This is a genomic window from Fusobacterium sp. JB019 (assembly GCA_030673965.1).
Taxonomy (GTDB): domain Bacteria; phylum Fusobacteriota; class Fusobacteriia; order Fusobacteriales; family Fusobacteriaceae; genus Fusobacterium_B.
Genome location: JAUTCN010000002.1, coordinates 115,343 through 173,013, shown reverse-complemented (window position 1 = coordinate 173,013; position 57,671 = coordinate 115,343). Strand labels below are relative to the sequence as shown.

Below are 57,671 nucleotides of genomic sequence, written 5' to 3'. Positions count from 1 at the left end.
TAATGCTTCTTCTAATTCTTTATGCTGAAGTTCCTTATGCCTTTGTATTTCTCTTTTAGCCTTACTTTTAAAAATAAAATAAAGGATAGCTCCAAATAAAAGAATTCCTCCAAAGGCTATAGATACAGGAAAATATTTAGTTTCTAAAAAACGAATTTCCTTGTCTATATATATTTTCTTATGTCCTAAAATTCTATTATTTTTTCTATCAATCACCTTATAATGAAATATATATTTTCCGCCCTTAAGATTACTATATCTAATTTTTTCAGCATCTGAATTATTCATTTCAGTAGATTCATCATCAAAGCCTTCTAAATAATAAGATATTGTCGGATTTAATAATTGATAAGTTAAAGTATAGGCTTCTATCTCTAATGTTTTAACATCTCCTGAAAGTTTAATTCTATCATTTTTTAAATACTGCCTTTTCCCGTCTACAATAATACTTTCTAATGCTATTTTAGGTATCTTGTATTCTTTATTAAATTTTTCAACATCTAATTTAAATACTCCTCTAACTCCGCATATATATAAGTTTGCTAATTCATCCATATAACTAAAAGAATTAGCTGTTACCATTGGAGCTCTTTCTTCTTTATAATTTAAAAATCTATATTTTATATTATTATCTAAAAGCATCTCTCTAATGGTAGTAAAAATTATTCCTTCATTACTTAGTATACATATTTTCCCACCATAAAAAAATATATCATAGTTATTTTTAAAAGGAAAATTCTTTATTCTTTTTAAATTACTACCATCATAAAAACTAATGGAACTTCCTGTAAGAATCCAAATTCCCTTATATCTTTCATCATATTTTAATCTTAATATTATATCTGAATCTAAACCTAAATCATGATCAATATTTTCTATAAATTTTCCATCTTTAAATACAGATATCCCACCACCATCTGTTCCTAAAAATAATGTTCCATCTGGTGTTTCACATAAATTTAGAATTTTGGAATTATTCATTCCATCTCTTATTCCAATTTTTTTAATAATCTTATCATTTTTTAGAATGTTTAAACCATTATTTGTAGCTACTGCAATGTTTCCATCCTTTAAATTTATCATTGATCTTATTTTTGATGAACTTAAACCTTGTTTCTCATTTATTATTTTTATTTCACCATTATTATTATACTTTACTATTCCTTTATCTCCAGTATAAGTTCCAATCAACAAATTCCCTTCTCTATCCTCTAATAAACAACGAACCCTTTCTCCCTTTAAAAATTTAGCAAGTTCATTCTCTACCAAATTACTTTTATTATCAACTATTGTAAGACCCCTATCAGAAGCTATATAAAATCTATTTTTATATGGTAATATACTGTTTACCACCTCATTTTTTAATCCTAAGTTTTTACTCATATCTAGAAATATACTTTTAGTATATTTCATAACCCCTTGTCTTGAAGAAATAAACCAAAGATTTTCCTCAGAATCTATAAAAATTTTATCTATTGAATTATTCATTTCTAAATCAGAAAAAACTTGTAAATTTAAATCTTTATCTAAATATCCTATTCCTGTATCTGAAGCGATTAATAAATTTCCTGCTTTATCCTTTTCTATTCCATTTATATAACTTAATTTTCCACAATTTATTTTTTCCAATTTTAAACTTTTATCATTAAATTGTCCTTTAAGTATAATATTACTGTCTGTACCAAAATAAATATTATCACTTTCATTATCAATATAAACTGAAATAATCTTTAAATTGCTCTTTGAACTCTTTTTTATTATTTTATATAATTTATGATTTTCTAATAAAAAAACCTTCCCATCATTAGACACACAAATTATTCTTCCATCTTTTAACATATCCATTTTTTCTATATATTTAGAATTTTCATCATTTCCAAGTATATTATGAATTTCCATTGTTTTAATATCTATACTAGCAACTCCTGAAGTTGTACCCACTATAATATGACCATCTTCATCTTCAATAGCAGTTCTAACTGAATTAGATTTCAAGCCTCTGTAGGAATTTATAACCTTAGTTTCTCCTTTATCATAAAGAATTACTCCATTATCACTTGTACAAACCCATAATTTCCCACTAGAATCAACTAATAAATCTTTAACATTATTTATTCCATTTTTATGACCTATCTTTATAAACTTTTTTCCATCATATCTAAGTAATCCCCCGTAAACTCCTATCCAAATAAATCCATCTTTAGTTTGAGTTATTGCATTTGCAGCTGAAACAGGTAATCCATTATTATTATTATAAATAATTTCCTGATAATCTTGATAATAATTATTAGCAAGACTTTTTAAAGTTATGCTTGAAAAAATTATTATTATAAATAGCAATCTTGTAAATATATTTTTTATACTTCTTGCAAAACTATTTATTATCCCCATAGTATACCTCTTCCCATTAGTTTATTTTATTAATTTTCCTATAACATTAAATAATTCAGCTTTATCTATTGGCTTTGACAAATGAGCATTCATTCCTGCTGCTAAGCTCTTTTCTATATCTTCAATATAAGCATTTGCTGATAAAGCTATTATCGGTATATCTTTATTAAATTTTCTTATTTCTTTTACAGCTGTTATTCCATCCATAACAGGCATTCTTATATCCATTAAAATAATATCATAATTATTTTTCTTAAGTTCTTCCAAGCCTAACAATCCATTAGTAAAATGATTAACTATAAATCCTTTAGAATTTAAAATTTTATTTACTATTCTCGCATTAATATCTACATCTTCACATAATAAAACTTTTTTCCCATTAAAATCTGTAATAATTTCTTTATTACTTAAAGGATTTTCCTCACACTCTACATTGTTTCCTTTTTTATAAACATAAGGAATCTCTATTTTAAACGTTGTTCCCTCACCAAGAACTGAATTACAATAAATTTTTCCATCCATATTATCAACTAAATTCTTAGTTATAGCAAGACCTAAACCTGTCCCACCTTCGTTCTTACTTAACTCATTATATTCTTTTGAAAAAGGTTCATAAAGATGTTTTTGAAACTTCTCACTTATTCCAACACCTTGATCTTTTATTTCATTTATTAATTCAATTTTGTTTTCATCTATTTTATTTAAAGATAATTCCCAAACAACTTCCTTCCCTGCTTTAGTATATTTTACAGCATTATTTAATATATTAATTAAAATCTGAGCTAATCTTTTTTCATCTAAATTTAAATATTCATTTTTTATATTAGAATATTCTTTAATCTTTAAAATAATACCTTTTTTATCTGCCTTAGGTTTTATTATGGTTTCTATTTTTTTAATAAAATTTTTCACCTGAAAAACTTGAGGCTTTAATATAATTTTACCCCTTTCTAAAGTTTGCATATCTAAAATATCATTAATTAATTGAAGTAGATACTCTGAACTATTTTTTATTTCTTCAAAATATTTTCTATCTTTTATATCCATACTCTCTTCTAATCCAAAATTAGTAAGGCCTATTATAGCTGACATTGGAGTTCTCATATCATGACTCATTCTAGCTAAAAAATCTGTTTTTATTGTATTTGCCTTATCTGCTTCTATCTTAGATCTTTCTGCACTAATTGCAATGTCTTCTGCTTTTTTTAATGCTTCTTCTAATTCTTGTTTTGTTTTTCTTTCATTAAAAATAACATCACTAACATCTAAAACTAACATATACACAGAATAATAATTGTCTAAGAAATATATTACCCTTTTATAAGTTTTTTTATTATTATTATCTATAAACTCACATAAATTAACATATAATTTGTTTTTCTCTATATTTTCATATTCAGTTATAATTTTTAAATAATCTTGATTTTTTAATACTTTTAAATTACTTGTATAGTTATCTAATTTTTCATTATATTCTTCCACACTATAATTACTTAGTCCCTTAGGAAATTTCATAAAATTATTTTCACTAGCATATATATAGCACTTATCTGATAATAATTCTTTTCTTAAAATATACTCATTTTGATTCATCATAATTGCATCAAGCATTAGTAAACTTGCTTTTTCCCTAGAAATATCATATATATATGCAAAAGCTAACACATCATTGCTTTGAGGTTCTAATAAGAACACTATTCTTAGCTTTACCCAAAAAATTTCTTCTCCTATTTTCCTTCTATATTCAAACTCTATTTCTTTATTTTCACGATAAGCTGTAACAAAAGATTTTATATTTAATTCCTTGTTAAAATATTCCTTACTTTCCTTATCAATTATATTTTCTAACTTATCTTCTAAAAAGTTTTCATATTTTATTCTACATTTTTTTATGATTATATCTTCATTTGCTTCTTTTTCCTTTTGCTCTAAAACAAGTCCTTTAGTTAAATTAATCTTATAATAAAATTTTAATGCTTTTTCAGAATTAAACTTTTTATTTTGTTCTAGAGAAATATTTTTTTCTATAGTTTTTAATTGATTTATATTTGACATTACACCAATTATTTTGCCCACTTTACCTTGAGAATCATAAATGGAAATAAAATATTTTCTAAACCAACAAATTCCTCCATCGGGCATTTTAAATCTAACATCAAAGGAAACTTGTTTCTTTTTACCTTCTTTGATGTCTTTTAAATTTTCTCTATATACATCTATATCTTCCTTTAAAACTAAACCACTTTTAAAAATTATTTCAGGATAGTTTTCTATAGAAGAACTTACTCCAAGTAACTTTTGTATTCCTTCATTTACACTAACTCTATTATTATCCTTATCATATTCATAATAATAAACTCCACTTTGATTAATAGCTATATCCATAGAAGATTTTGTAATGGCAATTTCCTCTTTTAATTTCTTCACATAATCAACTTTATTATTTTCTACTTTAGAATTATGAATCATAGATATTTTATAGTCACTATTCTCCTTAGTAACTGTAAAAATAACATTTAACTTTTTAGTGTTTCCTTCTAAGCTTTCCACTAAAATTTCCATATAAATAATACTTATATTTTCGTTAATAACATTTAAAACTGGCTCTTTATATTGAATTTTAAACTCTTTTGTAAATTCATTAATCTTTTTTTCTAAATTCTCAATTATATTTTTCCTTCCAGAATATATTTCATTTTCCTTGCTTCCAACATAAATAATATTTTCTGATAAAAATTCTTTTAAATTATTTAAGTTTTCCACTGATGTACATTCTTTTAAAAAAAGCAATATGAGATTTTTTATTTTATCTACATTTGGCATAAATTCTCCTTTTTGTCCTATTTTAAATACAATTAATCCATTATAGTTTATTATAACATTAATAGGTATTTTTTAAAATATTTAAATACCTAAATAAAAAAAGATTAGCTTTATTCAAGCTAATCTTTTTTGTTATTTTATTTTTAAATCTCTAAATTTTTCTGATATTCATTCAAATCTTTTTTTATCTTTATCATATCATACTTGGTTAATACTTTTCCTCTAAGCCTTTTTAAATCACATTTTTTAAATTTTTCTGGCATATGAAAATAATTAAATCTCCATAAAGGAAAATTTTCAAAATCCTTTGCAATTGAAATTAAATCTTCTTTAGTTATTCCTGGATATAAAGTTGTTCTTACTTCAAAATTTGCTTTAGCATCAAATAAATATCTTATAGTTTCTGCAGTCTTTTCGTAATCTGCTCTTTCTCCACATATATGAGTATATTTTTCTCTTGCCCCCTTTAGATCTATAGCAAAATAATCAACAACTTTAGCTTCATTTAATTTTTTAATAACTTCTAAACTTTGACCATTACTATCTAGTTTAGTTGCATAACCTAATTTTTTTAAATATTTAAAAAATTTAAGTAAATCTTTTTGTAAAGTAGCTTCTCCACCACTAACTACAACCCCATCAAGTAATCCTCTTCTTTTTTCTAAAAATGCTTTTATTTCTTTTTCTGAAATCTCTTCTCCGGTCTCTATAAGTTGACGATTATGACAATAAAAACAATCTAAATCACATCCTAATGTAAAGACTACACAACTTAGTTTTTTAGGAAAATCTATAGTACTAGTCTTTTGTATTCCTCCAAACTTCATAGAATCAACCTCTCCTTAATTTTTTATAACATATTTTACTCTTTCTGAATATTCTTCTGTTTTACCCTTATTAAAGTTTTGAACTGGACGAAGGTATCCAACTACTCTAGTCCATATTTCTGTAAGCTTACCACATTCTGGACATCTTTCAACTTCACCAGTTATATATCCATGCTCTGGACAAATTGAGAATGTTGGTGTTAGTGATAAGTATGGTAACTTATAATTAGTAAATGCTTTCTTTAATAAACTCTTAGCTATTTCTATATCTTTTATTTGCTCTCCTAAATATAAATGTAATACTGTTCCACCTGTATATTTACATTGTAATTCATCTTGAAGATCAAGTGTTTCAAATATATCATCTGTATAACCAACTGGAAGTTGAGAAGAATTTGTATAATAACAAACTTCATCTCCTGCAGTAATTATATCTTTATATCTTGATTTATCTTTATTAGCTAAGTTATAACTTGTTCCCTCTGCTGGAGTAGCTTCTAAGTTATAAACATGTCCTGTTTCATCTTGATATTTAGCAATAACTTCTCTCATATAATCTAAAACTTCTAAAGAAAATTCTTGTCCTTCTTTTGTTGTTATATCTTTTCCTTCTCCTAAGAAATTTAAACAAGCTTCATTCATTCCTATAAGTCCTATTGTATTGAAATGATTATACCAATATTCCCCTGTTCTTTTATATACATCTTTTAAATAATTTTCTGAATAAGGATACATTCCATGTTCAGTTTGTCTTTCAATAGTTTTACGTTTAATCTCTAAACTTTCCTTAGCTATATCCATTAATTTTTTTAGTCTTTCTTGAAATTCTTCCTTTGTTGAAGATAGATAAGCTATTCTAGGAAGATTTATAGTTACAACTCCTATTGATCCTGTAAGTGGATTTGATCCAAATAATCCTCCTCCTCTTTTACGAAGTTCTTTAGTATCCAATCTTAAACGACAACACATAGATAGAGCGTCTTCTGGAGATAAATCTGAACTTACATAATTTGAAAAATAAGGAATTCCGTATTTACAAGCTATTTCCATAAATTTATCTGTTACTTTACTATTCCAATCAAAATCATTTGTTATATTTATTGTAGGGATAGGGAAAGTAAATACTCTACCTTTTTTATCCCCCTCTTCCATAACTTCACAAAATGCTTCATTTAGCATATCCATTTCTTTTTGAAAGTCCCCATATGTTTCTTCCATTAATTTTCCACCAATTATAACTGGTTGATTTTTTAATGTAGATGGAGCTTTTAAATCAAAAGTTAAATTTGAGAAAGGACATTGAAATCCAACTCTTGTAGGTACATTCAAATTAAATATAAACTCTTGTAAAATTTGCTTAACAGCTTTAAAATCAAGATTATCGTATTTTATAAATGGAGCACAATATGTGTCAAAACTACTCCATGCTTGAGCACCTGCTGTTTCCCCTTGAGTTGTAAAAGTTGAATTAACTACTTGTCCTAAGAAACTACGTAAATGTTTTGCTGGACTAGATTCTACTTTTCCTTCTACTCCTCCAAAACCTTGAACAAGAAGTTGTCTTAAATCCCAACCTGCACAATAAGGTCCAAAGAATCCTAAATCATGTAAATGTAAATCTCCTGATAAATGAGCTGAACGAATTTCAGCTGGATAAATCTCATGTAACCAATATTGTTTTGTAAAACTTTCACGAATATAGTTATTCATTCCATTTATTGATTTTTGAGTATTTGCATTTTCTTTTATTCTCCAATCTCCATCATCTAAATATTTAGAAAATAAATCAATTGTTGCTCCTATTAAAGCATTTTTTTCCCTTGCACCACGACGTTTTTCTCTATATAAGATATAAGCCTTAGCTGTCTTAGCATGCCCACCTTCTATTAAAACTTTTTCAACCGTATCTTGAACATATTCGACATCCACTGTATCTTTATATTTTTTAAAAAGCATATCTATAACTTCTTGAGATAACTCTTCTGATTTTTCCCAATCATTTCCACCCACTGCAGTGGCAGCTTTAAATATTGCTCTTGTTATTTTATCACCACAAAATTCAACTAAATCTCCGTTACGTTTTCTTATTGTTTGGATCATAATCCCCATCTCCTTTTTTCTGTTGCTTGGTATCCCTTAATGGAATTATACAACATCTTGTGCTCCTTTTCAACTAGCGCACAAGATATTGTGATAATTTATTTTTTTTATCTTTTCTATTCCTTAATTTTCAATAGCTTTTTGAATCATTCTTTTTTTATATGATAAAATCTATTGACAGGGTTGACTTTATTCAAATAAGGCACTATTATATTAATAGAACTATTTATTTTGGAAAGGAGATTTTTATGTATAATAAAGTATTAGAAAGTATTAAATTTATAAAATCTAGAACAAATTATAGTCCAAAAATTGCAATTATTCTTGGAAGTGGACTTGGAAGCTTAGCAAATGAAATTAAAGAAACCGTTGAGATAGATTATCATGAAATTCCAAATTTCCCTATTTCTACAGTTAAAGGTCATGCTGGAAAACTTATTTTTGGAAAAATAGGAGATACAGAAGTTATGGCCATGAAAGGAAGAATTCATTTTTATGAAGGTTATCCTATGAAAGAAGTAACTTATCCTATTTATATTATGAAAATGTTTGGAATAGAAAAACTTATTTTAAGTAATGCTGCAGGAGGAATAAATCCAAATTTTCAAGATGGAACTTTAATGATAATTAAAGATCATATAAACTTTTTTGGAACTAATCCATTAATTGGAAAAAATGATGATAGATTTGGTACAAGATTTCCTGATATGACAGAAGTCTATTCTAAAAAATTTATTGAAAGTGCTAAAAAAGAAGCAAAGAATTTAAATATAAAATATAGTGAGGGAGTATATCTTGGAACTACTGGTCCATCATATGAAACTGCTAGTGAAATTAAAGCATATTCTTTAATGGGAGGAGACGCTGTTGGTATGTCAACTGTACCTGAAGCCATTGTGGCAAATTATTTAGGTATGGAAATATTAGGTATTTCTTGTATCACTAATATGGCAACTGGTATTGCTACTAAACCGCATTCTCATGAATCAGTTATGGAAATAGCTAAGAAAGTTGAAAAAGATTTTTGTTTATGGATTAAGACCATTGTTAAAAATTTAAAATAAATATAAATTATAAAAATGTGGACTTACAAGTTTTTCTTGTAAGTCTACATTTTCTATTTTTATTTACTACTTATTCACAATGACATTCTTTTCCTTTGTTACAAGATAAATATATTCCTATAAAATTAGTCTTCTCATCTTCAACTAAACTTTTAGCTGATTCATCTTGAGAATTACTCCAAGTACTTTCTTCTCTTCTTCCTAAAAAGAAAATAATTAAATCTCCTGGTTTTATTAAATTTTTTACAAATTCATCTAGTTTATCCCATTTATTTACAGTTAAAAAATCAACTCCCTTATTATCTTTTATAAAATTGTCTAAATATTCTTTAGTCTCATCTTTACATACAAATATAATCTTAGTATTTAATTCTTTTAAATGTTTCAAAGTATTTTCAAGCATTTGCAAAAATCCTCTGTGTTTCATTATTAAATCAGGGATTAAAATATATGTTTTAGAAGCTGTTCCTAGTGTATGTTCTAGTTTTAATATATAGACAAGAGATGTACTAGCTTCAGTATATTTATCTATAACAGCTCCAAAAATTTTATTTTTTTCAGGATGTTTTCTATCCCAAGAAAAAACTACCTTTGAAATTCTATTTTCCTTAGCTGTTGTTAATATTCCATTAGACACATCATCTTGAATCCTTATTAGAGGAATAATTTCTCTTTTCAATTCCCTTGCTCTTTTAATAACTTTTTCCAAAAGTTTTTCACTTTCTATAATTTCTTTATCATTATCATCTTTTTCTTTTATTATTTTCAAAACATAAATTGGATCATGTCTTTTTATATTCTGTAACAAAAAACTAAATTCCATTAAATTTTCTAAATTTATCTCCTGATTCACTGGAACTAAAATTCTATGTAAATCGTTTGATAATTCCTCATCGTTATTTTCTCCGTAAGCAATCTTTTTAGCAGTATATTCTGTAAAAAAAGTCCCCATAAAACAAGTTACCATAATCATTGTTATTGTTCCTGCTAAAATATATTCACTTAATATCCCAACATTGTAACCTACAGTTACTGCTGCTAAAGTTGCTGCTGCTTGATTTACCGACATTGAAAAAACTAAAAGATTTTCAATTTTTTTTAGTTTTATAACTTTACCAAAAACAAAAGCTGCAATAAATTTAGATATTATAGCTGTAACAATCATCATTAAAGCTACCTTTATAGTTTTTTCATTTTTTATAAATTGACTAACATCAATTAACATACCAACAGATATCAAGAAAAATGGAATAAACAAAGTTTCTCCTATAAATTTAACCCTTGCCATTAACACACTTCTTTCTGGAATTAAACTATTTAAAATTAACCCTGATAAAAAAGCTCCAATTATTGGTTCTAGACCTATCATGTGAGATATATGAGCTAGTATAAATGTAATAGTAATTATAAATACATATTCTTCACTTCCATTTCCCTTAGCATATTTAATAAAAAAATGTTTTGCTATTTTAGGAATATATTTAGCTGAAAATATAACATATATGACTGTTAAACTAATAAATTTACCCCAAAACATAAGTGTTAAGTTACCTTGATAAGTTGCAATCACTATAATTAAAACTATTAGTGCTAGAACATCTGTTATTATTGTTCCTCCAATTACAGCTGTTATACTTTTCCTTTTATTTATCCCAAACTTACTAACAATTGGATAGGTTATTAAAGTATGAGAAGAAAATAAACTAGCAAGTAATACAGAACTTAACATGCTCATTTTTAATATATACACCCCTCCTAAAAATCCTAAAAATAAAGGTATTAAAAAAGTTAAAGTTCCAAATATTAAACTATAGGATTTATTTTTTTCAACTTCTTCTAAATTAATTTCTAATCCGGCTTCAAACATTATATATAAGAGCCCTATAACTCCAAGAAGTTCCGTCTTTAAAGTTCTAGAAACTATATTAAAACCATATGGTCCTATGAACATACCACCTAACAATAAATATATTATTGATGGAATTTTAGTTTTAACTGATAATATTGGAGAAATTAAAACTATTCCCATAAAAATAGTAAACATTAAAATAGGATCCATTGTCTGTAAATTAATAATTCTAAACATATTTTACCCCCCTTTATATCCTAGTATTATTATACCACCTTAATTTTAATCATGTTATAATTTTTATTAAAATAAAAATTGCAGCTTTAAAAAAATATTTAAAACTGCAACTTATTTTATTTCTCTTCTAATTTTTTATAAACTTCTTCAAGTTCTGGAATTGAATTTCTTCCTCCTAGTTTTTCAACAGAAAGAGATGCACAAGCTGATGCAAACCTAATATTTTCATCTATTGTAAATCCTTTGCTTAGACCATAAACAAAAGCTCCATGAAATATATCCCCTGCTCCAGTTGTATCAATTGCATTTGCTTTAAAAGTTTCATATTTTATAACCTTATCATCTTTTTTCATAATAGATCCTCTTTCACCTAGAGTAACTATTATAGTATTTTTATTTAATTCTTTTAATTTATCTAAAACATATTCAAAATCTTTCTCTTGAATTTTATCTATTTTACAATATTCCATTGCAAAATCTTCAGAACAAATAAGATAATCTACTAACTTTCCTAATACTAAAGTTCCTTTTTTATAAGTCCCTGCATCTAAAACTGAAATAGCCGATGGAAATAATTTATTTGTAGCAAGTGCTATATCAAGTTCATGACCATCATAAAGAATTATCTGCGGAGAATTTTTATATTTAATATCTAAATCTAAAATTTCTTTTTCTTCCCTATAATTTATTATTGTCCTCGATCCTGTACTTCCATTTGCTATTATTAAACTGCATGGAGTAATATATTTTTCGCTCATTATTATATTTTTTGTATCTACTCCAACACTTTCTAAATCTTCTATAATTTTTTTTCCATAAAAATCATTTCCTAAAACAGTTATATAAGATACTTCCTCACCATATTTACCTAATAAATATGATGCATTTCCTGCAGGGCCACCACTAACCATAGTCCTATCTTTCGCCTTATATTTTTTGTTTTCCTTTGGAAATTCATTTAATAAATAAGTAATATCAAAAGCTGAATGTCCTACACAAAGTATTTTTTTCATAAACATCTTCCTTCTTTTTAATATTCATCCTTAGCATTTATAACATGTGTCTTTGTTTTTATGAAATTTGGTACAATTAAAACTATTAAGAATAATGTAATTATTGAAATAATTCCTGTGTTACCAAATCTATTAATTAAGTTTCCTATAATGATTCCAATTACTCCAAAATCAAAATCTCCAAATGTTGTATTTTGGAAACCTAAGTTACCTAATACTGGTAATAAGAAGGCTGGTAAAAATGCTAGGAATAATCCATTAACAAAAGCCCCTACTACTGCTCCCTTTTTACCTCCAGTTGCATTTCCATAAATTCCTGCTGTAGCTCCGCAGAAAAAATGTGGTACAAGTCCTGGTATAATTAATACTGCTCCCATTCCACCTAATACAAGCATTCCTATAATACCACCTATGAATGAAGATATAAATCCAATTAAAACTGCATTTGGTGCATATGTAAAGAATACTGCACAGTCAACTGCTGGAATTGCTTTAGGTATAATTTTTTGTGATACACCTTGAAAAGCCGGAATAAGTTCTGATAATATCATTCTTACTCCATTATACACTATTGTTACACCAACAGCAAAACTTAAGGCTGCAGTTAATGCATAAACAATATAATTTGTTCCCCCTGATAATTCTTGAACATATTTAGGTCCTGCTACTATAGCTGCTATTAAATAAAAAACAATCATTGTAATTGCTGTTGAAATAGTAGAATCTCTTAAGAAATTATATTTTTCTGGTATTTCAATATGCTCTGTACTTTTTTCTTTATTTCCTATTTTGCTTCCAATAAAAGCTGAAATATAATAACCTAAAGAACCAAAATGTCCCATAGCTATACCGTCATCATCTGTAACTAAATCTGTGTATTTTTGTCCAATACTAGGAGAAATAGCTGACCATGCTCCTAATAAAAATCCACCAGCTAGTATAAGAGTTGCTCCTTTTAATCCTGAAGTAGATAAAACTGCTGAAAGCATACATGCCATAAAGAAACTATGATGTCCTGTTAAAAATATATATTTATATTTTGTAAATCTTGCAATTAAAACATTTATTATTAAACCTGCTAATAATATAAACATTGTTTCTTTTCCTAAAATGTCTTGCGCAATTGAAGTTATTGCTTCATTATTAGGAACTACTCCTGTTATATTAAATCCATGTTCAATCATTTTCCCTAAAGGATCTAGATTTTTTACTATAACCCCTGCACCTGCACCTAACATAATATAACCTATAATTGGTTTTAATGTTCCTGTAATAAGTTTATTAAATGGCTTTTTCAATGCTACTAATCCAATTAATGATATTATCCCTAATAAAAATGCAGGACTTGTTAAAATATCATTTCCTATAATTCTAAGTAAATTCATAATTTTCCTCCTATTTTATTTAGTTAACTCTTTTATTTTTTCTAAAACATCTTCTTTTATTTTTCTTTTATTAGTGTAACTTCTTATTTCTGCAACATTATAATTTGTTAATTGTTCTGCTAATTGTTTAATAGTAACTATTAAATCAACTTGTTTCCCTGCAACTGAATTAAAATCTGATGATGTTACATCAGCCTCTATCCCCTCCTCTTTACAAATTTCTTCAATTTTCATTGCACACATAAGACTGCTTCCAATTCCGTTTCCACATACAGTAACTATTTTTATCATTTTTATCTCTCCTTTATTTAAGTAATTTTTTTGTTTCTTCAATAGATTTAGCTAAAATTAATTTTTCAATTTGATCTTCATCATCAATTATATTCATTAAATCCTTTAAAATATCAATATGAGAACTATTATCACTTGCAGCTAACATAAATATTAAATAAACTTTTTCATCTTCACCATCAAATAAAACTCCCTCATTTATTTTAAGTAAAGAAATACAAGTTTTATTTACTCCATCCTCTGGTCTTGCATGGGGCATTGCTATTTTAGGTTCTATAATAATATAGTTTCCCATTTTTTCAATTTTATTAAAAATTGCATCTACATAGGAATTTTCTATTTCTCCCCTCTTCAAAAGTGGTTCGGCTACTTTTCTTATTGCTTCTTTCCAGTCTTTTACCTGGTCAACAACAACAATTTTTCCTTCAAGTTCTTTTTCCAACATTGTCTCCATCTCCTATCTTTTTATTCTAATTTATTTTAACTCTTTTTTTTATTTTCTAAAAGATTGTATTTTTTTCAAAAAAAAAAGAGGATATTAATCCCCTTTAAAGTATTCTAAAATCTTTTTAGTATCATTTGTATCTTTTATTTTATTTTCTAAATCATTTTCTTCAAATTCAGTTATAATTCTATTTAAAATATTTAAATGTTCCTTTTTATCTTTAGAACAAAAAGCAATGACAAACTTTATTTTCTTTTTATTTAAAAATTCTATTTCATCATTATATCTTACAAAGGCAAAACCTGTTTTATTTACATTTCCTGTAGATTGTGCATGAGGGAAAAGTACTCCTGGCACAAGCATTATATAATCTCCATATTCTTCTACAACTTCCACCATACCTTCTATATAATCCTTTGTTATACAATTAGAATCTAATAAAATATTCCCAGCTTCCCTTATTGCATCCCTCCAGTTTTTAGCTGTACCTTTAACTTTAATCATGTTTTCATTAATGGAGTCTAATCCTGTAACTTTTTTTTGAAAAATATCATCTATTAATTTATTATCTAGAAAAGTTCTTAAACTTTCTATTAATCTCTCATCTACTTCTATATCACTATTTTCCTCTAAAACTTCTAATAGCTCTGAAAATATAATTTTTTTATTGTCCTTTTGAACGGGAAATTCATCTAATTTTTTTAAATCTTCCTCGGTTAAAATTGGATTAACTTTAATTATTTTTTCAACCCCCATATAATTATCTATGGAAACTGTTGTAAGAATAAGATCCACTTCCTCTTTTTTTATCTTCTTTTCAAACAAATATCTAGGAATTGTATCCACTATTTTAATTCTATATCTATCTTTTAGTTGCTCAGCTAACAATTTTGAACTCCCATACCCTGAAGCACAAACTAATAAAACTTTTAATTTTTCTCTTTTTTTCTTTACATTTCTATCCATAGCTAATTTAAAATGAACTGTTAAAAATGCTATCTCATCATCTGTAAACTTTTCGTCTATAAATTTTTCTAAATTTTCAACTGATTCTTTCACTATTAAAAATAACTTAGGATAACTTTCTATCACTTCTTTATATATGGAATTATCTAAAACAATTTTATTTTTTATTCTATATATTGTTGGCTTTATATGATTAACAAGCTCTAAAAACAATGTTTCATCCCTTGAAATATCTACATCAATTTTTTTATTAACTAAATCAATTAATCTTCTTACTGTTATTTCTATTTCAACCCAGTTTTCATAGTAGGAATAATTAATATTATATGTATGACTACCTAAAAAATAATCTGTAATTTTTAAATATTCTTCTTTTGAAACCTCTATCTCATAATATCCTTCAATTAAAGCTTTTGACTTATCAACACATTTATATTCAAAAGTATTTTCTAAAAACTTGCTATTTTTTATACTCTTAATTTCCCATTTGTTTTTATTAAAAAAAATCATAAGTTCTATATATTTCAATATAACAGAATAAGCTTCATCAGAAATTATTAAATCCATTAATTTTTGGCAATAATTTATAAAAATCTTTATTCCTTTTATATCAATGTCTCCTATATATTTATCGATAATATCTTTTAAAAATTTACTTTCTAATTTTTCTGCACTAACTAATGTTTTTAATGCTAATTGTCGTATTTGCTCCTCTTCTCCTATTATCTCAAGACCTTTTTTAGGAAGTAACTCTAACTTTAAATTATAGTCTATTAATTTTTTTCTTATTTCTCTTAAATGAACTTTTATAGTACTTTTACTTAAATCTAAGTCCTGTGCAATCTCTTTTTGATTAATATATCTTTCAAAGGATATTTTTAATATTATATAAAGTTCTCTTTCTTCAGAAGAAGGAATATATTTTTCCACTGTCTTTAAAAAGTCTTCAAGTGCATCATAATCATTAACAATGCATTCCCCCTTTAATATTTCTAATATGTTAATCTTTTCTATTTCATATCTAATACTTCTTTCGCTAAGGGAGAAATACTCAGATAAATATCTTAATGAAATTGATTCTTTTTTTTCTAGTAATAAATTTATTATTTGTATGGATCTACTGCTTATCATTTTAGTCCTCCCTTTTAATTATAAGTTATCTTTATTTTAGCATACTTTCCTTTGGGAGCATATAATCATCAAAGAAAAATTTAGATGCTAGTATTAATATGAAAAAAGCATTATACATTTGTGCCCCAAATATAAGTATCATAACTGCAATTTGATATTTTATAGCTATCATTGGTAAATTTCCTGCTAAAATTTGACCTGTCATCATTCCTGGAAGTTTAACTATCCCAAGAGTTGCCATTGTAGCTATTGCTGGTTTCAAACTTAAATTTATACTTTCTGCCATATATGGTTTTAATGCTTCTAATTTGCTAGCCCCTAAACTTAAAGTATATAAATATTCTTTCTTTCTATTTTTGAAAATAGATAAAAAGGAAGTCATGGATATTATTGAGGTATTTAAACAATTTCCAAGGATCATTCCTGATATTGGAATCAAATATTTAGCTTCAAAAAATCCAATCTTTAATATAATCACATTAAAAAACAATGAAAATCCAAATATTAAAAATAACATTGGAGAAAAAATAACTAAAAAAGATCTTAATTTAACTTTAATAGATTTTATTGTTGTAAATGTAGCTACAATTATCATAATACATAGATACAAAGCATTTACAATAGGGTTATTATAAATAAAAATATATTGCAAATATATTCCTACTAAACTAAGTTGAAGAAACATTCTCAAAATTGAAATTGTTGAAGTTTTTAATATTCCTAATTTAAAATATTTTTCTAAAACTATCCCCGGAATTAAAAGAACTAAAAGTAAGAATAAAGAATAATATGAAATATCCATTACCATTTCACCTCCTTGAAATCCCAAATTTCATCATGGGAAATAATTAAAACTGTTGCCTTTGTATTTAAAATATATTCTTTTACTTTCTTTTTCATTTTCATATCCAAAGAAGCTGTAACCTCATCTAACAGCCATATTTCTCTATTTAATCCCATACAAATAGCAAAACCTAATCTCTGCCTTTCTCCCCCTGAAAGTTCCCTTACATTTTTATGTAAAGAGTCTAAAATATTAAACTCTTTTAGATATTTTTCAATATCTTCATAAAAAATTTTATTTTTATTTACATTATAATTTAAAATTTCCATTATTAATTCTTTTACATTTTTATTTTGAAAATCAATATCCTGACTAACATAGGATATTTTTTTTCTAATATCCAAAATTGTATGTTTATTTAATCTACAATCATCAATATATATTTCTCCTTTAGCTTTTTGAAAACCTAATAAAATATTAAATAAAGTAGTCTTTCCTTTTCCAGAAGCTGCATTTAAAAGAATTTTTTCTCCAGGTTTTATTTCTAAATTAAAATCTTTAAATATTTCTTTTCCTCCTAATTTACAATTTAATTCTTTTATTTTAATCATTTCCTATCTCCTTAAAATTTATAATTACCTTATCTATTCTACGCTAGAAACTTTTAAAAGTCAAAATATGAAATTAATTTATATCCTCTATGCTCCATTGACTAAATAACTAATATTTGATATGATTAAGAAAAATATAATATAAAAGAGGTCTTGATTATGAATAAAAAAATAGGATTTATTGGTACAGGAAATATGGGTCAAGCAATGATTAAAGGAATTGTTTCTTCTAAAATAGTTCCCAGTAAAAATATTTTAGTTTCAGATAAGGATGAAGATAAATTAAAAGAAATATCTGATAAATTTAAGATAGTGGGAAATACATCTAATAAGTTTATTGCAGAAAATTCTGATATTTTAATTCTTTCAGTTAAACCTAATGTATATAGTATAGTTATTGAAGAAATTAAAGATATTATAAAAGAAGAAACTCTTATTATAACTCTTGCTCCTAACTTATCTCTTGATAATATTTCTAAAATGTTTAATAGAGAACTTAAAATTGTTAGATCAATGCCAAACACTCCTGCATTTGTTGGAGCTGGAATGAGCGCTATTGTTCCTAATGAAAATATAACAAAGGATGATTTAAGTTATGTCTTAGAAATTTTTAATAGTTTTGGAGAAGTTGAAATAGTTAACGAAAAAATCATGAGTACTGTAGTTGCTACAAGTGGATCTTCACCAGCATATATTTTTATATTAATTGAAGCTATGGCTGAGGCTGCAGTGTCTGGAGGAATGACTAGAAAGACTGCTTATAAATTTGCTGCTCAATCTGTTTTAGGTAGTGCTAAAATGGTTCTTGAAACTGGTCTTCATCCTGGAATACTAAAGGATATGGTTTGCTCTCCTGGAGGAACAACTATTGACGCTGTAATAGAGTTAGAAAAACATGGATTTAGAAATTCAATAATACAGGCTATGAAAGCTTGTGAAAATAAAGCAAAAAATATGTAAAGAAAAATGTGTTGATTATAATAATCAACACATTTTTATATTTATATTTTAAAAGCTTTATAATCTTTAGTCCCATTTAAAAATTCTATTATTTTAAAACATTCAATATTTACTAGTTTCCTATAATTAATCTTCTTTGTTATTTTTTTATTTTTTAATGGTTTTTCTATTCTTTTTATATATTCGTAAATAATCTTTTCTCTTGCTGACTCTTTTATATAACAAAAATCATCTTTCTTTTGAAAATCTTCTTTTTTTATAATTCCTCTATTTATTAATAAAAATATTAATTTATCTGCGATTAACGGTCTAAATATTTGAGAAATATCTAAGTAAGATGAAAAATGTCTTTCTCCAACAGAATGTAAATAATTCATTATACAATTTAAATCTGTCTTTGAAATTTCAGAAAAAATAGTAGTATACATTAAACTATTTACAAAGGAAGTTAATGCATTCACTGATTCTGTTGATAATTTTTTTTCTTTTTTAACACAATAAATATCTTGATTAAATATTTTACTCCAACATTTATAATAACTTCCTCTAATACTTTTTTCTATCCATATTAATTCTTGAATATTTTCACACATATCTATCTTTTCATTCAAAAACTTTAATTCCATTAATTCCATTTTTAAATCTCTACCTTTATATTTATAGTAGTTTATATTTTTTAAAAGATTATTACTCATTCCCTTGGTAATCTCTTTAATTATTTTAATTCTCTTTTTTTCATTTAATAAATTTTGGGCTTGCTTTACTAAGGAAATATCTGAAGGACTATTTCTTTTAGAATAAATAGACCCCCTATAATAGCCATATGAATTAAAATAATGTATAGATATTTTTAATTTTTTTAAGTATTCAATACACGCCCCTTGTATCTTTACTTTTCCAATTATATAAATATCCTTGATCTCATCAAGATTCACTTCTCTTTCTTCATTGTTCAACTTAATATTTTTAAGAATATTTCCATTATTAATTAATCTTCCACTAGAAAACAAATAATATTTCTCCCCCATAAAATCATCTCCTAATTTTTTATAAAACTTCTGCCATTCCAAAACCTATAAAGTTTTTACTTGTTGACAAACCTGTCTTATATAAATATTCTAATATTTTTCTATGCCCTGTTAATATCACTGTACCAAGAGTACCTTGAATTTTATTTCCATAATTATCTATTGTTGTTTTTTTTACATCTAAAGGATAAATTTCTACTTTCTTTAACTCTTCTTCAGGAAATATATTTTTCAAAGAATTAACTAAATTACATTTCCAAACATTTATTCCATTTTCATCTAGCAAATGATAACAATTCTCATGATCTTCAATCCCTTCTCTTATAATCATTGGAGACATTAATTTAAAAGTAGCTCTATCAACCTCTATTCTCTTTTCTTTAATTTCTTTGACAGTTTTTAATATTAATACTTTACCTTTATAAACATATTTCTTATTTTTCATTTTATTCAAGGCATTAAAAAAATGAAATCCTAAATTAAAATCATTAAAAGAAATATACACTTTCATTTTTTCTGATTTTAAAATTATTTTCTTATGTATATCATCTAATTTTTCAACAGAAAAAAAAGGAGAAAAAGTCATTTCTTTTTGATTTCCTATCTCATAAACCATCTCCTTTAAAGCATAATTATATTCTTCCAATGATTTTTTTAAAAAAGATAAAATTATTACTCTATAATTATATTCTAATTCTTTATTTGGAATATCAAGTTCAAATATTAATCTCATTTAGTTCTCCTTATATAAATTATTTAATTTTAAGTTTTTATATCTAGTATAGGTATAGATTATATATTCATAAAAGTCAACTATATTTTAATTTTTTTGTTTTTTTAAAACAAAATAAAAAAGTATTCTTTAAAGAATACTTTTTTAATCTGAAATAACATATTTATTTTTACCCTTTGTCTTTGCTTCATATAGAGCGTCATCTGCTGCTTTATAAATTTTTTCAAAACTTGTATCACTATCAATAAAAACTATTCCAAAGGAACATTTTACTGTTATTCTATTTTCCCCATCCTCTTCATTCATCATGCAATTATTAATATCTTTAATTAATCTTTCAATCTTAGAATTTATAAAATTTCTTTTATCAAAATCATGAACAAATATAGCAAACTCGTCTCCACCCATTCTTCCTAAAATATCTGAACTTCTAAAACTAGATTTCAATAAATTAGTAACTTTAATTATTACTTTATCCCCTATTATATGACCATAGTTATCATTAATTGATTTAAAAGAATCTATATCCATCATAATAAAAGCTGACTTTGCAACTAAAATATTAGATGCTAATAATTCTGTTACTATTTTTTCAAAGTTTTCTCTATTATACAATTTAGTCATTGAATCTTTTTTTGATAAAGCTGTTACTTTTTTAATTAATTTATTTTTTCTTTTTATTCTACAACAATAAAATAATTGTAAAATAATAAATATTAATCCTAATCCTATTAAAAAAGCTTCCATTGAATTTAAATAAATCCATTTTAAAATACAATTATTTTTCGGCTTATATTCTAAATTATTTAAAATAATTTGATTTATATCTCCTTCTTTTATAGAAGCAATTGTCTTATTTATTATAGAATTAAAAACAGAAGAATTTTCATTTAATATAAAGGAAGACATATTTTCAAAAGGAATAAACTCTTTGAATAATTTATTATATTTATAATTATTAAAATAATATTTCTCAACTAAATTGTCACAATAAGTTATATCACATTCTCCATTATAAACTGCATCTAAACATTCTTTTGTATTATTATAATAATATATATTAGATGGTTTATATTTTCTTCTAATATAATTATTAGTAAAATTACTATTTTTAACTGCTGCTATTTTCAATTTATTTTTAGAATAAACTGGTTCATTATCTTTCTTTATTCTATAATATCTTCTTTTTAAAATTTCTGATGTTAAATTTAAATTATTTTTTTCTGACCAATTCATATCAAAATAATTTCCACAAAAAACAACTTCTCCATCTAAAGCTTTAATCTCATCTGGATTTAAATATTTACGTACAACTTTATATTGAAACTCTACATTAAGCTTCTCACAAATTAATTTAGCTATATCATAATCTATCCCTTTATTTTTACCATATGAATAATAACCTCTGTTATTTGGAGAAATAAAAGTAATCTTTTTTATAGTTTTAAGTTTTTGTTTTTCTTCCTCATTAAAAAATAAGTACACTTTGTTATTGCCTTCACAAGTTGTATATTTATAGTTTTTTATTAAATCCTTATTATATATCTTCATATTTTTAATAGATTTATTAATATCGTTTAATAATTTTTCATTACCTTTTTTTACAGCTATATATGTAAACTTAGGACTAAAGTATTCAACTACTTTAATGCTTTTTTCTCTTTTTAATAAAATAGATGAGTTATAAGTTAAGGCTATATCTATTTTATCCTTATAGAAATCTTTCCACAATTCTTTATAACTATTATAATATTTAATTTCATTCTTATAATTTCTATTATTAGCTATTTCCTTATATTTTTGACCTAAAAATTCCCCTTTAAGAGCTCCTATTTTTTTAGAATCATCAAATATAAAATCTTGTTCTTCTTTTACAGGAACAACCATAACCCCCTCTAACATTCCAATACTATATTTAGAAAAACTAAATTTTTCTTTTCTTTTTTTAGTTTTTATAATCCCAACCAACATATCTATTTTCCCATTTTCTAAATTTTCCAAGCACTGAGACCACGTCCCATAAATATATTTATATCTAAAGTTAGAATATTTTTTCATTTGTTGAAGATAATAATAATTATATCCAGATTTATTTCCATATAAATCTTCTTCCATTTGATTTTCTATAGTATAAAAACCTACTTTTATATCTTGATATTTTTTTGCAAAAGAAAAATTGAATACAATAAAAGTATAAATAACAACTATTAATATTGATTTAATGCTTTTTTTATTCATATTTCCCCCCACTTTTCATATGATTTTAAATTAATTATAACATAATTATATATATTTATTTAGCCTTATTCTTAATTTCCCTTTTTTATTTATAGAAATTTCTTTTTCTATTAAAAATTTACCAAATTTTTTAGCTGATATAATGTCTCCTTCTTTCACTTCAGAAGCTTTTTCTTTATTTATCACATAGTTTAACATTATATTTCCTTTATTTATTTCATCAACTGCTTTTTGTCTAGATAAATTAAGCATACTAGAAATAACTGAATCCAATCTCAAAGACATTACTGTAATTACTATCTCTTTATATTTTGTAGATGGAACTTCTTCTTCTAAAGTATTTTCTATTTTCACTGGTACATTGGATATTTTATCTATATCTTTGATAATTTTAAAATTTTCTTTAAAAATAACTCCATAACAAATATTATCTTCAACTATCAAGTCCCCTAATATTTCTCTTTTTATTCCTAAACTCATAATTGTCCCTAAAAAATCTTTGTGTAAAAGATTTTTAAACTTGTTTTTACCATTAATTTTAAAATATGTTAAATTAAATTTAGGTTCTTCTCCAATATAATCTTTTGGAATTATAAAGATATTCTTTTTTTCTGAATTTTCTGTTAATCCCTTAGTTAAAAACTTCATTCCATTAACATTAATCTTTAATAATTTTGTCCATATTCCTGGAGGGTAAAATTCAGTAGTCTCAATAGGATAATCAATTTCTTCACTTAATTTTATATCTTCCCAAAGTTTAACTACTTTATCTTGATCCATTTCCTTCATAAAATTTAAAAAACTTTTCTTATCCATTTATTCTCCAAACCTTCATATATTTATAAAATTTCAACATAGCTATTGCAGTTATAACTCCTAAAGCCATTGACCCTGCTAATAAAAATGTTTGTATTCCATTTTGAAATGAAGCTAAATAATTTTTATAAATCAAATTTTGCATAGTATAATATACTCCTCCACCTGGAGCTAGAGGAATTAGAGCTGCAATTAAAATATTATTACTCGGCACTTCTAATTGCATGGCTATTATTTCTGAATAAAGACCTATTATCACAGAGGCTAAAAAATAAGCCATTTCTTCTGCTAAACCAGCTTTTTTACATAATAAATAACATAACCAACTTAAACAACCTGCTACACTTGTATGAATTAAGTTTTTACCTTCTATATTAAATAAAAGTCCAAAACCAAAAGTTACTATTCCTGCTGATATCACTTGTATTATAATATTTAACATAATTATCTCCTAAAAATTTAATAATTTAACTGCAATTCCTGATCCTATAGCAAGAGAACATCCTACTAATATTACTTCTGAAAATCTTGATAATCCTGTCACTAAATCTCCAGAAAAAATATCCCTAATTGAATTTATAAAGGGAACTCCTGGTACCATTATCATAAGAATTGATATTATTGGAACTTTTATATCATTTATAAATCCTAATTTTAAGCATATTATTACTAATATTGAAGTTATTAATCCACATAAAATATTAGTATAAACTGGTCCCATTTTAAATATCTTTTGAATTTGACAAATACATGCAATTATTCCACCACCTATGAAAGCAATGAAAAAATCCCAAATATTTCCCTTAAAAAGAACTGTAAAAAAACTAGCACCTAAACAACTTCCTAGTATATTAACTAAAAAAGAATATGATTTTTTAGTTTCTATTTTTTCTAAATATCTAGTCATTTCTTCTAAGGAATAATTATCAATATTTTTTATTAAGGTATCAACCTTATGAACTTTACTTAAATTAGTCCCTCTTCCTTGAACTCTTTCAACTAAGGAAATTATTTCTCCTTCCTTATCCTTTAATGAAATTATTATACAGGTTAAAATAACAAAACTTTGAGGAATATATCCATAATATTCCACTATATCGCAAATTGATTTTTCTACCCTATCAGTTTCTGAACCATTTAAAAGAAGTATTTTACCAGCTAAACAAGCTGTGCTTAAAACTTGTGATTCAAATTTCCTATCCTTTTCCCTCATTCTTCCCTCCAATAAAAAATACAACCTTCCATTAGATTGTATTTTGATTCTTTATTATAAATTTTTCTTTAACTCGGATATTGTTCTTTGATTTTTTATATAACTTTTTATAAAAATTTTAGTTGTATAATATATAAATAAAGATGTCATTACAAAACTTGTAATAATAAATCTTAATTTAACTTCGTCAGAAACATTGAAAACTAAGATAGGATAATCATATGATATTTTTATTATCACCACATACCAAACAATAACTATTCTTGAAATCATTGTTCTCATGATACCTCTTAATAAAATTCCACTTAAAAAAGTTCCTAAAACAAAATATATTACTATCCCACTTTTCATTCCCCCTGTAAAGAAAAACATAAGAGGAAATATTAAAAAATTTAAAATTAAACACAAATAAATTGAACCTTTATAAGAATCTTCTATAATAAATCCGTATATACACATTCCTGTAACAAATAAAAATATTAAAAAATTTACAACTATTCCTATTTTTAAAGTTCCACCAAAAGTAGAAGATAAAAAACCTGAAAAAGAAGAAACAATTCCTAATACACAAGTTGTGTAATATAATTTCTTCTCAATTGGAAGCTCATCTCCAAAGTATTTTTCTCTTTCCTCTTTTATTTTATCTATTATTTTCATATTAATCCTTTCTATTCCTCTTCTAACTTATAAAACATTAATAAAAATACTATACTCAAACCAAAACAAGCTAAAAATATTGTTTTTTCTAAATATATTTTTGTTAATTCAAATCCAGTTATACCACCTAAAATAAAAATTAGAATAATTCCAAAATATTTCAAACTCATTTTTACTGAAAACTCATCTTTAGTTAGAAAAAATTTATATAATAATTCACTTCCACTTCTTAAATTTCCTGTACACATTGTAGTTGCATAATTTCTTCCATGCATTTTTCTAAATGTTTCTACCTGTAAAGAACAAACAAAAGAAACAATTACATTAGCAACTATATCATAATCTCCCATAGGAATAAAAGCCACTAAAGATAACATTCCTATTTCAAAAATAACAATTGACTGTCTCCAATGCAACATTTTATTTGGATGATTTGTTCTAACAAATTCTGATATCAAAACTCCTAAAACAAAGGCTAATATTGGAGCTAAATAACTTCCTGCCTTTATATAATTTTTATTGGAAAGTTCCATTCCTAAAAGCACCATATTACCCGTTTGAGCATTGGCAAAAACCTGACCACGACTAACAAAGGTATAAGAATCTAAAAATCCTCCAACAAAAGCTAATACTATTCCTAAAATATATCTTTCTGACATTTCAAACTTTTTAATTTCCATCATTTCCCTCTTAAATATTATGTTTTTTATATTACTAATTATACCCTAATAAATACTAAATTTCAATAAAATAAAAATACTGCAAACTAAACAGTTCACAGTATTTTTACACTAATTAGAGAAAAGTTTATTTTATTCCATTCTCATCAAAATATTTTTTTGCACCTGGATGTAATTTTATACTCATTCCATCTAATGCTGTATCCTTTGTAATATATTTTCCAACAGCATGAGCAGCTTTTATTCTATCAGTATTTTCAAACATTGTCTTCAACATATCATAAACCATATCATCTTTAACTTTAGAACTAACAATTAACATTGATTTAACAGTTAATGTATTTACATCTTCTTTTTGAGTTTTATAAGTTTTACCTGGAATTACATAATCTGTATAATAAGAATATTTTTCTTTTAATTTCTTAGCAAGATCCTTATCTATATTTACTATTCTAACTTCTCTTTGAGTTGATAAATCAACAATTGCTGAAGTAGGAACACCTGCAACTATGAAAGCTGCATCTATTTGTCTATCTCTTAATCCTGTTGCTGCTTCTGAAAAAGATAAATATTGAGGTTTTATATCTTTTTCTGTTAACCCTGCAGCATCTAATATTTGTTTTGCATTACAATAAACTCCACTTCCTATTGCACCTAGTGCCACTTTTTTTCCTTTTAAATCTTTTATAGACTTAATACTTCCATCTGTAGTAATACATTGGATTGGTTCTGAATATAAAGTAGCCATTCCTCTAATATCATCTATTTTATTTTTAAATAATTCTATTCCATTTTCAGCGTAGTAAGCAACGTCATTTTGAATTATAGCTAAATCTATATCTCCTTTACCTAACATTTGTGAGTTAGCAACTGAAGCTCCAGTTGATTCTGCAGTAGCATTTACTCCTTTTAAATTCCCATTCCATATTTCTGCTAAAGCTCCTCCTAAAGGATAATAAGTTCCTGCAGTTCCCCCAGTCCCTATATTAATATACGTTGTCCCAAAAACTGTTAAATTAAATGCCATTAATAAAAATAATATAAATTTCTTCATTAAATTCCCCCTTCTAAAATATTTGTATTTTTTAAATTTTTACTTCCTTTATTTTGAAGTAAATAAATTACAACCATTATTACAATAGCTACTCCATCACTTAAATATCCTGTATTCAATGCTAAAACTCCTGCTCCTATTAATAAAACTCTTTCAAATATATTCATATTTCTTTTAAAATAACCAGTTAATCCAACTGCCACACAAATCATCCCAAGTACTGCTGTTATTAATTTTGGAACTATACTAATATTAGGATTTATTAATATTAGTTCTGGAGAAATTACAAATATATAAGGAATTAAGAAAGCTCCAATTGCAAGCCTTGTTGCTTGCATACCTGTTTTCATTGGCTCTGATTTTGCAACTCCTGAAGCTGCAACTGCCGCCAAACAAACTGGAGGAGTTACATCTGCTATAATTCCAAAATAGAAAACGAATAAATGAGCTGCTAATACTGGAACTAATTGAGCTCCTGATGCATCTTTTATCATTAATATTGCTGGAGCTGCAATTGTAGAAGTTATTACATAGTTTGCTGTTGTTGGAACTCCTATTCCCAGTACTAATGAAGTTAACATTGTAAAGAATAAAGTTAATACTAAATTTCCCTTTGCTATTCCTACTAAAATAGATCCCATTTTTAAACCTAAACCTGTTTTAGTTACTACTCCTATAATAATTCCTGCACAAGCACAGGCTGCTATTACTGTTAATGCACTTTTAGCCCCTTGAACCATTCCATTTAACAAATCTTGAAAAGATAATCTTGTTTCTTTTTTTATAGCTGCACAAAGTATTGTTGAAACAACTGCCCCTAAAGCTGCATATATTGGAGACCATCCACTTACTAGTAAAGCTACAACTACAAATATAGGTATAATTAATTGTCCTCTTTGTCTTAGAACAAATGATATCTTTGGTATCTGATCTTTTGGAATTCCTTTTAATCCTAATTTTTTAGCTTCAAAGTGAACTCCTATAAATACTCCCAAATAATATAAAGCTGCTGGAACTAAAGCTGCTAGTATAACCTTTGAATAAGGTGCTCCTGTAATTTCTGCTAATAAAAATGCTGCTGCTCCCATTATAGGAGGCATTAATTGTCCCCCTGTAGAAGCTGTTGCCTCAACTGCTCCTGCAAATTCTGACTTATAACCTAATTTTTTCATCATAGGAATTGTAAAACTTCCTGTTCCTACAACATTAGCAACAGAACTTCCTGATAAAGTTCCCATACAAGCACTTGAAATTACCGCTACCTTTGCTGGTCCACCTGGAGAATCTCCTGAAATGGAATTAGCTAATTGTATAAAAAATTCTCCCATTCCTGTCTTTTCTAAGTATGCTCCAAATAATAAGAACATAAAAATAAATGTTGATGAAACTTGAATAGGTAAACCTAATATTCCTTCAGTAGTAAAGAATAAATGTTGAACTAATCCACCAATTCTAACTCCTCTATGACCTAAAGGACCTGGAATACTTCTTCCAATAAGAGCGTAAATTATAAATACTAATGATATTATAACCATAGGAAGTCCAATAACTCTTCTTGCTGCTTCTAAAACTAAAATTATTGCAATTCCTCCAATAATCATATCAACATTATTTATTAACCCCTGTCTCATAACTATATCTTTGTAAAAGACAACTATATACAGACAACATATTGCAGCTGTTATTCCTAATAAACAATCAAACCAATGTAATTTTTTTCTGCTCATTTTTCCATTTGTTGGATATAAAAAGAATACTGCTGAAAGTCCAAAGGCTAAATGAATAGATCTTGCTATCATGGCATCTATTCCACCTCTTATTGCATAGTATAATTGAAATATTGTAAAACAAAACAATAGACTTGTTATAATTTTACCTTGAACTCCTGATAGAACTCTATATCTAGAACCCTTATCATATTTAGCCATAAGTTCATCAACTTTAACCTCTTCTTCTAACTTTGTTATTTTTTCTTTCATATACCTCACCCTTATATTTTAATTTTTAAATTTATACTTCTTACCTTCCCATCTAATAATTTACTTAACATATATTTTTTATTATTTATTTTTAAATAATGTTTTGCTAATGGAGAAATAGTCATATTAATTTCCTTAAAACTTCGATTCATTTTTAAAACAAAATCACCATCTTTTATTTCTAACTTTCCATCTTCAGGAAGAAAAGGTAGCCCAACCCCGTAATCCTTATATATAGTTTCCCATAAAATTATATCTCCCTCATTATCAACCTTAAATAATTCCTCAGCTTCTGTTTTCATAACTGAATGCTTATATCCTATTGAAAACTGATTATTATCTAATTTATACTCCCATTTTTTATTGCTTTTTCTATCTTTTATAATCAAATAACTCCCAGAATTTGAAACTTTATAAAAGCATAAAACTATAAAGATAAATAAAAAAAACAAAAAAATATTAAAATATTTAAACTTATTTTCGATTAACATAATATATACTTCCTTTCTTTATGATTGATTCTATATATTTATAGGAAACATACTATCATTTTTATTTATCAAAGTCAAGAACTAAATTAAAAAAATATATATTATATTCTACCAATAAAAAAAAGCACTGTTATCTATTATCTAACAGTGCTTTTTATTTCAATTACTTATATTAATTCTTTTGTTTTATTTACTTAAATACTCTTTTAGTCCTAATTCTAAAATTTTAATAGATTTTTCTAGCTTATCAGCTTCAATACAATATGAAATTCTGATTTTATTTCTACCTAATTCTTTATTTGCATAAAAACCTTCTGCTGGAGATAACATAATAGTTTCATTATTTAAATGAAAATCAGTTAATAGCCATATACAAAAATCTTCAGCATTATCGATAGGTAGGGTAACCATAACATAAAAGGCTCCTTCTGGTTTAGTTACTTCTATTCCAGAAATTTTAGATATCCCTTTGTAAACTATATCTCTTCTTTTTTCATATTCAATCTTATTTTTTTCAAAATAATCATCTGATAATTTTTTATATAATCCTTCAGCTCCAACCATGTCTAAAGTTGAAACTGATAGTCTTGCTTGACATAATTTATAAATTTCATTCATTAAATTTTTATTCTTACTAATAACAGCTCCCACTCTTGCTCCGCAAGCTGAATATATTTTAGAAATTGATTCTATTAAAACTACATTATCATCTATTCCTTCTATTTCTCCAAAACTAATAGCTCTATTTTCTCCATATGAAAATACTTTATATACTTCATCACTTATAATATATAATCCATATTCTCTTGCAATTTCTCCTATTAATTTCATTTCTTCTTGTGTATAAACAACTCCAGTTGGATTTCCAGGATTAGTAAGCATTATAGCTTTAGTCTTAGAACTTATCTTAGAGATAATAACATCTTTATTTGGCAAATGAAATCCTGTTTTGGGATCTGCTGCAAAGGCATTTACTTTTATGTTTAAAACATCGAAAAAATTATTATAGTTAGCATAATAAGGTTCTGAAACTAAAATTTCATCCCCTTCATCAAACATACTTAATAATGTGAATAATATTGCTTCACTCCCGCCAGTTGTTATAAGAATATCTTCATATTCATAGGTAACATTAAAATGTTTTTTATAAAACTTTATCATCTCATCTATTAACCCATTTCTTCCTCTTGAATGAGCATAAGTAAGTATATCCTCATGAAACTCTTGTATACTTTCAAAGAACTCCTTTGGAGTTTTTAAATCAGGTTGTCCTATATTTAAATGATAAATAGTTTTTCCATTTTTTAAAGCTTCTTCTTCATAGGGAATTAATTTTCTTATTGGAGAAAACTCCACATTTTTAATTCTATTTGATGTGTTCATAAAAGCCTCCTACTTATATAAAATATCTTGAATATTATTATTATATTTCTTTTCTTTTTCTAACTCTATTCTATTACTTTTCAATAAGAATTTTCTTTTTGTTTTTGAACTTTCTCTAAGACCTGATAAGGCACCTAAATCTTGATAATATAAGTCTCCATTTATAATTAAATTATCTATAAATTCAAACTTACTTGGAGTATAATAACCTTCATCTATTATTTTTTTATAATATTGTCTCCAAATAGGAGCAGCTAATCCTCCACCTGTTTTTTTATGCATCTTAGTATTGTCATCATAACCTAAATAAACAGTTGTTGCATATTCTGGTGTTATCCCTGCATACCAAACACTTCTTGAATCATTTGTTGTACCAGTTTTTCCACCTTGAGGAATTCTTTTTCCTCTTTTTGTTATTACTTTAGCTCTTCTACTTGTTCCACTTTCAACAGAATTTTCTAATAAATTAGTAGTTAATGCTACATCTTGAGCTTCAAAAACTTTCTTTATTTTAGGTGTATTTTTCACTAAAGTATTACCATTTTTATCTTTAACTTCTATAACAACTAAAGGCTCCACTATATATCCTCCATTAGAGAATACAGAATAAGCTTTTGCTAAATTTAAAGGACTAGAAGAAACTGATCCTAAAGCTGCTGTTAAATCTCTTGGTGGATTTAAATTAGCTTCTAGTTTTTCAGTCACATCAAAAAGTTTATTAAGCCCTGTTCCCTTTAATAATTTTATTGCTACCATATTTATAGATCTATTAAGTCCTTCTACTAAAGTTACATTTTTTCTAAATAATATTCCATAATTTCTAGGAGCCCAATTTCCTTGTACAAATCTAGAATCTTCTACAATTGTATTTTCACTTTTTCCATCTAATATAGATGTAAAATATACAAAAGGTTTAAATGATGATCCTATTTGTCTATTAGCCATAATAGCTCTATTAAAGTTTCTAGGTTTAAAATTCTTTCCACCTACTATTGAAGTGATATAACCATTAGAAGAATTTATAGTTATCATTGCACCTTGTAGTTTTTCATCCTCAAGTAAAGGTTTATAATCATTAAATGTTTCTTCTGCTATTTTTTGCATATCAAAATTCAATGTAGTATAAACTTGTAAACCATCATTATAGATTGCTTCTTCATCAAAATTTTCAATTAAATAATCATGAACTAAATCTGTAAAACTAGGAGCTAAAGATTTATTTATAACTGCTCTGTTATAAACTATAGTAGTGTTCTCTAAGTCTACTTTACTCATATCTTTTACATCATCTATTTTTATAAATTTATGTTTCATAGCTACTTCATATTCTTCTTTAGTTATCATCTTAAATTTTTTCATTTGACTTAAAATAACTTTCATTCTATTTAAAGAAGCTTTTAAATTTCTTCTAGGATTATAATATCTTGGTCTATTAGGTATTCCTGCTAAAACTGCTGCTTCTGGAATATTAATATCCTTAATATCCTTATGAAAAAGAGATTTTGCTGCACTCTTAATTCCATAATCCCCTTCACCAAAATAAATTTCATTTAAATATTTTTCAAAAATTTCATCTTTAGTATAAGTCTTTTCTATCTCAATTGTTAAAATTGCCTCTTTTATTTTTCTTGATAATTTCTTATCATGACTTAAAAAAGCATTTCTTGCAAGTTGCTGAGTAAATGTACTAGCTCCTTGTTTTGCACTTTTGTATCTTATATTTATAGCTATAGCTCTTAGAATCCCTATTGGATCTATACCATAATGTGTATAAAATCTTCTATCTTCTATGGCTAAAAAAGCATCTTTTGAAGCTTTTGGTACTTCTTCTATTCTAACTGGAACTCTTATTTCTTTGTATAATTCATCTATTTGTTTTCCATTAATATCATAAACTCTAGTTGGAATTGAAGGTGAGTAAGATTCTATTAATTCTGATATATTTGGAAGTTCTTTTTTATAATGATTAACAACTCCAAATATTCCTATCACTCCTACTAAAAAGCTTAAAATACAAACTGCTAATATTATTCTAAAAAATTTTTTCATAAATATCTCCATAAATAAAATTACTTACTAAGGTTTCTTCTTCTTAACTGACCACAAGCACCATCTATATCTGTTCCTTTTTCTCCTCTGATTATTACATTTACTTTTCTGTCATTTTTTAAATAGTTATAGAATTTTTCTATTTTCTTTTGACTAGGTCTTTCAAATTCATTTTCTAAAACTGGGTTGTAAGGAATTAAATTTAGAACATGATCAAATTCATGAACAAAGTTTGCCAAAACCTCTCCGTCTCCTTGAGAAACGTTAAATTCTTTTATTAATATATATTCAAAAGTTATTCTTCTATTAGTTACTCTTTGATACTGAACTAAAGAACTGAATAAATCTTCTAAAGGATATTTTTTATTTACTGGAACAAGAATGTTTCTTTTTTCATTATCAACAGCATGTAATGAAATTGCTAGTCCTACTGGTAATTTTTCTTCTAATAATCTTTCTATTCCTGTAACTATTCCACAAGTTGAAACTGTTATTTTTCTTTTAGAAATATTTAATCCGTTTTCATCAGATAAAATTCTAATTGATTTTATTAAATTTTCAATATTTAAGAATGGTTCTCCCATCCCCATAAATACTATATTATTTATTGTTTCTCCCTTGTTTCTAAGTCTTCTTTCAACTGTGTAAACTTGATTTAATATTTCATGTACATCTAAGTTTCTTTCAAAACCAGAAGCTCCAGTTGCACAGAAAGCACATTTTATTGGACATCCAACTTGACTTGAAATACAAAGTGTATTTCTTTCTTTGTGTTTTAATAAAACTGTTTCTATTGTATTTGCATCTTGCAATTTAAATAAAAATTTCTCTGTTCCGTCTTTTTTTGATACTTGATGATTTACTAAGTTTAATAATGGGATATATGCATGTTCTGCTAATACCTCTCTTGATTTTAACGAGATATTACTCATATCATGTATACTTCTTGCAATTTTACTGTGTAACCATCCGTATATTTGTTTACCGTTAAACTTTTTCATCCCTAAAGAAACGACTAAGTCTATAAGTTCCTTTTCATTTAAGTTTAAAAGCTCTTTTTTTAAGTTTTCCATTTTTCCTCCAAAATTATAAAGTCTAAGATTAATTATACCAAACTTTCATAAAAATAACAATATTTATACTATAAAATCTTTTTTAAGATTTCAATAATTTCATTCTTTTCTAAACTTCCCTTAAGATTTCCTTGCTTTCCTTTTCCTCCACCTTTTAAATTTGGATTTATTTTTTTTATTTCTCCTATTAAATATCCACAGTCTAAAACATTACTTACAAACATTATATTTTCACCAGTTAATCCAACTAAAGTTAGTTCCTTATCAAATATTTTTTTTATTTCGTTAATTACTTCTTTTTTTTCTTCTAAAAATACTATTTTATTTCCATTAATTTCTTCTATTTTATTATCTAATGTTTTATATAATAATTTTGTATATTCTTGATTAAGTTCATTAAATTCTTTTTTCAAATTTTCGTAATGTTCAAGTTGTTTATCAATAGAAGAAATTATTTCATTATCTCTACAACTAAATTTATGATTTAAAGCAGTTACTACTTCACTTTTAACTTCATAATCATCTATAGCTCTTTGTCCTGCTATTATTGAAAATCTTGTATTTTTTCCTTTTATTTCCTTAGAAACTAACTTCACAATTCTTATATCTTTTAAATCATTTATATGAAATCCTGCACAGGCACAAGTATCAAATTTTGATATTTTCACTATTCTAATTTCATCACTTTTAATCTTTGAACTAATTGGTTTTCTCAATTCTATTCTTTTAGCTTCCTCAATAGAACAAATTTTAGTTTCTATTGCTCCACCTTTTTTTACAGCTAAATTTATTTCCTTCATTAGTTCTTTAACTATATTTTCTGATATATCATTAGAATCTAAATCAATTGTAGTAACTGTTTCAGTCATTCTAAAGCCAACATTATTTAAATTAAATTTTTCCTTTGCTATTCCAGAAAATAAATGTTCTGCACTATGTTGAATAGCTATATCTTCTCTTCTTTCCATATCTATTTCATAATCATATATACCTAATTCTATTTTTTCTTTTAAAACAACATTATCACTTGTTACTTTTAAAATTTCTATTCCACCTATATTTCCTCTATCCCCTAATTGTCCACCTTTTCCATCTGGATATAATCTTAATGAAAATATATCAATATACTCAACTGTTATTTCATAACCATCTTTTATTTTATTGCAACTATTAACCTTAATTTTCATGTAATATTCCTCCTACCTTTTCTTTGTATCTTCACTTATTATATTATACTACAAATTTAAAAAATATCTATTTTTTTAAAAAAAATATTGACATATTCTGGAAAAAGAGATACTATATTTGGGTAGTGCCTGAGTGATGGAATTGGTAGACGTAGGAGACTCAAAATCTCCCGGTGCTTTGCACCTTGCGGGTTCAAGTCCCGCCTTAGGCACCATCTTTTTTATAACTTTGCATAAAGTTGTAAAACTGTTGAAAAACAATGCTTTATGTAATTTATAATTCTTTTTGTCGGTGTACAATTGCATATGTTTTCAAAATTACAACAAACAAGAAACAAACAAAAGGTAGAATTATTTTCTACCTTTTTTTATTTTTTTGTAAATTTTTAATATTTCAATTTGAAAGAAAATATTATTTATTAAATAACAAAAGACTTAGATAAAAATCTAAGTCTTTAAAGTTAATGATTAATATATTTTTAATGGCACTATAGTTATACCTTCATATTTTTATTTTGTCAACTGTAAAACAAAATAAAAAAGACTTAGAATGAACTAAGCCTTAGTCTGTAATATATAATACTTAAAGGTATTATGAGGATACCCCCAAAAATTTAATTTGTCAAGTCTAAAAATATTAAAAAAAAGCAAAACATTTAAAAATTGTTTGAAAAAGTTACTTTATCATTTCGAATATTGAACTAAACCATTATATGTTAAACCTATTGAAGAAACTTTTAGTTTTGAAAACTTTTATCATATTTCTTTTTTTAAATCCAAAAACTGTCGACCTCCGGTAAGGTAAAAATACCTATAGATCGACAGTTTCTTATAACTTCAACAAAAAAAATACTTTATCAGGAAATTTATTAAATAAACAAGAAAAACTTATGGGAAAATTTATGCAATTTTAGGGGGTCGACAGAAACTACTTTCTTATGCTATAATTTTAGGGAGGTTACAAGGGTACCTATTTTAATCTAACCACTATGGAATGTAAATAATTTTATTACAGAGGACGCCGTTCTAAAAGGGTTTATTTTAATCTAACCACTATGGAATGTAAATTCTTTCATATCTGTAGCAAAATTAAATTCTGCTGTAAATTTTAATCTAACCACTATGGAAATTAATAAAACAAATATACCTTTTTCTCTAAAATTTTCTAAAATAATTCTTTAATAAGAATTATAATTAACTACAATTTTATAAAAAAATTCCAACAAACAAAACTAAATAAAATAAATTTAGTAAATAAAAAAATCTTGGGTTAACTAACCCAAGATTTAACTATGGTATATCAAGAGCCTCGATATCTATATCTATCTCTTTGTTTGAATTTCCATCTAATTCTTCCAATGTTTTATAAACATCTTTTATTATCTTACAAGTAATATTTATTAGTGGGGTAGCTTCATATTTCTTTTTACTATCACTAGGTCTATTTGGATCATAAAAACTTATCAATTGTGCTTCAATAATTTTTAAAGCTACATCAACAGCTAGTTCTTTATTAGTCTTTGACATCTATTAGCACCTCCTCTCTTTTATAGTTTAACTTAATGCTTCCTACATTCTATGTATACACCTAGACAAATCAATTGTCAACCAATAATCTTTCTATAAAAAAAGACTTAGATAAAAATCTAAGTCTTAAAAGGTAATGCTTAATATATTTTTAATGGCACTATAGTTATACCTTCAAATTCTTAATTTGTCAACAAACACAAAAAGGTCTAGATATATATCTAGACCTTTCAATATTACATTGCATAAGGATTATGCTAAATATAATATACTCCTGAATTACTACTTTGTCAACACACCAAAAAGACCTAGAAATAATTCCAGGTCTTAAGGATTTAAATTTTAGGAGTTACTCTATGAAATATTTACATCTAACTTGATACTACACCCGTTTTTTAAATTTGTCAACAGTGAATAAAAAAGACTTAGAATTAACTAAGCCTTAGTCTGTAATATCTTTAAGTATTACGAGGATACCCTCATAATCTCAATTTATCAAGTCTAAAAATATCTTAAAAAGTTAAATATATAAATTTTTTATATTTTAAAGCTTCAAAAACTGTCGACCTCCGGTAAGACAAATTTACCTATAGATCGACAGTTTTTTATAAAGCTAACAAAATAAATATTTTACATAAAAATTAAAGAGATGAATTAGTAAAACTTATAGCAAAAATCATGAAAATTTAGGGGGTCGACAGAAACGACTTTCTTATGTTATAATTTTAAAAAGGTTACAAGGGTACCTATTTTAATCTAACCAATGTGGAATGTAAACGAAAATTATGAAGAAATAGAAGATAAAATAGTAGAAAAATTTTAATCTAACCAATGTGGAATGTAAACCATCATATCTACAATTTCTTTTTTGATTTCTATTTGGTTAATTTTAATCTAACCAATGTGGAATGTAAACCATAAGAATATAAATTACAAAGAAAAGAAATGGACACTAATTTTAATCTAACCAATGTGGAATGTAAACAGTTGTAAAATCTTGCTTACTTTCCAAAAATGTATGTAACATTTTAATCTAACCAATGTGGAATGTAAACAAATCAAAATAACGATTCCTATTATAGCTCCTTTTAATTTTAATCTAACCAATGTGGAATGTAAACCTTTACCATCTTTAATACCATTGATAATAGCTTTTTCATTTTAATCTAACCAATGTGGAATGTAAACTTTATGTTATATTCTGAAGGTGTATCAGGAATTAACATATTTTAATCTAACCAATGTGGAACAAAAAGAAAATCTCTTTTTATATAAAAGGTTTTCTTTTTTTGATTTCTAATTATTTTATTATCTCTTCCTTAATCACATTAAAAATTGACTCCTTCTCACCTCTATGTTATATTAAAACAAAAAAATAAATAGTTTAAACTTTTTATAAAGAAAGTGAAATATGTACTACGAAGATATAATTTTTACTAAAAAAGATATGGAAACATTAACTTTTGAAAACAGCGAATTTTTAAGTTGCACATTTGAAGGAATAGCTTTTAACCAAATAAACTTTAATAATACTATCTTTGAAAACTGTACCTTTAAATCTTGTCAATTAAATACCTGTACTTTCTGCCATTCAAAATTTATAGATTTAAATTTTGAAAATTCTGAACTTATCAATATTTTTTTAAGTAATATCAATCAATTTATAATTGAAGTAGTCTTTCTTAAATCATACTTAAAATATTGTGATTTTAGCAAATTAGATTTAAAGAAAATAGATTTTTCAAATTCCACTTTAAAAGAATGTTTATTTTCTAATACTAATCTTAAACAAGCCTCTTTTAAAAATTGTGACTTACAAGGAACATGTTTTGAAAATTGCAATTTAGAAAATTCTAACTTTAAAAAAGCTACTAATTATAGAATAAATCCTTTAACAAATAATATCACAGGAGGACAATTTTCTCTTCCTGATTTAATTGGATTATTAAAAGATTTTAACATTAAAATCAAATGATTTGACTTTCAAAGTTAATTGTGGTATTATTATCTTGTGATGTAGATGTTTTACATTTTATTAACTCCTAAACTTTAGTCAGGTTTATGAGTTTCCTACCCTAAACTTTAAACAATAAAAAAAGAAAGCCTTATATTATAAAAGGTTTTCTTTTTTTATTTATAATCTATTTATTTTTATTAAATATCTGAAAAGCAATTACAAAAAAGCTTAGTTTCACCCTAGTCTCTAACTAAAAAATTAATCAACATTAGTTTTAGAGCAGCAATGAGTGCAAGCATTTGCTTTATAATAACTTCTTTCTAAAGCATCTATTACTGCTTTTTCAGAAGAATTATAATTTCCTAAATAAACAACATTAGGATATTTATCAGGATCAACAAAACTACATGTTAGTCTATGTATTTCGTGTGTATTCTCATTTATATAAAAAATCATAACAAATACCTCCTTCCTTACATAATTTAAATTTATAGCGAACACTACGTTTTAAATATACCTCCAGATGTATTAATTGTCAACAGTTTAAATTATTATATTTAAGAAAGTTAAATTTGGCACTGTTATTTAATGATTATTTAAATAAAAAAAGGCTTAGAATTAACTAAGCCTTTAGAAAGATAACACTTGTATATTAAGAAAAGATTAATTTAAGAATACTCTTATAATCTTCATATGTCAAGTCTTTTAATTTTTTATATTTTTCCATTGAAAAGAATCATGAAAAGATCTACAATGTACTTATAGTAATACGTTTTAATAATTAGATATTTATTTTATTGGTTTCATTTATATGAAGGAGGAAGGATAATATGATTGAATTACTTTCAAGAAGCAATAAGGCTAATTTTGGAATACATGCTAGTGGAAAAGTAACTTTAGAAGAAGAACTAACTTTTTTAGGAAAATTAAATTCTATTTTAGAAAAGCATGAAAAAATAAATATTCTTGTTCTAGTAGAAAAAAATATCACTTGGGATACCAAAGCAGAATTAGAAGATTTAAAGTGGATAGTTCAAAATTTTAATAGAATCAATAAAGTTGCTTTAGTTTCAGATGCTGAAATAGCAGAAATATTTTTCAAACAAATACAGCCCCTATTTGAATTAGCTAATATCAATAGAGCTAAATTTGAAGCTAATAAAATAAATGAAGCTTGGGATTGGTTAGAAAGTTAATATAAAAAGACCTAGAAAACTAGGTCTTTAGGTAAAAAATATTACACAAATAATTTAATATTGAGGTTACTAAAAGGATACCCTCATAATTTCAATTTGTCAACTTTATTAAAGATTTTTTTATAACATAATTTAAAAGCTAGTATTTAATCCTTTTTTTATATTCTTATAGTATAATTATAGAAAAGAACCTTAAGGAGATGAGAATATATGGAAAAGAAAAATCTTTTAGAAAAACAAGCTTTTAAAGTTTTAGCATATGTATTTTTTTTATTTATTTTAATTAGACTTAGTATTTTCACAAACTTAAATATGACAGCCGTTATAGCAATTTTAGCTTTTATAAATCCTTTCTTCATTATTTTCATATTGAAAACTCAAATAAAAGAGTATAAAGACTTCTTAGCAAGTAAAAACTCAGTTGCAAAACTTCAATTTGAATTAGAATTTAAAATATACACTGAAATTTTTGACTTGATCTACAATTTAAATCTCGAAACAAATAAATTGGCTCCTAAATTAGATTCTCCCATTACAGTTACTGAAAAGAAAAAGAGATTAGAAAACTTTAAATCTACTTACAATAGTTTGTCTGTTGCTCTAGATAAACATAAACCATTTTACTTAGAAGAAATATATGTTAAAGGAAAAGAAATAAAATGTCTTTGTAATTTAGAAGCTCAAGCCCTTGAAAAATTAATTAATAAAAAAGCAGTTAGTTTCCCTTACAAAGATTCACAAAAAAGAAAAGAAAAAATTAATGAAAATTTAGATGAAGTTACAGCTTTAATAAAAAACAGAATTGTTAATATGGGAATGATTAACCACAACTAAAAATTTAAAATTTATTTGATTTTTTCAAAATAAAGCATATAATATAATTTAGTAACAGAATGTATTTTAAGGAGATGACTCTTATGGAAGAAAAGGAAGAATTATTATTAAAAAATCTTTTACTAAAATATTCAAAAGAAAATATAATTATTTCCACAAAATTATTGTTTAATAATAATTTAAAACTTATGAATGATTTAAATATTAAAGATTTTTACAATCTATTCGACTTAATTGCTAAATATTTTGAAAAAAATAATTTTAATTTAACAATAAAGCCAATCACAAAACCTTATTTGCACAATATTAAAATTTCCCGCCCTCACCTCTTATTTGGACAAATGACTCATCAAAAACAAATGGAAAATTTTATAAAAATATATAATCCGTCAGATAAAAAAGAATTTAGAGATTCTTATTTAAAAAAATATGGTTATATTAATGCTTTAGCTGGAAGTATATGTGATGATCTTAAAGTTCCAAATAGTTATAAAACATATAGCAAAGAAATTTTAACAATTAAACTTTTAGAAGAATATCACAAAAACAATGATCACAAACTATCTATGACTGAAATTTCACTATGTGAAAATTTACCTGGATATTGCACAATAAAAAAATACTTTAATAACATTTATCTAAAAGAAATTTGGAAAGAAGTTTTATCTTATGAAATAAATAATTTAGATAAACTAAAAGGGCTTAGAAATTAACTAAGCCCTTTTGGTAAATATTTAAAAATATAAAATTTTAAATATTTGACATGGTAGTAATATAATACCTTTTATTCTATAAAATGTCAAGACTTAAAATTTATTTTTTAATTATTTTTATAGACTCTACCTATTAAAGTTTTTAATAAGTAGAGTCATTTTATTATTTATTTGACTTTAAAGCAATTCTTAAACAAACTGCAAATCCACCCCAAAGGATGACACAACTTAAAATAGCCATTATTATTGCTCCTGTACTCATAAACTCATCCTCCTTTTAATCTTCTACATCTAATTTTATTTCATTTCCAAGACCATTATGATATATATCTTGTTCAAATTTATCTGAACCTTTTTTCTTAGCCAGTATAATCGCTCCAATTATAACTGCAATAATTACACCCATTCCATATATCCCTAAAGCTAGCCAAGAATATCCTTCATATGGATTATTTATTGTATTTTTTATTTTCAAGAACAACATTAATCCAAGAATTAATGATGTAGCTCTAATACAAACTAACCACCACTTTCCAATTGCAAAATCAGAAAGACTATTCGCATATCTTCTTACACTATCAGTTTTAAAAAGCCATCCAAATATAACTAGTTCCGCAAATCCTGCCATAACAATTCCATATTGATTTGTTGCATAATCCACGATATCCAAAATATATAATCCACCTTTAGTAGCTATAACTAAAGATAATAAACCTGATATTAATGTAAATCTATTTAAAGCTTGTTTTCTTGTTAAATTAAATTTATCTCTAATAGATGCCACTACAGCTTCCACTATTGATATTGAAGATGAAAATCCTGCAAATATTAAAGAAGCAAAGAAAATTACTCCGATTATTCCATTCATCCCTGGCAATGCACTTATAGCTTGAGGAAAAACTACAAAAGCAAGCCCTACTCCAGCTGAAGATACTTCTGCTACACTTACACCTTGACTATAAGCCATGTACCCTAACACACTAAATACTCCTATTCCAGATAATAAACTAAAACTACAATTTCCAAGTCCTGTTATAAATGCATTGTTTACTATATCTGAATCCTTTGGTAAATAACTAGAATAAGCATACATAATTGCAAAACAAACACTTAAAGAAAAGAAAATTTGACCATAAGCAGATAACCAAACTTGAGGATCTAATAGTTTACTAAAATCTGGTTTGAAAAAATAATCTAAACCTGATAAAGCACCTGGTAAAGTTACTCCTCTTACTACAATAATTAAAAGAGCTATTACAAGTAAAGGCATAAATATTTTATTTGCTTTTTCTAGCCCCCCCTTAATACCTAACCTAATAACAATATAATTAACTAACCATACAATTAAAAGTGGAATTAATACCTTTGTATTCAATCCTCCTAATTTCATTGGAGAGTCAGTTAATTGTAAATAATTTCCAAATAAAAATCCTTTCGGATCACTCCCCCAAGCTCCAGTTAATGCATATCCTGCATAACTTACAGCCCACGCAATAATGACAACATAATAAGTTGTTATACAAAAAGCTATCAATGTTTGAAACCATCCAACAACTTCATATTTTTTATTTAAATGTCCAAATACTCCTGGAGCACTATGTCTCGTTTTATGACCTAAAGAAAATTCTAATATTAAAATTGGAATTCCTGCAGTTAATAATGCTACTAAATAAGGAATTAAAAATGCTCCCCCTCCATTACTTGCTACCGTATATGGAAATCTCCATATATTTCCTAATCCTACTGCTGAACCTATAGCTGCAAGAATAAATCCCATTCTTGAGCCCCATTCTCCTCTATGCTCTACACTCATAAACTCCTCCTCTCTTAATTTCCATTAAGAATACCGTACATTTTGTTTATAATTTTAAAAACTTATAATCAATTAAATTTAATTTATAGTTTTAAAATATTATATACTATTTTTTTAATATGTCAATACTATTTTTTTTATACCTCGTGTTTTAAAAATGCTTCAAGCACATATTATAAGTTGTTTTTCATGATTGAGATAATTTTGAAAAGAATTCTTATCTATATTATACCACCTTAATCTTTTTTAAGAGTAATAATTATTTAATATTTTATTATCAAAAACATTTATTTAGAAGGATTAATTTTAAAATTACTTATATTTAGCCCGTAAACAAAATATAAAAATTGATTATCTAAAATAAAAGTAGTATACTTTGAGTAGGGAGATATGTATGAAATTATAAAAAATCTTATTTTAAAGTAATATTATAGATTGAAAGAGGTGATTTAGAATGCTAGTTCCTTTTCCCAAAAATTTAATTAAAAAAGTAGAAATAAAAAATGGAGAAATTGTTTTTAAAAAAAATATTTCCCAAAATGAAAAAAAAGAATTTTTCAAAACCATGAAAGAAAATTTGAAAAAACCTAAACGATATGATAAAAATGGAAATTTATTAACCTATGATATCTAAAAAACAAATAATAAATATACTAAGAACTATAGAAAAATCTATAGTTCTTTTTTATAATAAAAAAACTTTAAGGAAATATTAACCAAATATTAATATTTTTCATTTATAATAACTTTACAATACACAAAAGGAGTTATTCAAATGAAAAAATTAACAAAAATCGTCTTAACCTTTATCATTTTTATATTTTTAATATTCTTTATACATTCAACATCTTTTCTTTTCCCTAAAGAAAAAGCACCTAAAAATGTTATTCTTTTAATTGGAGACGGAATGGGCGAAAATCATATAAAAGCTGGAGAATATTTAAATGGTCAAAAATTTAAATTTGAATCTTTACCAAAAGGATATGTTGAAAATTTAAGTATGTTTTTTGAAACTACAGATTCTGCTGCTGCTGGAACAGCAATGGCTACAGGAATTAAAACTAACCCTCGAAAAATATCTGAAAATATTTTTAACAAGAATGAAAAAACTATACTTGAACTTAAAAAATCAGAAGGAAAATCAACTGGAATAATTACTACAACCTCAATAACAGATGCTACTCCTGCTGTTTTCGCTTCTCACAGCAACAACAGACACAATCATGATGAAATTTTAAATGATTTCCTTAGTATAAAGCCAGATATTATAATGGGAGGTGGAGATCCTAAGCTTACAGATTTAAAAAAATTATCTTTTAAACAAAATAACTTTCAAGTTATTGATACTTATGATGATTTTAAACTTTTATCTTATAAAAACAAACCAATAATTGCTACTTTTGGAAATACAAATCTTCCATACTTTGATCAAGAAAAGATAGCTCCTTCATTAAAAGAAATGACAGCAAAATCTTTAAATATACTTTCAAAAAATAAAAAAGGCTTCTTCTTAATGGTAGAAGGAGGTAGAATAGATGATGCTTCCCATGCTCTTGAAAAAGATAGAACTATCCATGAAATGAAAAATTTTGGTTCCACTGTAGACTATGTTTTACAATGGGCTAAAAAAAATAAAGATACTATGGTTATTATAACCGCTGATCACGAAACTGGTGGAATTAAAAATTTAATTAATAAAGGAAAAAATAAAGTTCCTAGTTTTGATTGGAAAAATAATGGTTCTCATACAAAAGCTTTAGTTCCAATTTATATATACAATGGAAATTATAATATAAATAAAAAAATCATTAAAAATATTTCTATTTTCAATCTAATGAAATAAAAAAAGCTCCCTTAAGGGAGCTTAACTATTATCTGATTTCTTTTTATTATCTATAAAATACATTAAAAGACCACTTAAAATAATTAATATTCCTATAAATTGTTTTATTGTTAAAATCTCTCCAAGTATAAGATAAGCAAGAATACACGTTCCTACAGATTCTCCTAAAATAGACATGGAAACTGTTGAAGCACTAACCCATTTTAACAACCAATTAAAGATAACCTGACCTAAAACTGTTGAAATAAGAGCTAATCCTAAAAAACACCACCAAGTTAATTTAGAATAATTAAAAAAAGAAGCTTTTGTTACTATAGAATATACAAACAAAATTATAGAGCTCATTCCATATCCTACAATAGAATAAGGAACTACATCTATTTCTTTCCTTAAAATTTGTCCCACAAAAAAATAAGCTGTTATAACTCCTGCAGCTACAAAAGCCATTATATCTCCAATTAATGCTGTCCCACTAATCTGAAAATCTCCCCATCCTATAATAGCGCAACCTATAATAGAAATAAAAGCTCCTAAAATTGCCTGCTTAGAAAATTTTTCTTTAAATATTAAAGCACTTGCTGCAAAGGCAAAAACAGGTTGAAGAGTTACAATAACTGTAGAACTTGCTACCGATGTAAATTTTAAAGATTCAAACCATAATAGATAATGTAGTGATAAAAATATCCCAGAAGCAGCCCCTATTAAAATTTGTTTTTTTGTTAATTCTTTTACTTGTTTTAAATTTTTTTTATTTGTAAACACAAAGGGAAATAACATTAAAAAAGTAAAACCTAATCTATAGAAAGCTACTATAGAAGAAGGAGCATCACTTAATTTAACAAATATAGCTGAAGTTGACAAGGCAAAAGTTCCTAAAATTAAAATAAAATATTGTAATAATTTATTGTCCATTTTTTCTCCTTATTTATTTAGTTCTATATCACTATATTACATATTTTTAATTATGTCAATTATAATAAATATAAATAAAAAAAAGAACCCTTTTACGGGCTCTTAAATTCATTTATTTTATTCTGGAGCAATAAGAAGCATACAATGAGCATGCTTAACTACATAAGTAGTAACTGAACCAATCATTTTTTCAAATCCTTTTTTAGTTGATTTAGTCATTATAATAAGATCCACTTCATTTTCTTTAGCTACCTTCAATATTTCTTTACCAATTTTTTTATCAAAAGATACTTCTTTTTTAACAGAATAATCTTTTAAAAGTTCCATAGGAGAATCTAATTTTTTCTCTATTTTGTCCTTTAAATTGTGGCTTTCAAATATTCTTTTCCCCTCTTCATAAGTTTTTCCTCTTAATGCTTCATCTAAATCTTTGTAAATTTCTTCTGTTCCCTCTTCAACATACATTAAAACTATTTCTACTTCAGTAGGCGCATATAGTTCTTTCATTAAAGAAATAGAATGTAAACTTCTTTCACTACCATCTAATGGAATAAGTATCTTTCTCATATAAATCTCCTCCTATTAAATATTTAGTTTAAATTAAAGTACCTTCTATTTTGATTATAGCTTACAATATCAAAAAAGTAAACAATATCTTCAAATAAAATAACTAGTTTTTTTGATTTTTAATAAAATCTATTAATCCTTCCATAGCTAAAATGTAACCCTTAAGTCCAAGTCCTGAGATTTGACCCAAACATCCTGCCGCTGTTATTGAGGTATGACGCATTTTTTCTCTCTTATGAATATTACTAATATGAACTTCTATAGTAGGAATATTTACAGCTTTCAAAGCATCTAATATAGCTATGCTATAATGTGTATAAGCTGCTGGATTTATAACTATCCCATCAACATTATTATAAGCTTTTTGAATAATTTCTACTATTTCTCCTTCATAATTACTTTGCTTTATTTCAACTTCTATATTTAATTCTTTTGATTTTTTTTCTATCAATTCACAAAGAAAATTATAATCTTCTTTTCCATAAATATTTTCTTCCCTTACTCCTAGCATATTTATATTTGGACCATTTATAACTAATATTTTCACAGTATCAACCCCTTTATTTTTGTATAATATCGATTATACTATCTACCACTTGATTTATACCAGTTTTATTTTCTATAATATAATCTGAATATTTTTTATAAAATTCTACTCTTTTATTATAAATACTATAAATCTCTTCTATCCCCTTTAATAAAAGAGGTCTTGAACTTACATCTATATCCTCTATTATTCTTTCTAAAGGACGGTTTAAAAAAATTATAATTCCATTTTTTTTAAGAAGCTCTATATTTTCATATTTTTTTATAACTCCCCCACCTGTTGATATTACTTTATTTTTGTTCAAAGATATTTCTTTAATAGCCTTTGTTTCAACCTCTCTAAAATATTCTTCTCCATATACGAATAGTTCTGAAATAGATTTTTTTTCTAAAGTTTGTAAATATTCATCTGAATCTATAAATTCTTTATTTAATTTTTCAGCCAATATTTTTCCAATATAAGTTTTTCCACAGCCAGGCATACCTATAAGAACAATATTCTTATTATTTTCTAATCTTTTCGCTATTTTTTCGATTACATCATTTCCTATTTTTTTATTAAGCCAAATTTCCTCCGAAGCTATTCCTTGAGCTACTAGCATGAACATTCCATTAACTGCTTTTTTTCCACATAGTCTTGCTTTTTCTAAAAATTTAGTTTCTAAAGGATTATATATCAAATCTACAAAAACCTCATAATTTCTAATACTTTTTTCACTTATTGGACAATCATAAATATTAGGAAACATACCTACAGGGGTAGAATTAACTACTAGATACCCTTTTTGATTTTCTTTTTCTAAAGTATTAAAGGTTATCATTCTAGTATCTTCTCCCAGTAAATTTCCTAGTTGAGAGGTTGCTTTTTCTAAATTTCTTGCAACAATAATAATTTCTTTAGCTTTTAAATCTCTTAAACAAGTTATTACTGCCCTAGCTGCACCACCAGCTCCTAAAACAACAACTTTTTTATTTGATACATCTATACTATTTTGTTCTAACAATCTTGAAAATCCAAAATAATCTGTATTATATCCATATTTTTTTCCATTTTTAAAATGAATCGTATTAACCGCTCCTATTTTAGAAGCTTCTTCAGAAATCCAATCTAAAGATTTTATAACCTTTATTTTATAAGGTATTGTTACATTTATTCCAATATTTTCATCAGATATATCTTGAATAAAATCATTTACATCTTTTTCTTCTTTTTCAAATAAATCATATTTACCTTGAATCTGTAACTCCTCAAATAGAAATTCATGAATTTTAGGAGATAAACTATGACTTAAATGTCTTCCTAATAATCCTAGTTTAATCATAATTTTCACCCTCTTTTATTTTTTTTCTCCAATATAATTTCCTAAAACTTTATATTCTGAAACAAATTCTTTCATTTTTTCTAAAGCTTCTCTAACATTTTCTTCCTCTAAGTTTCCTGTAACGTCAATATGAAAGAAATATTGCCATGGCTCTTCAGCTATTGGACGAGATTCTATATTTTCCATATTCATATTATAGTTAGAAAAACATCCTAAAAGTTTATAAAGACTTCCTGGCTCATGTTTTAATGTTACCACCATAGTTATTTTATTTGCTTTTTCATTTTTTATCATTTTTTTCGAAATTATAAAAAATCTTGTATAATTATTTTTATTTGCATTTATATTAGAAGCTAATATTTCCAAATTATAACGTTTTGCTGCTTGCTTTCCTGCAACAGCTCCCATATAATTTTTTTTCTCTTCACTAACTAATTTTGCTCCTCTAGCAGTATTATAATATGGAATTTGTTTCATCTTAGGATGTTCTTTAAAAAATCCTCTGCACTGAGCAAAACCTTGAGGATGAGAATAAACTTCTCTTATATCTTCAAGTTTTGTTCCAGGATAAGCTAGTAAATTATGGTCAACTTTTATAATTTTTTCTCCTATAATAAAACAATTATATTGTCTTATCAAATCATAAACTTCTGTAATTCCACCTGTTGAAGAATTCTCAATTGGTAAAATCCCATATTCTATCTCACCCTTTGAAACAGCTTCTAAAACATCTTCAAATATAGAATAATTAAATTCTTCTATATTCTCATCTTTAAAATATTCCTCTATGGCTAAATGACTGTACGCCCCTTCAACTCCTTGATACCCAACATATATTTTATTTTTTCCGTTATTTTTTTCCATAAATACCCCATTATAAATATTTTATTTTAAACCACTTGAAAGCAATAAATCAAGTATTACAATTGCTGCAGCACTTTCCACAACTGGTACAGCTCTTTGAACAATACAAGGATCATGACGACCATTTACTTCAAGTATTGTATTTTCCTTTGTTTCTAAGTTAACTGTTTCTTGAGGCATTCCTATTGAAGGAGTTGGTTTTATTCCGACTCTAAATATAATTGGCATTCCATTTGTAATTCCCCCAAGAATACCTCCATTATTGTTTGTTCTAGTTTTAATATTCCCTTCATTATCTATATACATAGAATCATTTGCTTCATCCCCATAAATTTCAGAAATTGCAAATCCTAAACCAAATTCAACTCCTTTAACAGCAGGTATTGAAAATAACATATGAGATAATCTACTTTCCACAGAATCAAAAAATGGATCTCCAATTCCTGCAGGTACATTTGTTATCATACACTCTATTTTCCCACCAATTGAATTTTTATTTTCTCTAGCTATTGATATTTCTTTTTCCATTTCACTTGAAATATTATCATTTATTACAGGAATTGCCTTTTCACTTATTTCATCAAACAATTCCTTTGTTTCATTTAAAGTATTAAAACTATTATCCTTAACTTTACCTACTGATGAAATATGTCCACCTACAAATATTTCATGCTTTTCTAAATATTGTTTTGCAAGAACACCTGCAAAAACTAAAGGAGCAGTTAATCTTCCTGAAAAACTACCTCCCCCTCTATAATCATTATAACCTTTATATTTTATTTTTCCAGAATAATCAGCATGACTAGGACGCATTACATTTTTTAAATAACTATAATCTTTAGATTTTTGATTAGTATTCAATATCAGTCCACATATTGGAGTTCCTGTAGTTTTTCCTTCAAATATACCACTTTGTATAATTACTTCATCCTTTTCTTTTCTTTGAGTAGACATTTTATTTCTTCCTGGAGCTCTTCTTTTCATTTCCTTTTTTACTTTTTCTAAATCTATTTCTAGTCCTGAAGGAAATCCATCAATAACTACTCCAATTCCTAATCCATGAGATTCTCCAAATATAGATACTCTTAGTTTTTCTCCAAATACACTACTCATATTTTCCTCCTAACTTTGCAAAATCATTCCAAAATTCAGGATAAGATTTTTTAACACATTCCGTTCCCCTTAATGTTAAAGACTCTTTACATTTTATAGAAGCAACTGCCATACTCATAGCTATTCTATGATCATTCCAACACTCTACTTCTCCACCTATTAAGTTTTCTTTTCCATTAATTATTAGTCCATCTGGAAGTTCTTTAATATCTGCACCTATTTTATTTAATTCAGTAGTAATAGCTTCTAATCTATCACATTCTTTTATTCTTAATCTCCCTGCATTTTTTATTTCAGTTATCCCTTTACTTACACTAGCTAATACTGTAAGAACAGGAATTATATCTGGGCAATCACTTGCATCTATAATAGTTTTATTTGTTTTTTCTCCACCTAAAACTTCTATTTCATTTATAGATTCTTTAATATTTAGTTTAACTCCCATTCTTTCTAAAATCTCTAAAATAACTTTATCTCCTTGTAAAGAATTTAAATCTATTCCTTGGCAGTTAATATTATTTCCTTTTTCATTTAAGGCTCCTGCTACTAACCAAAAAGCAATTTGAGAATAATCTCCTTCTACATAAGAATCTTCATTATTTTTATAATGTTGATTACCCTTAATTCTATATTCCATATAATTATCATGTTCTATTTTTATTCCATATTTATCTAGACAAGAAAGAGTTAAATCAATATAACTACGAGATTCTAATTTTGAAGTTATTTTTAATATTGAGTCTCCTTTTAATAAAGGTAATATAAATAAAAGTCCTGTTATAAATTGAGAACTTACATCTCCAGGTAATTCATATTCTCCAGCTTTTAATTTTCCATTAACTTTTAAAGGTAAATTTTTATTTTCAATGTTTTCATAAATTATCCCTTTTTTATCGAAAATATTATAATATGCATCTAGTGGTCTTGATACTAATTTTCCTTGACCTTTAAATATAACTTCTTCTCCACAAATTGCTCCAAAAGGTATTAGAAATCTAAGAGTAGATCCTGACTCACCACAATCTATAATTTTATTTTTCACTTTAAGATTTCCATCTGTTCCTAAAATTTTAAAAGCTTTTCTTCCATTAATTTTAGATTTTACTTCTTCTATTTCAATTCCTAAATTCCTAAGAGAATTGCATGTTGCATCAATATCTTTAGAAATACTTATATTATCTACTATACTTTCTCCTTTTCCAAGAGCAGCACATATTATCTCTCTATGTCCCATACTTTTAGAAGAAGGAATAGAAATATTTCCATTTAAATTTTTTGGTGTTATTTTTAAAATATTCAATATTCTCTCCTTTCTAGATATTAAATAATATACTTATCTATATCTTTAAAATCTATCTTCATTAGTTCCCCTTGCCCTAATCTTTTTAGAACAATTACAGTTATTTTGCTTCCTGATTTTTTCTTATCCATTTTTATAATTTTATGAATCTCTAAAGAATCCATTTGAACAGAAGTTGGTAAATTAAATTTTTCTAATAATTTTTTTATTCTTTCTACTGTTCCTTTTTCTGTGATATTTAATTTTTCTGTTGTACTAGTCATTCTTATCATTCCTATTCCAACACCTTCACCATGAGTATATTTTTCAAATCCATAATATTTTTCAACAGCATGTCCTATTGTATGTCCAAAATTAAGAACCATTCTCTCACCTTTATCTAGTTCATCATTTTCAACTATCTTTCCTTTTATTGAACAACATCTAAAAATAATATCTTCTGCTGAATTTATTATATCCTCGTCTTTATTCATATTTTCAAATTTTTCAAAAAGCTCAAGATCTCTTATGCAGCTATATTTTATAGCTTCTGCAAAACCATCATGTAAATATTTTTTAGGTAATGTTTTTAATAATTCAGGATCTATATAAACAGCTTTAGGTTGATAAAAATGTCCCACTAAGTTCTTTCCACTAGGTAAATCTACAGCTACTTTCCCACCAACACTACTATCTATTTGAGCAAGTAAAGAAGTTGGAACTTGTATAAAATCTACACCACGTAAAAAACTTGCTGCTGCAAATCCTCCCAAATCTCCTGTAACTCCTCCTCCTAAAGTAATAACCAAATCACTTCTAGTTAATCCAAACTCTGCTAATTCACTATAAACTTTTTCTAAAACTTGTAAATTTTTACTTTGTTCCCCTGCAGGAAAAACTATTCTTTCTACAATATACCCTTCTTTTTTTAAAGAATCCTCTAAGACTTTACCATAAAGAGCATTTACATTAGTATCTGTAATTATTGCTATTTTTTCTGCAGATATAAATTTTTTTATTTTACCACCTATTTTATCTAAAATTCCTGATTCTATTTCAATATCATATGTCTTTGGTCCTAAATTAATTTTTATTTTTTGCATTCATTATCCCTCTTCTCTTTATTGTGGCTTCTTTCATCATATTTTTTAATTGAATCACATCTTCTGTTTCTAAAGCATCTCTCCATTTTTCTAGTTCATTTTCCAATTTTTTTATTTCCTCTATGATAAACTTTTTATTGTCTAATAATAAATCAGACCATAAATCTTCATTAATATCTGCAACACGGGTAGTATCTTTGTAACCTCCGCCAATAAAATATTTAGAATTTTCATCCATATTACTGCTATTTACCAAAGCTACTGCCATAACATGAGGAAGTTGACTAGTATAAGAAATAATTTCATCATGTTTTTCAGGAGAAACTTTTATATAATCTTTACATTCTAAAAGATTTATAAAATTCTCCATCCAAACAATATTCTCTTTTTTATTTCTAGAAGTTGGAATAAGTATATAACTAGCTCCTTTAAACATATCTTTTGTAGATTGTCCTACTCCAACTCCTTCTCTACCAGCCATGGGATGACCAAAAATAAAATCCATATTTTCTCCCAAAAGTGGCTCTATTTCATTTATTAATTTTCCTTTAATTCCTGTTGCATCAGTCAATAAAACACTATCTTTAAAATACTTAACATTATCTTTTATAAATCTAACTAAGGTACTTGGGTATATGGAAAATATTATAACATCTGCTTTTTTTAAGTTTTCCTTTGGATTTTCATAAGCTTCATCAATAATATTTTTTTCTAAAGCTTCTTTTAAATAATTTTTATTAATATCAATTCCAATTATTTTTTTCACTTTAAATTTTCTTAAATATTTTGCATAAGATCCTCCAATTAAACCAACTCCAACAATAGCAAACACTAAATCTTCTATATTCTTTTCTAAAATATTTTTCTTATCTACCATATAGCCCCCTAGCTTCTTAATAATTTAAGTATATTAGTATTATATCATTATTTTTTAATCCATGCTACGTCCTACAATTTCTGAAATCTTTTTTAATTCTTTCATTAAATTATCAAAACGTTTTGGTTTTAATGATTGTGCTCCATCACACCATGCATTTTCAGGATCATTATGAACCTCTATCATTAATCCATCTGCTCCTACAGCTATTGCTGCTTTTGCTAGATCCTCAACCATCCACCATTTTCCTGCTGCATGACTAGGATCAACTATAACTGGTAAATGAGTTAACTTTTTAGCAGCTAACACAGCACTTAAATCTAATGTATTACGTGTGTACTTTTCAAAAGTTCTAATTCCTCTTTCACATAAAATTACATTTGGATTTCCACTAGCTATTATGTATTCTGCTGACATTATCCATTCTTCTATTGTTGCAGATAAGCCACGTTTTAATAATACTGGTTTAGTAGTTCCTCTTCCTATAGCTTTTAGTAATTCAAAGTTTTGCATATTTCTTGCACCTACTTGAATTAAATCTACCTTTTCTTCAAATAAAGGAATTTTATCTATAGACATTATTTCAGTTACTACTGGTAATCCATTATTTTTACCTGCTGCTACTAACATATCTAATCCTTCTTCTTTTAATCCTTGGAATGAATAAGGTGAAGTTCTAGGTTTAAAAGCTCCTCCTCTTAGCATTGAAGCTCCAGATTTTTTAACTTCTTTTGCTATATCATTCATTTGATCATTTGTTTCTATAGAACAAGGTCCTGCAATAACTGCTATCTTTTCTCCTCCTACCTTTATTCCACCAACATCTATAACACTATTTTCTGGATGAAATATTCTATTTGCACGTTTATAAGGTTCTTCTACTCTCATTACTTTTTCAACATAGACATTTACTGATATATCTCTCGGGTCAACAGATATAGTATCTCCTATTAATCCTAAAATTGTATAATTTAATCCTTTTATTTCATTTACTTGAAATCCTTTTTTCTCCATCTCTTCAGTTATTTTTTTTATTTCTAATTCCGGTGTTCCATTTTTCATTACTATAATCATATTTTTCCCCTTTCCTTAATTAATTTTTTATTTAAATAATATTATCATCTTTGAATATTTTATTCTAGATAACAATATTATTATTTTACCTGTCGCATTTTTTTTATCAAACCATTGATTTAATTAGTTTTATAAACAATCAATTCTAAAAATTTGTTCGGTGTCTTAGAATTTTATAAACTTTTTTATAAAATTTTATAAAAAAAACCTCAGATATATCTGAGGTTTTAATCAACAATTTAATATTAATTAGTATTACAGATACATTTTCTTAATTAGTAATTTATAAACCAAAATAAGCTTGTCTCTGTTTTTATAAAACAATTACAAACTTTTCTTTAATACCAATACCAAGAAAATGTATTTACAAGAGAGATATTTTTTAGATAAGCTTTATTTATATTTTTCATTTTATATATCCCTCCCTTTTATTTTTATTTGATGTATTTTATCACCATTTGTTTAATCTGTCAAATTTTTATTTCAAAAAATTAAAAAAGACCCCTTCAGCTTAACGCTGAAGAGATCTAAAATTAATAACTATTTTTTTTCAGATGAGAAATCCATAGCTGCTAGTCTATTATATTGTCTCCATCTTCTTTGTGCATCAAATTTATTCTTAGCGAATAATTCTTCAGCATGAGTTGGGTTAGCTTTTTTAAGAGTAGCATATCTAACTTCTCCCATTAGATATTCTTCATATTTATCCCAGTTTGGTTCTTTCATATCTAGAATTAGAGGGTTTTTACCTTCTGCTTCTAAAGCTGGGTTATATCTGAATATTGGCCAGTATCCACATTCAGTTGCTAATTTCATTTCAGTTTGAGATTTGCTCATTCCTTTTCTTACACCGTGGTTAATACATGGAGCGTAAGCAATGATTAAAGATGGTCCATCATAAGCTTCAGCTTCAGCTATTGCTTTTAGATATTGTTGTTGGTTTCCACCCATTGATACTTGAGCTACATAAATATGTCCATAAGACATTGCTATAGCTGCTAAATCTTTTTTCTTGAATGATTTTCCTGCTGCTGCGAATTTTGCAATTGCTCCAGTAGGTGTTGCTTTAGAAGCTTGTCCTCCAGTATTTGAGTAAACTTCTGTATCCATTACTAGGATATTTACATCTTCATTTGTAGCTAAAACGTGGTCAACTCCACCATAACCAATGTCATAAGCCCAACCGTCTCCACCGAAGATCCATTGAGATTTTTTAACTAAGTATTGTTTTAAAGAAAGAATTTCTTTAGATACTTCACATCCACAAGCTTCTAACATAGGTAATAATTCTTCTTTTACCTCTTTAGTTACTGCTGATGATTTTCTATTTTCAATCCATTTTGTAAATAAAGCAGCTACTTTAGGATCTACTTTATCCATTCCTCTTTCCATTACATCTTGAAGTCTATCTCTTAAAGCTTCAACTGCAACGTGCATACCGAATCCATACTCAGCATTGTCTTCAAATAATGAAGATCCCCAAGCTGGTCCTTCTCCTTGTGCATTTTTACAATAAGGAGTTGAAGGAGATGATCCTGAATAGATTGATGAACATCCAGTAGCGTTTGCAACCATCATTCTATCTCCAAATAATTGAGTTATTGCTTTAATATAAGGTGTTTCTCCACAACCAGGACAAGCTCCATTGAACTCAAATAATGGTTGAGCAAATTGAGATCCTTTTACTGTATTTTTAGACATTAAGTCATCTTTATAAGTTACTTCATTGTAAAGATATTTTGCATTTTCAACTTGACCGTCTTCTTTAGCTGCATCGATAGGTTGCATAACTAAAGCTTTTTCTTTAGCTGGACATACGTTAGCACAAGATCCACAACCTGTACAATCCATTACAGATACTTGCATTCTATATTGTAATCCATCTAATCCTTTTCCTAATGGTTTTTTAGTTTCCATTCCTTCTGGTGCATTAGCCATTTCTTTTTCATCTAATAAGAATGGTCTAATTGCAGCATGTGGACATACATAAGCACATTGACCGCATTGAATACAATTGTCTACTTTCCATTCTGGAACTGATACTGCTACTCCTCTTTTTTCTAGAGCTGCTAATCCATTTTCAATTGTACCGTCTTCATATCCTTTAAATGCTGAAACTGGTAAGTCATATCCTTTAACATGATTTACTGCATAAGAAATATTTTTAGCATATTCTGCTGTTTTATCAACAGTTCCACATCCACAATCTCCACAACAAGATCCGCAAGATGCTTCGCAAGCTTCTTCATCTGCAAGATCTTTCCATGCTGGATCAACAGTAATTTGTTGGATTCCATCAGCACCTTTATCAATAGCGTTCCAGTTTAATTTAACTATATCGTCACCTTTTTTAGCATATGATTTTTTAGCGTAATCTTTCATATATTGTTGAGCTTCTGCAAATGGAATGATTTCAGCTAATTTAAAGAATGCAGATTGCATTATTGTATTAGTTCTATTTCCAAGTCCAATTTCTCCTGCTAATTTAGTTGCATTGATTGTATAGAATTTAGCATTTTTTTCAGCTAATTGTTTTTTGAAACTATTTGGAATATGATTTAATAATTCTTCTTCATTCCATACAGTATTTAATAAGAAAGTTCCACCATCTTTTAATCCTGAAATCATATCATATTGTCCAACATAAGCTGCCACTGAACAAGCTACAAAAGA

General features: G+C 26.0%; 50 protein-coding genes, 1 tRNA gene and 1 CRISPR repeat array (2 of these 52 running past the window's edge). Of the genes, 9 read left to right on the top strand and 42 right to left on the bottom strand.

Features of this window, described 5'->3' with window-relative positions; all coding sequences use genetic code 11:
- The 4 genes from Q7K47_01015 to Q7K47_01000 all read right to left on the bottom strand — a co-directional run.
- Positions 1 to 2,391, bottom strand: partial view of a response regulator gene (locus Q7K47_01015; protein ID MDP0505783.1) — the 5' portion only. The gene continues 1,149 nt to the left of window position 1, outside the view; the window shows 2,391 of its 3,540 coding nt (coding positions 1-2,391); its start codon is at positions 2,389 to 2,391; the stop codon falls past the left edge of the window.
- A 21-nt stretch (positions 2,392 to 2,412) separates the two neighbouring features.
- A complete protein-coding gene (locus Q7K47_01010; protein MDP0505782.1) occupies positions 2,413 to 5,214 on the bottom strand; it encodes a response regulator in 2,802 nt (933 codons plus the stop codon).
- Between the two features lie 143 nt (positions 5,215 to 5,357).
- Entirely contained in the window at positions 5,358 to 6,041 is a 684-nt protein-coding gene (locus Q7K47_01005) for an anaerobic ribonucleoside-triphosphate reductase activating protein (GenBank protein ID MDP0505781.1), read from the bottom strand.
- Positions 6,042 to 6,056: 15 nt separating this feature from the next.
- Positions 6,057 to 8,141, bottom strand: coding sequence for a ribonucleoside triphosphate reductase (locus Q7K47_01000; protein ID MDP0505780.1), 2,085 nt, complete (start codon positions 8,139 to 8,141; stop codon positions 6,057 to 6,059).
- A gap of 248 nt (positions 8,142 to 8,389) precedes the next feature.
- On the opposite strand from Q7K47_01000, the gene Q7K47_00995 reads away from it, so the two are divergent.
- A complete protein-coding gene (locus tag Q7K47_00995; protein ID MDP0505779.1) occupies positions 8,390 to 9,205 on the top strand; it encodes a purine-nucleoside phosphorylase in 816 nt (271 codons plus the stop codon).
- A 70-nt stretch (positions 9,206 to 9,275) separates the two neighbouring features.
- Here the strand turns inward: Q7K47_00995 and Q7K47_00990 are convergent, their stop codons facing one another.
- The 8 genes from Q7K47_00990 to Q7K47_00955 all read right to left on the bottom strand — a co-directional run bounded on the left by Q7K47_00990 (position 9,276) and on the right by Q7K47_00955 (position 17,917).
- Entirely contained in the window at positions 9,276 to 11,291 is a 2,016-nt protein-coding gene (locus Q7K47_00990; protein MDP0505778.1) for a cation:proton antiporter, read from the bottom strand.
- A 116-nt stretch (positions 11,292 to 11,407) separates the two neighbouring features.
- Positions 11,408 to 12,304, bottom strand: coding sequence for a carbohydrate kinase family protein (locus Q7K47_00985; protein ID MDP0505777.1), 897 nt, complete (start codon positions 12,302 to 12,304; stop codon positions 11,408 to 11,410).
- 17 nt (positions 12,305 to 12,321) lie between these two features.
- Positions 12,322 to 13,689: a PTS ascorbate transporter subunit IIC gene (locus Q7K47_00980; GenBank protein ID MDP0505776.1), complete on the bottom strand. Its 1,368-nt coding sequence runs from the start codon at positions 13,687 to 13,689 to the stop codon at positions 12,322 to 12,324.
- Positions 13,690 to 13,704: 15 nt separating this feature from the next.
- Positions 13,705 to 13,980 (bottom strand): PTS sugar transporter subunit IIB, encoded by a 276-nt coding sequence (locus tag Q7K47_00975; GenBank protein ID MDP0505775.1) that lies wholly within the window; start codon positions 13,978 to 13,980, stop codon positions 13,705 to 13,707.
- A gap of 13 nt (positions 13,981 to 13,993) precedes the next feature.
- Positions 13,994 to 14,425, bottom strand: a complete 432-nt coding sequence (locus Q7K47_00970; GenBank protein ID MDP0505774.1) for a PTS sugar transporter subunit IIA — start codon at positions 14,423 to 14,425, stop codon at positions 13,994 to 13,996.
- 93 nt (positions 14,426 to 14,518) lie between these two features.
- Positions 14,519 to 16,522 carry a BglG family transcription antiterminator gene (locus Q7K47_00965; protein MDP0505773.1) on the bottom strand — a complete coding sequence of 668 codons (2,004 nt, stop codon included), beginning with the start codon at positions 16,520 to 16,522 and terminating at the stop codon, positions 14,519 to 14,521.
- A 31-nt stretch (positions 16,523 to 16,553) separates the two neighbouring features.
- On the bottom strand, positions 16,554 to 17,330 hold the full coding sequence (locus Q7K47_00960) for an ABC transporter permease (protein ID MDP0505772.1): 777 nt from the start codon (positions 17,328 to 17,330) through the stop codon (positions 16,554 to 16,556).
- On the bottom strand, positions 17,324 to 17,917 hold the full coding sequence (locus Q7K47_00955) for an ABC transporter ATP-binding protein (protein MDP0505771.1): 594 nt from the start codon (positions 17,915 to 17,917) through the stop codon (positions 17,324 to 17,326). Before Q7K47_00955 ends, Q7K47_00960 begins: the two co-directional genes overlap by 7 nt.
- Positions 17,918 to 18,076: 159 nt before the next feature.
- Here Q7K47_00955 and proC point away from each other — a divergent pair, with 159 nt between their 5' ends.
- On the top strand, positions 18,077 to 18,877 hold the full coding sequence (gene proC / locus Q7K47_00950) for a pyrroline-5-carboxylate reductase (GenBank protein MDP0505770.1): 801 nt from the start codon (positions 18,077 to 18,079) through the stop codon (positions 18,875 to 18,877).
- A gap of 41 nt (positions 18,878 to 18,918) precedes the next feature.
- Here the strand turns inward: proC and cas1 are convergent, their stop codons facing one another.
- From cas1 to Q7K47_00875, 15 genes are all read right to left on the bottom strand, one after another.
- On the bottom strand, positions 18,919 to 19,905 hold the full coding sequence (gene cas1, locus Q7K47_00945; protein ID MDP0505769.1) for a CRISPR-associated endonuclease Cas1: 987 nt from the start codon (positions 19,903 to 19,905) through the stop codon (positions 18,919 to 18,921).
- A gap of 19 nt (positions 19,906 to 19,924) precedes the next feature.
- Positions 19,925 to 20,638 (bottom strand): CRISPR-associated endoribonuclease Cas6, encoded by a 714-nt coding sequence (locus Q7K47_00940; protein MDP0505768.1) that lies wholly within the window; start codon positions 20,636 to 20,638, stop codon positions 19,925 to 19,927.
- Positions 20,639 to 20,782: 144 nt separating this feature from the next.
- Positions 20,783 to 22,876, bottom strand: a complete 2,094-nt coding sequence (locus tag Q7K47_00935) for a GGDEF domain-containing protein (GenBank protein ID MDP0505767.1) — start codon at positions 22,874 to 22,876, stop codon at positions 20,783 to 20,785.
- A 45-nt stretch (positions 22,877 to 22,921) separates the two neighbouring features.
- Entirely contained in the window at positions 22,922 to 23,692 is a 771-nt protein-coding gene (locus Q7K47_00930; GenBank protein ID MDP0505766.1) for a YlmH/Sll1252 family protein, read from the bottom strand.
- The gene (locus tag Q7K47_00925) at positions 23,685 to 24,134 is read right to left on the bottom strand and encodes a threonine/serine exporter family protein (GenBank protein ID MDP0505765.1); all 450 of its coding nucleotides are present in this window, start codon (positions 24,132 to 24,134) and stop codon (positions 23,685 to 23,687) included. The genes Q7K47_00930 and Q7K47_00925 overlap by 8 nt, the downstream gene beginning before the upstream one ends.
- 9 nt (positions 24,135 to 24,143) lie before the next feature.
- A complete protein-coding gene (locus Q7K47_00920; protein MDP0505764.1) occupies positions 24,144 to 24,905 on the bottom strand; it encodes a threonine/serine exporter family protein in 762 nt (253 codons plus the stop codon).
- Positions 24,906 to 24,959: 54 nt separating this feature from the next.
- The gene (locus Q7K47_00915) at positions 24,960 to 25,562 is read right to left on the bottom strand and encodes a hypothetical protein (GenBank protein MDP0505763.1); all 603 of its coding nucleotides are present in this window, start codon (positions 25,560 to 25,562) and stop codon (positions 24,960 to 24,962) included.
- An 11-nt stretch (positions 25,563 to 25,573) separates the two neighbouring features.
- Entirely contained in the window at positions 25,574 to 26,242 is a 669-nt protein-coding gene (locus tag Q7K47_00910) for a YoaK family protein (GenBank protein ID MDP0505762.1), read from the bottom strand.
- Positions 26,243 to 26,369: 127 nt separating this feature from the next.
- Positions 26,370 to 27,296 carry a TAXI family TRAP transporter solute-binding subunit gene (locus Q7K47_00905; protein ID MDP0505761.1) on the bottom strand — a complete coding sequence of 309 codons (927 nt, stop codon included), beginning with the start codon at positions 27,294 to 27,296 and terminating at the stop codon, positions 26,370 to 26,372.
- Positions 27,296 to 29,275 carry a TRAP transporter permease gene (locus Q7K47_00900; protein MDP0505760.1) on the bottom strand — a complete coding sequence of 660 codons (1,980 nt, stop codon included), beginning with the start codon at positions 29,273 to 29,275 and terminating at the stop codon, positions 27,296 to 27,298. Before Q7K47_00900 ends, Q7K47_00905 begins: the two co-directional genes overlap by 1 nt.
- Before the next feature lie 11 nt (positions 29,276 to 29,286).
- Positions 29,287 to 29,664: a DUF1850 domain-containing protein gene (locus Q7K47_00895; GenBank protein ID MDP0505759.1), complete on the bottom strand. Its 378-nt coding sequence runs from the start codon at positions 29,662 to 29,664 to the stop codon at positions 29,287 to 29,289.
- A gap of 288 nt (positions 29,665 to 29,952) precedes the next feature.
- The gene (locus Q7K47_00890; protein ID MDP0505758.1) at positions 29,953 to 31,149 is read right to left on the bottom strand and encodes a pyridoxal phosphate-dependent aminotransferase; all 1,197 of its coding nucleotides are present in this window, start codon (positions 31,147 to 31,149) and stop codon (positions 29,953 to 29,955) included.
- Positions 31,150 to 31,158: 9 nt separating this feature from the next.
- Positions 31,159 to 33,198 carry a transglycosylase domain-containing protein gene (locus Q7K47_00885; protein MDP0505757.1) on the bottom strand — a complete coding sequence of 680 codons (2,040 nt, stop codon included), beginning with the start codon at positions 33,196 to 33,198 and terminating at the stop codon, positions 31,159 to 31,161.
- A 20-nt stretch (positions 33,199 to 33,218) separates the two neighbouring features.
- Positions 33,219 to 34,271, bottom strand: a complete 1,053-nt coding sequence (gene rlmN, locus Q7K47_00880) for a 23S rRNA (adenine(2503)-C(2))-methyltransferase RlmN (GenBank protein ID MDP0505756.1) — start codon at positions 34,269 to 34,271, stop codon at positions 33,219 to 33,221.
- A gap of 68 nt (positions 34,272 to 34,339) precedes the next feature.
- Complete coding sequence (locus tag Q7K47_00875; protein MDP0505755.1) at positions 34,340 to 35,458, bottom strand: alanyl-tRNA editing protein; 1,119 nt, start codon at positions 35,456 to 35,458, stop codon at positions 34,340 to 34,342.
- Between the two features lie 127 nt (positions 35,459 to 35,585).
- Between Q7K47_00875 and Q7K47_00870 the strand changes: the two genes are divergently transcribed.
- Positions 35,586 to 35,673 (top strand) — tRNA-Leu (locus Q7K47_00870).
- Between the two features lie 1,075 nt (positions 35,674 to 36,748).
- Here the strand turns inward: Q7K47_00870 and Q7K47_00865 are convergent.
- The gene (locus Q7K47_00865) at positions 36,749 to 36,985 is read right to left on the bottom strand and encodes a hypothetical protein (protein ID MDP0505754.1); all 237 of its coding nucleotides are present in this window, start codon (positions 36,983 to 36,985) and stop codon (positions 36,749 to 36,751) included.
- A gap of 748 nt (positions 36,986 to 37,733) precedes the next feature.
- A CRISPR array of direct repeats spans positions 37,734 to 38,241; the repeat unit is 30 nt; unit sequence ATTTTAATCTAACCAATGTGGAATGTAAAC.
- A 155-nt stretch (positions 38,242 to 38,396) separates the two neighbouring features.
- On the opposite strand from Q7K47_00865, the gene Q7K47_00860 reads away from it, so the two are divergent.
- On the top strand, positions 38,397 to 38,960 hold the full coding sequence (locus tag Q7K47_00860) for a pentapeptide repeat-containing protein (protein MDP0505753.1): 564 nt from the start codon (positions 38,397 to 38,399) through the stop codon (positions 38,958 to 38,960).
- A 240-nt stretch (positions 38,961 to 39,200) separates the two neighbouring features.
- Here Q7K47_00860 and Q7K47_00855 read toward each other — a convergent pair whose 3' ends face one another.
- Positions 39,201 to 39,398: a hypothetical protein gene (locus Q7K47_00855; protein MDP0505752.1), complete on the bottom strand. Its 198-nt coding sequence runs from the start codon at positions 39,396 to 39,398 to the stop codon at positions 39,201 to 39,203.
- A gap of 374 nt (positions 39,399 to 39,772) precedes the next feature.
- Here Q7K47_00855 and Q7K47_00850 point away from each other — a divergent pair, with 374 nt between their 5' ends.
- From Q7K47_00850 to Q7K47_00840, 3 genes are all read left to right on the top strand, one after another.
- Positions 39,773 to 40,138: an STAS/SEC14 domain-containing protein gene (locus tag Q7K47_00850; GenBank protein MDP0505751.1), complete on the top strand. Its 366-nt coding sequence runs from the start codon at positions 39,773 to 39,775 to the stop codon at positions 40,136 to 40,138.
- 210 nt (positions 40,139 to 40,348) lie between these two features.
- On the top strand, positions 40,349 to 40,972 hold the full coding sequence (locus Q7K47_00845) for a hypothetical protein (protein MDP0505750.1): 624 nt from the start codon (positions 40,349 to 40,351) through the stop codon (positions 40,970 to 40,972).
- A gap of 83 nt (positions 40,973 to 41,055) precedes the next feature.
- A complete protein-coding gene (locus tag Q7K47_00840) occupies positions 41,056 to 41,685 on the top strand; it encodes a hypothetical protein (GenBank protein MDP0505749.1) in 630 nt (209 codons plus the stop codon).
- Positions 41,686 to 41,848: 163 nt separating this feature from the next.
- Here the strand turns inward: Q7K47_00840 and Q7K47_00835 are convergent, their stop codons facing one another.
- Complete coding sequence (locus tag Q7K47_00835; protein MDP0505748.1) at positions 41,849 to 41,947, bottom strand: methionine/alanine import family NSS transporter small subunit; 99 nt, start codon at positions 41,945 to 41,947, stop codon at positions 41,849 to 41,851.
- Between the two features lie 15 nt (positions 41,948 to 41,962).
- A complete protein-coding gene (locus tag Q7K47_00830) occupies positions 41,963 to 43,498 on the bottom strand; it encodes a sodium-dependent transporter (protein MDP0505747.1) in 1,536 nt (511 codons plus the stop codon).
- Between the two features lie 454 nt (positions 43,499 to 43,952).
- On the opposite strand from Q7K47_00830, the gene Q7K47_00825 reads away from it, so the two are divergent.
- On the top strand, positions 43,953 to 44,132 hold the full coding sequence (locus Q7K47_00825; protein MDP0505746.1) for a hypothetical protein: 180 nt from the start codon (positions 43,953 to 43,955) through the stop codon (positions 44,130 to 44,132).
- Between the two features lie 141 nt (positions 44,133 to 44,273).
- On the top strand, positions 44,274 to 45,341 hold the full coding sequence (locus Q7K47_00820) for an alkaline phosphatase (protein MDP0505745.1): 1,068 nt from the start codon (positions 44,274 to 44,276) through the stop codon (positions 45,339 to 45,341).
- A 21-nt stretch (positions 45,342 to 45,362) separates the two neighbouring features.
- On the opposite strand, the gene Q7K47_00815 is transcribed toward Q7K47_00820, so the two are convergent.
- The 11 genes from Q7K47_00815 to nifJ form a co-directional block, all read right to left on the bottom strand.
- The gene (locus Q7K47_00815; protein MDP0505744.1) at positions 45,363 to 46,253 is read right to left on the bottom strand and encodes a DMT family transporter; all 891 of its coding nucleotides are present in this window, start codon (positions 46,251 to 46,253) and stop codon (positions 45,363 to 45,365) included.
- A 117-nt stretch (positions 46,254 to 46,370) separates the two neighbouring features.
- A complete protein-coding gene (locus Q7K47_00810; protein ID MDP0505743.1) occupies positions 46,371 to 46,820 on the bottom strand; it encodes a universal stress protein in 450 nt (149 codons plus the stop codon).
- Positions 46,821 to 46,923: 103 nt separating this feature from the next.
- Entirely contained in the window at positions 46,924 to 47,367 is a 444-nt protein-coding gene (gene aroQ, locus Q7K47_00805) for a type II 3-dehydroquinate dehydratase (protein MDP0505742.1), read from the bottom strand.
- Positions 47,368 to 47,380: 13 nt separating this feature from the next.
- Complete coding sequence (gene aroE / locus Q7K47_00800; protein ID MDP0505741.1) at positions 47,381 to 48,688, bottom strand: shikimate dehydrogenase; 1,308 nt, start codon at positions 48,686 to 48,688, stop codon at positions 47,381 to 47,383.
- Between the two features lie 15 nt (positions 48,689 to 48,703).
- Positions 48,704 to 49,552 (bottom strand): prephenate dehydratase, encoded by an 849-nt coding sequence (gene pheA / locus Q7K47_00795; GenBank protein MDP0505740.1) that lies wholly within the window; start codon positions 49,550 to 49,552, stop codon positions 48,704 to 48,706.
- Positions 49,553 to 49,573: 21 nt separating this feature from the next.
- Positions 49,574 to 50,665, bottom strand: a complete 1,092-nt coding sequence (gene aroC, locus Q7K47_00790) for a chorismate synthase (protein MDP0505739.1) — start codon at positions 50,663 to 50,665, stop codon at positions 49,574 to 49,576.
- A complete protein-coding gene (gene aroA / locus Q7K47_00785) occupies positions 50,658 to 51,965 on the bottom strand; it encodes a 3-phosphoshikimate 1-carboxyvinyltransferase (GenBank protein MDP0505738.1) in 1,308 nt (435 codons plus the stop codon). Before aroA ends, aroC begins: the two co-directional genes overlap by 8 nt.
- Positions 51,966 to 51,985: 20 nt before the next feature.
- A complete protein-coding gene (gene aroB, locus Q7K47_00780) occupies positions 51,986 to 53,047 on the bottom strand; it encodes a 3-dehydroquinate synthase (protein MDP0505737.1) in 1,062 nt (353 codons plus the stop codon).
- A complete protein-coding gene (locus Q7K47_00775; protein MDP0505736.1) occupies positions 53,028 to 53,924 on the bottom strand; it encodes a prephenate dehydrogenase in 897 nt (298 codons plus the stop codon). The genes aroB and Q7K47_00775 overlap by 20 nt, the downstream gene beginning before the upstream one ends.
- Before the next feature lie 54 nt (positions 53,925 to 53,978).
- A complete protein-coding gene (gene aroF, locus Q7K47_00770; protein MDP0505735.1) occupies positions 53,979 to 54,998 on the bottom strand; it encodes a 3-deoxy-7-phosphoheptulonate synthase in 1,020 nt (339 codons plus the stop codon).
- A gap of 540 nt (positions 54,999 to 55,538) precedes the next feature.
- Positions 55,539 to 57,671, bottom strand: the 3' portion of a protein-coding gene (nifJ, locus tag Q7K47_00765) for a pyruvate:ferredoxin (flavodoxin) oxidoreductase (GenBank protein MDP0505734.1). It continues 1,449 nt past the right edge of the window; only the last 2,133 of its 3,582 coding nucleotides appear in the window; the start codon falls outside the window, past its right edge; the stop codon is at positions 55,539 to 55,541.

Bases quoted from the DNA above. Each gene is read 5' to 3' on its own strand.
- Q7K47_01010 (MDP0505782.1), bottom strand. From the start codon at position 5,214: ATGCCAAATGTAGATAAAATAAAAAATCTCATATTGCTTTTTTTAAAA.
- Q7K47_01005 (MDP0505781.1), bottom strand. From the start codon at position 6,041: ATGAAGTTTGGAGGAATACAAAAGACTAGTACTATAGATTTTCCTAAA.
- Q7K47_01000 (MDP0505780.1), bottom strand. From the start codon at position 8,141: ATGATCCAAACAATAAGAAAACGTAACGGAGATTTAGTTGAATTTTGT.
- Q7K47_00995 (MDP0505779.1), top strand. From the start codon at position 8,390: ATGTATAATAAAGTATTAGAAAGTATTAAATTTATAAAATCTAGAACA.
- Q7K47_00990 (MDP0505778.1), bottom strand. From the start codon at position 11,291: ATGTTTAGAATTATTAATTTACAGACAATGGATCCTATTTTAATGTTT.
- Q7K47_00985 (MDP0505777.1), bottom strand. From the start codon at position 12,304: ATGAAAAAAATACTTTGTGTAGGACATTCAGCTTTTGATATTACTTAT.
- Q7K47_00980 (MDP0505776.1), bottom strand. From the start codon at position 13,689: ATGAATTTACTTAGAATTATAGGAAATGATATTTTAACAAGTCCTGCA.
- Q7K47_00975 (MDP0505775.1), bottom strand. From the start codon at position 13,980: ATGATAAAAATAGTTACTGTATGTGGAAACGGAATTGGAAGCAGTCTT.
- Q7K47_00970 (MDP0505774.1), bottom strand. From the start codon at position 14,425: ATGTTGGAAAAAGAACTTGAAGGAAAAATTGTTGTTGTTGACCAGGTA.
- Q7K47_00965 (MDP0505773.1), bottom strand. From the start codon at position 16,522: ATGATAAGCAGTAGATCCATACAAATAATAAATTTATTACTAGAAAAA.
- Q7K47_00960 (MDP0505772.1), bottom strand. From the start codon at position 17,330: ATGGTAATGGATATTTCATATTATTCTTTATTCTTACTTTTAGTTCTT.
- Q7K47_00955 (MDP0505771.1), bottom strand. From the start codon at position 17,917: ATGATTAAAATAAAAGAATTAAATTGTAAATTAGGAGGAAAAGAAATA.
- proC (MDP0505770.1), top strand. From the start codon at position 18,077: ATGAATAAAAAAATAGGATTTATTGGTACAGGAAATATGGGTCAAGCA.
- cas1 (MDP0505769.1), bottom strand. From the start codon at position 19,905: ATGGGGGAGAAATATTATTTGTTTTCTAGTGGAAGATTAATTAATAAT.
- Q7K47_00940 (MDP0505768.1), bottom strand. From the start codon at position 20,638: ATGAGATTAATATTTGAACTTGATATTCCAAATAAAGAATTAGAATAT.
- Q7K47_00935 (MDP0505767.1), bottom strand. From the start codon at position 22,876: ATGAATAAAAAAAGCATTAAATCAATATTAATAGTTGTTATTTATACT.
- Q7K47_00930 (MDP0505766.1), bottom strand. From the start codon at position 23,692: ATGGATAAGAAAAGTTTTTTAAATTTTATGAAGGAAATGGATCAAGAT.
- Q7K47_00925 (MDP0505765.1), bottom strand. From the start codon at position 24,134: ATGTTAAATATTATAATACAAGTGATATCAGCAGGAATAGTAACTTTT.
- Q7K47_00920 (MDP0505764.1), bottom strand. From the start codon at position 24,905: ATGAGGGAAAAGGATAGGAAATTTGAATCACAAGTTTTAAGCACAGCT.
- Q7K47_00915 (MDP0505763.1), bottom strand. From the start codon at position 25,562: ATGAAAATAATAGATAAAATAAAAGAGGAAAGAGAAAAATACTTTGGA.
- Q7K47_00910 (MDP0505762.1), bottom strand. From the start codon at position 26,242: ATGGAAATTAAAAAGTTTGAAATGTCAGAAAGATATATTTTAGGAATA.
- Q7K47_00905 (MDP0505761.1), bottom strand. From the start codon at position 27,296: ATGAAGAAATTTATATTATTTTTATTAATGGCATTTAATTTAACAGTT.
- Q7K47_00900 (MDP0505760.1), bottom strand. From the start codon at position 29,275: ATGAAAGAAAAAATAACAAAGTTAGAAGAAGAGGTTAAAGTTGATGAA.
- Q7K47_00890 (MDP0505758.1), bottom strand. From the start codon at position 31,149: ATGAACACATCAAATAGAATTAAAAATGTGGAGTTTTCTCCAATAAGA.
- Q7K47_00885 (MDP0505757.1), bottom strand. From the start codon at position 33,198: ATGAAAAAATTTTTTAGAATAATATTAGCAGTTTGTATTTTAAGCTTT.
- rlmN (MDP0505756.1), bottom strand. From the start codon at position 34,271: ATGGAAAACTTAAAAAAAGAGCTTTTAAACTTAAATGAAAAGGAACTT.
- Q7K47_00875 (MDP0505755.1), bottom strand. From the start codon at position 35,458: ATGAAAATTAAGGTTAATAGTTGCAATAAAATAAAAGATGGTTATGAA.
- Q7K47_00865 (MDP0505754.1), bottom strand. From the start codon at position 36,985: ATGTCAAAGACTAATAAAGAACTAGCTGTTGATGTAGCTTTAAAAATT.
- Q7K47_00860 (MDP0505753.1), top strand. From the start codon at position 38,397: ATGTACTACGAAGATATAATTTTTACTAAAAAAGATATGGAAACATTA.
- Q7K47_00855 (MDP0505752.1), bottom strand. From the start codon at position 39,398: ATGATTTTTTATATAAATGAGAATACACACGAAATACATAGACTAACA.
- Q7K47_00850 (MDP0505751.1), top strand. From the start codon at position 39,773: ATGATTGAATTACTTTCAAGAAGCAATAAGGCTAATTTTGGAATACAT.
- Q7K47_00845 (MDP0505750.1), top strand. From the start codon at position 40,349: ATGGAAAAGAAAAATCTTTTAGAAAAACAAGCTTTTAAAGTTTTAGCA.
- Q7K47_00840 (MDP0505749.1), top strand. From the start codon at position 41,056: ATGGAAGAAAAGGAAGAATTATTATTAAAAAATCTTTTACTAAAATAT.
- Q7K47_00835 (MDP0505748.1), bottom strand. From the start codon at position 41,947: ATGAGTACAGGAGCAATAATAATGGCTATTTTAAGTTGTGTCATCCTT.
- Q7K47_00830 (MDP0505747.1), bottom strand. From the start codon at position 43,498: ATGAGTGTAGAGCATAGAGGAGAATGGGGCTCAAGAATGGGATTTATT.
- Q7K47_00825 (MDP0505746.1), top strand. From the start codon at position 43,953: ATGCTAGTTCCTTTTCCCAAAAATTTAATTAAAAAAGTAGAAATAAAA.
- Q7K47_00820 (MDP0505745.1), top strand. From the start codon at position 44,274: ATGAAAAAATTAACAAAAATCGTCTTAACCTTTATCATTTTTATATTT.
- Q7K47_00815 (MDP0505744.1), bottom strand. From the start codon at position 46,253: ATGGACAATAAATTATTACAATATTTTATTTTAATTTTAGGAACTTTT.
- Q7K47_00810 (MDP0505743.1), bottom strand. From the start codon at position 46,820: ATGAGAAAGATACTTATTCCATTAGATGGTAGTGAAAGAAGTTTACAT.
- aroE (MDP0505741.1), bottom strand. From the start codon at position 48,688: ATGATTAAACTAGGATTATTAGGAAGACATTTAAGTCATAGTTTATCT.
- pheA (MDP0505740.1), bottom strand. From the start codon at position 49,552: ATGGAAAAAAATAACGGAAAAAATAAAATATATGTTGGGTATCAAGGA.
- aroC (MDP0505739.1), bottom strand. From the start codon at position 50,665: ATGAGTAGTGTATTTGGAGAAAAACTAAGAGTATCTATATTTGGAGAA.
- aroB (MDP0505737.1), bottom strand. From the start codon at position 53,047: ATGCAAAAAATAAAAATTAATTTAGGACCAAAGACATATGATATTGAA.
- Q7K47_00775 (MDP0505736.1), bottom strand. From the start codon at position 53,924: ATGGTAGATAAGAAAAATATTTTAGAAAAGAATATAGAAGATTTAGTG.
- aroF (MDP0505735.1), bottom strand. From the start codon at position 54,998: ATGATTATAGTAATGAAAAATGGAACACCGGAATTAGAAATAAAAAAA.